The organism is Cohnella sp. WQ 127256, from assembly GCF_024519285.1.
In the GTDB taxonomy this organism is placed as follows: Bacteria; Bacillota; Bacilli; order Paenibacillales; family Paenibacillaceae; genus Cohnella.
The window spans coordinates 346,029-403,699 of the sequence record NZ_JAMZCY010000006.1 but is presented as its reverse complement, the minus strand read 5'-3'; the positions used below and the strand labels follow the sequence as shown (position 1 = coordinate 403,699).

Here is a 57,671-nt window from a genome sequence, read left to right as displayed (position 1 = left end):
TTGCGAGTTACAGGGCACCGCTACCTCCCCGTCTAGCACGGCAAAACTAAGTATAGCGAATTGTGAAGCGAAGTGCAACCGAAGGAAGCAATTCCCTTGCCACAAATCTTAATTATTTCATTGATTTGACATGAATTGTGTACTGAGGATAATTAAATCGCAGTACAGTTGCAGCCTGCTGCTCCACTGTCGGAATTTCATTCGCCTTCAAGCCAGAATTGAGCTTGATCGTCACATAAGCGTTTGCACCATTAAAGGTAACGTTAGAATCAGCGACTCCAGGAACATTCTTGATCGACTGCTTCATTGAAGAAATATCCGATTTGTAATTCGTCACCATGTGATGTCCAGGAAGACTTGGGTTGCTGTTCGACATTCCTAGATAACCGTCATTCCCATAACTATTTGTCTTAAATCCGTTCGAATTTGTCTTAACCTTATTCCCGCAACCGGAAATGACCATCAGCATGCATATTGCCACAACCGTAATCAATCCTATTTTCCAATTCTTCTGCACGAAAAAAACCTCCCTTTTATCCAGTAGGATTTCAAGGAAGGTCTATCTCTATACGGCAAACTTTTTGATGACAACCAAAGACGTCGAACGACGCTGTTTATCAGCTGCATAATTTATGACAACCGAGCGAGTCGATCGACGCTGGCTATCGATTGCATAATTAGATACCGTATTTTTTCTTAAACTTGTCAACACGACCGCCTGCATCGATAAACTTCTGTTTACCTGTGTAGAACGGGTGGCAAGCTGAACAAATTTCTACTTTAAGATTCGATTTGATCGAACCTGTTTCGAAAGTGTTTCCGCAAGCGCAAGATGCCGTAATCACATTGTATTGTGGATGAATGGATGGTTTCAAATGGTTCACCTTCTTTCTGCCCTGAATCAACATGTGGATCCAGAGTAATAAACACATGATGGGATTATAGCACGCATCAATAACCAATGACAAGTTTATTTAAATGGGATCTTAATGATCTCACTACACTGTCGGAGGAACATGCGTATAAGAACCGATAACCACATCCGGAAGCTCCTGCTTGTAGATTTCAAGCAGTGTCTTCATCCCGTATATTTCACCTTTAGCAGGCGGAATAAGGGATAAATAAGCATCAGGGTCGATATTCAAGTTGCGCATTTGAATGAGCTTCAAGCCGGTTCTGCGAGCAAAACCGATCATCGCCTCAATCTCTTCCTCACGATCCGTCACGCCAGGGAAAATCAAGTAATTAATCGAAGTATATACACCTTTGTCAGTTGCATACTTCAATGATTTCTCTACGTTCTGGAGCGTGTAGCCTCGCGGCTTGTAGTAAGCATTGTAGTGCTCGTCGATCGCACTAATGGTGCTTACCCGCATCAAGTCCAGTCCAGCGTCGGTAATGGCCCGCATATGATCAGACAAGCCCGCGTTCGTATTGATGTTAATGTAGCCTAAAGAAGTTTTCTCGCGCACCCGCTTGATTGCTTCTATGATTGTTTTCGCTTGTGTGGATGGTTCACCTTCACAGCCCTGCCCGAAACTAATAATTGAAGTAGGCTCCGTTAAGTGCTCAAGCATGATATCCACGACATCGTCGACATTAGGCTTAAACTTCAGACGAGTTTGCGGAGCAACAAATCCGCTATCATCAGGCTGCTCCGAAATGCAGCCATAACAGCCAGCATTACAAGAGAAGGAAACCGGAACCGCCCCCTCCATACGCTGCAGGAATGTATTAGAAGCTGTTAGACATTCATATTCCAAGGCGCAATGAGAAAGATGCTTATATAGATTATTGTCCGGATAAGTCTTAAGAAGTCGATCGACTTGAATTTCCAAGTCGGCACGATCACAATTCTCAGGATTCCACGGTTCTGGGTCGTCACTCTGTCCGGCTGCTACATAGAAGCCACCGTCTTTCCATACGACTGCCGTATATCCAAACAACGGGAACTTCTGGGACTTATCTGTTTTCGAGTAACCCGGTACGTAATAACGTGTGAAGCCTTGTGGCAACAGAGCTCCTACAGCCTGATAAGCGCCAGGAAGAACCTGCATCTTACCACTAGCGGGATCCATCCCGACCGGTCGGGTGTAGGGTAGCCCAACTAATGTTGCCCCTGCGGGCAATGGAATAAGCTCATCCTCAAGCAATTCTACGAGGTCATTGCCACTACGGGCAATTCCAAATAGCGTTGGATGATCAAATACATTACCTTGTTCGTCTGCGTATACTAGATGCATAAGCTTGGCCCTCCTCCATTAAGTGGAGCTGCTTCGCGGCGAGCGGCGTCCTCCGCTGGAGCTTGACGATGGGCTAGGCGAACTCGGAGCCCCGCTAGTATCCAGCATATCCAAAAATTCTTGGTTTGTTTTCGTATTCGAAAGCTTCTTCAGGAAGCCTTCCACGAATTCCATAGAGTCGTTCATACTCTTCCGAATCGCCCACAGCTTGTCGAGCGCTTCCTTATCAAGCAGCAATTCTTCTCGTCTAGTACCCGATCGTCTTATGTCCAAAGCAGGGAAAATACGGCGTTCCGAAAGCTTGCGATCAAGATGCAGCTCCATATTACCCGTTCCCTTAAACTCTTCATAAATAATGTCATCCATACGTGATCCTGTTTCCACTAGAGCGGTCGCTAGAATGGTCAGGCTTCCACCCTCTTCGATGTTCCGTGCCGAACCAAAAAAACGCTTCGGACGATGGAAGGCAGCAGGATCAATCCCCCCGGATAACGTACGCCCTGAAGGTGGAACGACCAAATTATAGGCGCGCGCTAATCTCGTGATACTATCCAACAAAATCACGACATCACGTTTGTGCTCGACAAGCCGCAATGCACGCTCCAATACCAACTCAGCAACCTTGATATGGTTTTCTGGAACCTCATCAAAAGTAGACGCAATAACCTCGCCCTTAACCGAACGTTGCATATCCGTAACTTCCTCTGGACGTTCGTCAATAAGAAGCACGAATAAGTCAATTTCCGGATGATTGATCGCTATGCTGTTGGCAATCTCTTTAAGCAGTAACGTTTTCCCTGCTTTAGGTTGAGCAACGATCAATCCGCGTTGGCCTAATCCGACGGGTGCAATAAGATCCATAATGCGAGTGGATAAATGAGTAGGAGACGTTTCAAGCTTGATCTTCTTCTGTGGATACAGAGGGGTTAGCGCGGGAAAATGGAGACGTTCTGCAGCAGTTTCTGGAGTAACACCATTAACAGCATTTACCTGAAGGAGTCCGAAATAACGTTCGCTCTCTTTCGGAGCTCGACATTTACCGGAAACAAGATCACCTGTCCGCAAATCAAACTTACGAATCTGCGAAGCCGAGATATAAATATCTTCAGCACTTGGTAAGTAGTTAATCGGTCGTAGAAATCCGAACCCTTCCGGTAAAACCTCTAGAACGCCTTCCATGAACATTAATCCACTGCGCTCCGCTTGTGCGCGCAGGATCGCGATGATGAGTTCCTTCTTCTTCATCTGCGCGTAATTATTGATTTGGTGCTGCTTGGCCAGCTTATACAGCTCGGTCAACTTCAGCCCTTCCAAATCGGCCATCATTAAATCGGTCAATTGAATCCCCACTTTTATTCAGAAATCAACAACGAACTTCTAGCCTTGCCGCCACACTTCTGCGCCCAGGTTACTGAGCTGTGTCACTAGACGATCATAACCTCGATCAATGTACTCCACACCGCTAATTTCTGTTGTGCCGTCTTCAACAGTAAGTGCAGCAACAACAAGAGCAGCACCTGCCCGAAGATCAGCAGCTCGTACTTTAGCAGCATTAAGAGGTCCACCTTCAACAATCGCGGAACGACCTTCCACCCGAATTTGTGCGCCCATGCGAGCTAACTCAGGAACGTGCTTAAATCGGTTGTTGTACACGTAGTCCGACAACACACTTACACCGCGAGCTTGAGTAAGCAAGCTGGTCATTGGCGATTGCAGATCCGTGGCAAATCCCGGATAGACTAACGCTTTAACATCTACCGCTTCATAAAGAGATTGGCCAACGACTCTAATTGCTTCATCCATCTCATACACGTGGACACCCATTTCCTGCAGCTTCGCAGTCATGGCTTCTAAATGCTTAGGAATTATATTATCAATAAGGACGTCACCGCGAGTTGCCGCAGCGGCTATCATGTATGTTCCAGCTTGTATGCGATCGGGAATAATAGAATGACGGCAGCCATGCATTTCCTGAACGCCTTCGATCCGAATCGTCTCCGTACCGGCACCTTTGATTTTAGCTCCCATTGCATTCAGCAATGTGGCCACATCGATAATTTCCGGCTCTTTCGCCGCATTCTCAATCAAGGTTATTCCTTTAGCTCTTGATGCTGCCAACATAATATTAATTGTGGCCCCAACACTTACGACATCTAAATAAATTTTGGCGCCTCTTAATTCTTTGGCTCTAATCCGTATGGATCCATGATCATTGGTCACTTCCGCTCCCAATGCTTCGAAACCTTTAATATGCTGATCTATCGGGCGCGGTTCGAAGTTACAACCACCTGGCAAACCAATTGTCGCCTCACCGAATCTCCCTAACAAAGCTCCCATTAAGTAATAGGATGCTCTAAGCAACTTAACTCTTCCATTAGGCATAGGGACCGATCTCATGGCAGACGGATCGATAGTCATCGTGTCCTCATGCCAAGATACTTTGCCCCCAAGCTCCTCTAATAATTCCGCATAAACCGCCACATCGCTAAGCTGAGGAAGGTTGTCCAGCCTCACTTCCGATTCTGCCAGTATTGCTGCGGGAATAAGAGCGACAGCGCTATTCTTCGCGCCGCTAATTCCGACCGTACCTCTTAGCGGTCGGCCTCCCCGGACCATCAATTTTTCCATGAATGCTGTCTTCCTCCTCGTGTTGTTGTCGACAAAATTGATCGACACATGAAGGAACGGGAAAACGCCTAAAGACGTTTTCCCGCGTAAAATTCGATCATAGTTTCTAAGTTGAATTAAGCTTTGTTGCTGCTTCCGAACAGGCGGATTTTCTCCTGAACGACTGCTTTCATTGCGTTACGAGCAGGTGTCAAGTACTTACGCGGATCAATTACGTTAGCATCTTTTGCAAGAACTTCACGAATCGCATTTGTACAAGCAACTTGGTTCTCTGTGTTCACGTTGATTTTACCAGCACCGGATAGAATCGCTTCGCGAATCATATCGTCAGGAACACCGGATCCACCATGAAGAACGATTGGAACTGGGATTTTGGAAACAACTTCTTTAATAATATCAAAGTGAATTTTCACTTCGCCTTTGTACATACCGTGAGCAGTACCAACAGCAATCGCTAAGCAGTCAACGCCAGTTTCTTCATAGAAACGGATCGCTTCTTGTGGGTTAGCAAGGGATGCATCTGCTTCATCAACACTAAGATCGTCTTCGACGCCGCCGATAGTTCCCAGCTCGCCTTCAACAGATACGCCCATTGCATGAGCAGCTTTAACAACTTCTTTAGTCAGACGAATGTTGTCTTCGAAAGAATGGTGCGAGCCATCGAACATAACGGACGAGAAGCCTGCACGGATACATTTCATTGCGATATCAAAATTGCTACCATGGTCCAAGTGCAATGCGATAGGAAGACCGGATTTCTCAGCAGCCGCTTTAGCGATTGCAACCGTATATTCCATACCCATATACTTCAGAGCGCCTTCGCTAACACCAAAGATGAACGGTGAATTTTCTTCAATCGCTGCATCTGTGATTGCTTGTGCGAACTCCAGGTTGTTCATGTTGAATTGGCCAACGGCATATTTACCAGCTTTGGCTTGTGGCAATAATTCGGACATCGATACTAATGGCATAATGTACAATTCCTCCTGCGTTTTCATTCGATTTCTCACGTATCATTCATACTGCGTTATTATAACACAAAATGACTTCACGAAGTAAACCGAACGGATGTTTCCGATCTAAAGGGGATGTTAGAGGTCGTCAGGGATTATGTCCCCGCAGCGAATCGGGATGAGGTTCCGCCCTCTCCCATCTGCATATTTACCGCTAGTCTCATTTCATCAATATCAAACGGCTTAGTAAAATGCATCAACGCGCCTAAATCAGTCGCTTCCTTAATCATGTCCAACTCGCCGTATGCCGTCATCATAATCACTTTAATATCACGATCATATTCCTTAATTTGCTTGAGTATTTCCAACCCATCCATTCCAGGTATCTTCATATCAAGCAATACCAAATCTGGACGATGATTCCTCACGATGTCCAAGGCCGTTCTTCCATTGGCAGCTTGAAAGGTGTCATAGCCCTCCGTGGAAAAAACCTCCAACAGCAATATGCGAATACCGACCTGATCATCAACAATCAGCAATCTTTTCTTGTCCAAATACTCATCTCCCCGAATCACTATGCTAGCTTTATTCGTGACCAGAAGTGTGAATTCCTCCTATTTCCATGTAAAAATTATGTAGGTCATCTTAATTATATACATTTTACACTTTCCGACGATCCGTATACCCTAAATTAAAAACAACCGCCTCGGTATGACTCACCGAGACGGTTGTTATAATTTCATGAATAACACTAAATCAGACGAGACTAGCCCTCAGAACGACGAAGTGCTGCTTTCACAAACTCTCTGAACAATGGTTGTGGACGGTTCGGACGGGAAGTGAATTCCGGATGGAATTGCACAGCCAAGAACCAAGGATGGTCTGGAAGCTCAACCATCTCCACCAAACGCCCATCTGGAGAAGTACCAGAGATAAGCAGACCAGCTGATTCAATTTGCTCACGATACTCATTGTTAAACTCATACCGGTGACGATGACGCTCGTATACGAGCTCATCCCCGTAGCATTGTGCAGCAAGACTTCCTGGAGTGAGCTTACAAGGATATAACCCAAGGCGCATCGTGCCACCAAGATCCTCTATATCCTTCTGCTCGGGCAGAAGATCAATTACAGGATAAGGTGTGGCTGGATAGATTTCAGAGCTGTTTGCCCCATCCATGCCTGCCAGGCTACGCGCATATTCGATAACTGCGACTTGCATACCCAAACAAATACCAAAGAAAGGTGTTCCACTCTCACGAGCGTAACGAATCGCCGTAATTTTACCTTCAATTCCACGATCACCGAAACCACCTGGAACGAGGATACCATGAATGCCGCCGAGTAGCTCGCCTACATTACTTGGAGTGATCTCTTCCGCATTCACCCAACGAATTTTCACTTCCGAGTCCGCATCAATCCCTGCATGTGCAAGAGATTCAACAATACTCAGATAAGCATCGTGCAACGCGACGTATTTGCCGACGATCGCAATTTCCGTTGTTTTCTGCAACGACTTCACGCGTGTCACAAGAGCTTCCCACTCCGTCATGTCCGGTGCACCAACCGATAGGTTCAAGTGCTTAACGACGTAGTCATCCAACCCTTGCTCGCGGAGGTTAAGAGGAACTTCGTACAACGTAGATGCATCTCGGCATTCAACAACCGCATTTGCATCAATGTCGCAGAACAAAGCAATTTTGCGCTTCAAATCCTCAGCAAGTGGATACTCTGTCCGACACACGATCACATTGGGTTGAATCCCGATGCTGCGCAATTCCTTCACGCTATGCTGAGTTGGCTTTGTTTTCACTTCACCAGCAGCTTTAATATAAGGAATTAGCGTAACGTGAATGTACATGACATTGTCACGACCGATGTCACTCTTGATCTGACGAATCGCTTCCAAGAAAGGCAAGCTTTCAATATCACCGACAGTACCGCCGATTTCCGTAATAACTACGTCAGAACCGGCTTCTTTGCCCGCACGAAATACACGCTCTTTAATTTCATTCGTAATATGAGGAATAACTTGGACTGTGCCACCAAGATACTCGCCCCGGCGTTCTTTGCTAATGACCGTTGAGTAAATTTTACCTGAAGTCACGTTGCTGTTCTTGGACAGATTGATATCGATAAAACGCTCATAGTGCCCCAAGTCCAAATCCGTTTCCGCTCCATCATCAGTCACGAACACTTCCCCATGCTGATAAGGACTCATCGTCCCAGGGTCGACATTGATGTATGGATCGAATTTCTGAATGGTTACCTTCAAACCACGATTCTTAAGCAACCGACCTAGTGAAGCAGCTGTAATTCCTTTACCGAGTGATGAAACGACACCACCTGTTACAAAAATATATTTGGTCACCCCGTACGAAACCTCCCACCAAATGCCCTTGCGGCATCCTCATTATCGTTACCATTTTTTTAACTTTACCCTTAGGAAAACAGGGCGAAAATAGAAAAAAGTGTCACCCAATAAATGGGGGCACTTTTAAATTCCTACGCTATGGAAAAACACACTTCTAAAGCCCAAGCATTAGTTTAACGTCTCGAATCAGCGGTGTCAAGCATAAACAGATACCGAATTGTTAGGTAATGTTTAAGTCTGAGACGATTCAGAAAAGGTTCATAAATTGAGACCTTTCTGAATCGTCAAGTAATACGCTTCACTGTGAAGAATTCTAAAAAATGATGCTCGTCTCTTCGTCAAATTAACGAATCAACCCGATCATTTTTCGTCGTCGTCCTCAGCTGCATCGTCATCCTCGTCGTCCTCAAAATCGTCGTCGTCATCTTTCTCGTCGAGTTCTCCTGAGATTTCAGAGTCGTCATCTTCCTCGATAAGAACTTCTTCATCGGCCTCAGCAGCTTCTTCGCCCTCTTCGAACACTTCTTCGCGTTCTTCGTCGAACAGATCAAAGCTCTCATCGTCCGGTGTTGAAGTATCCTCTTCCTCACCATACAGATCGTCATCATCTTCATCGTCATCATCATTGATGATACGAGGACGTTTCGCTCCGCCGTTCATTGGATCATCGGAACGTTCAACTGGGTACCAGCGTTTAAGTCCCCATACGTTACCACCTACACAGGCAAAGCGGCCATCGATGTTGATTTCCGTGTAAAGCTGAGCAATGACATCCGTCACTTGGCTCTCGGATAGACCACGCATCTTGGCAATTTCCATCATCAGATCACGATAGTAAAACGGGGTATTCGCTGATTTCAGCAATTCATATGCCAGATCAACCATTGGCATCTCACGAATTTTCTCGGAGTCGAGTTTCAGCACGTAATCGGCACTCACGTGACTTCCATCCTCTCTGTATGTGAACCATTAAAATCTTCACGTTGATTTGTCAACCTTTAGTAAACCGTATTTCGTATAAAAATGCAAGCTGTTGAAACAGACTTTTCATGAATTTATTTTGACTAAGCACTTACCGATCCCACGTTCCCCTGGAATGGCGGGGTAACGCTTATGTCGGAGACGAATCGGCAACAGATTGCAAATGATCACCTTTCTAATTCAACAGCGAAAAAGCGAAGGCGCGTCCACGTTGGACGGCACCTTCGCTTTTCGACTGTATCCCTTCCCGGCCGCTCCGTGGGCGGAGGAACCGGCATGACCAAGAGTCTCACCGGGAAACTCTCCATTTATCGTATGTCAGAAGCTCAGAATTGCCACGGAACGCCGCCTATTTTCTAGCAAAAAAGGCCACATTCCCAAGCTTTTATTGTACCCCACTCATACAGTAGAGGACACGGCAGAGAGGTACATGGAGAACAACACTCGTTTTACCCCTTTGCCAGCACATTCGTCCGGGAGGGAAGACGTATTGGACGCAAGCGATATCGTGGAGTGGCTCCACAGGTCCCCTTACTCTGCAGAGGAGCTTGGACCAAGGGGGATCATCCGTTTCTTGAATCCCGACGACTACGTTCAATTCCTGCATACCTTACAGGTTAAACGCTCCCGCGGCATTAAGCTCCAAGAAATCCGCCATTTACCCAGCATTCAATCCATATCCTGCCCTTTAGAGCTCCAAGATGTACCCGCCTCATTAAATGGAAAGATGGTATGGGAAGAGGATTGTCTCGTTCAAGTTCACGCTTTATCCGGCGGAGCCATCGTTACCGAGAAGGGGATTCCCTGGGGCGTCAAACATATTCAAGCCCCGCAAGCCTGGAGTCGCACAACAGGTTACCGTGTTAAGGTAGGCGTCATTGATACCGGCGTGGATTTCGGCCACCCTGATTTACGCCACTCTCTGGAGAGAGGCATTAATTTACTCCACAGAATGGCTCTGCCCCAAGACGATAACGGACATGGTACACACATTTCCGGTACAATTGCATCTGCCAATGAGCTTCAAGGCATGATTGGCGTCGCTCCTCGTTCGATGATCTATCCGATCAAAGCGTTCGACCATAACGGATCAGCCTTTGTCTCCGACATTATTCTAGGCATTGAATGGTGCATTCGCAATCAGATGGATGTCGTCAATATGAGCTTCGGGATGAAGACAAAAAGCAAATCACTGCTAAACGCCGTCAACAATGCGTATCGCTCAGGCGTGTTAATCGTTGCTTCTTCTGGAAATGACGGTCGAGTTGGAGACATCGATTATCCCGCACGATATAGCCAAACGATTGCCGTGGGCGCAACCAACCAGCTTAGCCGGATTGCTAAGTTCACCAACCGCAGCGACATGATTGATATTTATGCGCCAGGAGATCGTATTATTTCCGCATGGCTAAGAGGCAAGCATCGCGAGATGAGCGGCACCTCAATGGCCACCTCGCATGTGACGGGTGCAATCGCCTTACTACTCGCCATGAAGCCAGGACTAACACCCGCGCAGATTAAGGACATCATTAAAAGCTCCGCTAAGCCCTTACGAAATAGTAAAGCTCCCCGGACTGCCGGAGAGCTGAATGTAATGCGTATGATTAGAGCCGCAGATCTTCTTTAATATTTACATTTTGTCTGGAGCAGACACACCTACGATAGCTAGTGTATTAGCGATAGTAATCTTGATTGCCAACAGAAGTTGAAGACGAGCTTGGCTTTGCTCCACATCTTCAGTAATGACCCGCTCCGCCTTATAATAACTGTGGAACTGTGATGCCAATTCATACACATAGCGGATCATCGTGTGCGGTGCATAGATCCGAGCTGCTTCTGCAATCGTCTCAGGAAGCTCGCCTATTTTCCTTAGCAAATCGAACTCTTGCTCCGTATTGAGCTTTGAGATCGTAGCCTCCTGCCATGGAAGAACAGTAATCCCTTGCTCTTCTGCTTGGCGGAAAATACTACAAATACGCGCATGAGCATATTGAACATAAAACACAGGATTCTCGTTAGATTTCGACACAGCCAAATCCATGTCGAAATCCAGATGGGAATCCATGCTGCGCATCGTGAAGAAATAGCGAATCGCGTCAACGCCAACCTCATCCATGAGATCTTCCATCGTGACGGCTTTGCCTGTCCGTTTGGACATCTTCACCTTCTCGCCGTTCTGGAACAAGCTGACCATCTGGGCAATGAGCACCGTAAGCTTATCGGGATCGTTACCTAACGCGGCCATAGCCGCTTTCATACGGGGAATATAACCGTGGTGATCCGCACCCCAAATGTTAATCATCTGATCATAGCCGCGCTTGTACTTATCCATGTGATACGCCGCATCAGGAGTTAAGTACGTATAACTGCCGTCATTCTTGACCAGAACCCGGTCCTTGTCATCGCCGAAGGTAGTTGAAGAAAGCCACACTGCGCCTCCCTCCTCATACACATGACCTTGGGCTCTAAGGGCTTCGAGCACTTGAGTCACTTTGTCATTCTCATAAAGGGATGTCTCGCTGTACCATTCATCGAACTGAACACGGAAGCGAGCCAAATCACGCTTGATCTTAGCCAACTCTTTATCAAGTCCATATACACGGAAATAGTCGAAACGCTCTGCGTCACTCAAGGATAGCAAGCGATCTCCTTCTTGCTCCGCCAATTCCTTCGCGAATCCGACAATGTCTTCACCGTGATAACCGTCTTCCGGCATCTCAGCTGCTTGTCCAAGAGCTTGACGATAACGCGCTTCAATCGATCTTGCGAGATTGTTCACCTGATTGCCGGCATCGTTGATATAGTATTCTCTCGTCACTTCGTATCCTGAAGCGGATAATACGTTGCACAATGCATCGCCTACAGCCGCGCCTCTAGCGTGGCCTAAGTGAAGGCTTCCGGTTGGGTTCGCGCTAACGAATTCGATTTGAACTCTTTTCCCTTGTCCGGCATTTACTTCACCGTATTTCTCCCCTTGGGTAAGTACTTCTCCGATGATCGGAAGTAAGTAGCTTTTATCTAAGCGGAAATTAATAAACCCGGGACCCGCAATCTCGGCGGATTCAATAGAAGCACGACCAGTGCCGAGCTTCTCAATAATGGCTTCCGCGATTTGCCTAGGATTCTTCTTAGCTATCTTAGTCAGTTGCATCGCCAAATTCGTTGCTAGATCTCCATGCGTCTTATCCTTAGGCACTTCCAATGTGATCGTTGGCAGCTCATCCTTCGTCGCAACGAGTCCTGCTGATAAAGCCGCTTCAGCAAGCGCCTCCTTAACAGCTACCTGTAATTGCTCTAATACGCTCATCCCACTTGTTCCTCCCGAATATCGAGTCGAATATGAAAGCTTCCGACTTCTTGTTCTTGCATAAGCAAGTCATATTTCCATTCCACAACGCCACCAGACTCAGACAGATCAATGTCTAGATGAGTTGTAAGAGCTTGTACGTCATGGGGGCCGTATGGCGTTTCCATTTTCCCCGGCAATGTCGCACCCAGGCGAAAGCTTGTCTCGAAAAAAACCGTCCCCCGTCGCCTAAGCATTAATTCTTGGGGATGGATAAATAGGGTATTTACCGTTTCAACCCCATTCTCATCGGCCAAATCCCTGTACACAAGCGTCCAAGCCGATTGGAGCCGATATAATTCCCCTTGCAGTTTGAACTGTTGGGAGCCTTCTTCCTGCCAGCTTTGAAAGTTGACAATTACGCTCCGTTTATCCGGCATGTGAACCTCTCCCAATTCCATTTACTCATCCTATTACTATATACAGATCGATCCCCCAATTCAAATGATGATTTTGGGGTTGTATATGGACAGGGCGGATGGCTATAATGGGTAAAATAATAAATAACGACGATGAACGAGAGAGTACCTCATCTTATTCCTGTTATTAGCGAGCCGGGTTAGTGTAAGCCGGCACAGGCCATGAGGGAACCGCACTCGGGAGTTGATTTCCTGAATGAACAGTAGGGAAATCCGGCGCATGCCGTTAACCTTATGAGTGGGTTCCCTATGGGGAATGCCAAAAGAGTGGTACCGCGGATCATCCTCCGTCTCTTATGAGACGGGGGATTTTTGTATTTAAATACCTACGCGCGAGCGTGAAGCTAGTCTAATTGTCTAGGAGGGATTTTCATTATGTTAATGAAGGTTGCGTCATCGTTAGTGGCCCCTTATCTTTCTATATCACCAACCGAATTGCTTGCTAAGCTAGAAGTTCCACCCCAGAAGGATATGGGAGACGTTTCTTTACCCTGTTTTACATTCGCGAAGGCCTATAAGCAAGCCCCGCAGATCATTGCCGCTCAGCTAGCTGAGCGAATCAATGCCGATCAGACCGACATCCGAGCAATTGCCCTTGGAGGATTTTTGAACCTTTTCTTTCAAGCTGACCATTGGAAAAGCGATATCGTCGTTAAAGCGCTCGAAGAAAACTACGGACACTCGAACGTCGGTCTTGGTAAGCACGTCATCATAGATATGTCATCACCCAATATCGCCAAGCCCTTCGGTATTGGACATCTTCGTTCAACCATGATCGGCAACGCTCTCGTCAATCTGTACCGCGCTACGGGTCACGAAGTCGTTAATGTTAATCATTTGGGAGATTGGGGAACACAATTCGGCAAGCTTATTGTCGCCTTCAGAAGATGGGGGAGCCGTCAAGCTCTCGAGCAGGAGCCAATCAAAGAAAGCTTGCGGCTCTATGTAAAGTTCCATGAAGAGACCGATAATGACCCCATCTTAGAGGATGAGGCTCGGCAAGCTTTCACGATGCTTGAACAGGGTGACCCCGATCTTCGTGAACAATGGCAGTATTTCGTCGATGAGAGTATGAAGGAATTCCATCGGGTGTATGAGCGCTTGGGTGTGAGCTTCGACCATTTCACCGGAGAAAGCTTCTACAATGACAAAACAGACGCTGTCGTTCACAAGTTGAAGGAGTTATCTTTGCTTGAAGAGAGCGATGGCGCACAAATTGTGCGTCTCGAGGAGCAAGAGCTCCCTCCATGCCTCATCCTCAAGAAGGATGGCTCGACGATATACGCCGTTCGGGATCTCGCCACAGCTCTATATAGAAGAGAAGCTCTTCACGCAGATTCTATTCTGTACGTTGTTGGTGCTGAGCAAAGCTTGCACTTTCAGCAGGTTTTTTCCGTTCTGGGCAAGATGGGGCAGGGTTGGTCCAAGGCATGTCGGCATATCCCTTTCGGTTTAATGACCGTAAACGGGAAGAAGATGTCCACTCGCAAAGGCAAGGTTGTTTTCCTCGAAGAGGTGCTCGACGAAGCCGTTCAAAGAGCATTGCAGATCATTAACGAGAAAAACCCCGAGCTATTGGATAAAGAAAAAACCGCAGAAGCGGTCGGCGTTGGTGCGATTATATTCGGCGATCTGAAGCACCACCGCCAGCTATCAGTGGATTTTAATCTAGAGGACGCAGTCAGCTTCGATGGAGAAACTGGGCCTTACCTCCAATACACCCATGCACGGATATGCACTTTGCTCAAAAGAGGCAAATATGCCGAATTGTACGACAGCCACCCCCAAGACGGAGTACATCTTTCGTCTGATTCAGCATGGGAATGCCTCAAGACGCTGTCCCAATACGAATCCACACTACAAGAAGCTGTCCGTGACAATGAGCCCTTCGTTATCGCAAGATTTCTGCTGAACTTGGCGAAGGACTTCAACCGCTTCTACAACTCCGGAAAAATCGTCGTCGATGAAGCGGATGAATCTGAGATGTTATCCAAGCTCAGCCTTGCTGCAGCCGTTGCCAATGTATTGAAACACGGGCTCGGCCTACTTGGAATCGAAGCTCCAACACAGATGTAGGTAAGACAGCAAGCTCACCCTATCTCTTGCCCGTCTCGCTTAGCCGAAATTGGCCGACGAGCTGCTGCATGAACGCCGTTATCGCCCCAACATTATTCGAAGTGTGTCTAACACCCATAATATCCGTAAGCAGCTCTTGAACCCTACCCTCCACCTCCGTGGAGATGGTACGGTTCTCGATGCTGACTTTAGCAACCTTCTCCATCAAGAGAACTACCTCATCGATGACTTGTGTCTTAAGGGTATCATCCGCTTGCGCATCTCCTAACGTTACCGTTGCTGTTGCGACCAGCTCATTCCCTTCTAACACAACCTTCGTCCCTTCGGTAATCGAAGAATATGCTTCTTGTGCATGCATTGAGATTTTCTCAACAAAGCCATTAACCTCTTCCGTGGATTGACGAGTCATATTTGCCAGCTTACGAATCTCGTTCGCGACAACCGCAAAGCCTCTGCCATGCTCACCGACTCTCGCCGCTTCAATAGCTGCATTTAGCGCAAGCAGGTTTGTCTGTGATGATATTTCCTTAATGACGTCCAAAACATCACGAATTTCGTTTGCCGTGTCCATGAAGACGCTTATCGTCTTGTTCGTATCGGCTACTCGGACGGATATCTCCGTCATTTTATCCCCGATCCGTCCAACTTCACCCTGTGCGATTGAAATTTGCCGCGAAGCCTTCTCCTCAAGCATATGCAACGTCTGGCGCATCTCATCCGCAACATCCTTAGCGATATCAATATCCTTAAGCTGTCTTCGGATGCTTCGCAGCATGTCGTTGATCTTAACACTGACACGCTCCGTTGAAGAGGCTGTCGTGACCGTCGACTCACTAAGCAGCTGTTGACTCGAGGATACATCCCCCGCAGCCACGCTAACCTTGAGCATGATTCCTTCTAGGGAGTCGATCATGTTGTTGATCCATTTAGCCAGCTCACGCGATTCATCGTTATCGAACTGTTCCGTATCCAGACGTTGGGTGAGATCGCCCTTCCCTTCTGCGTTAATACGAATGAATCGGCTAATTTTCCGAATCGGATTGACGATGGTTCGATTCGTCCGTCGATGAACCATACTCACCACGAAGAAGCCGCACATGATATTTAAAGCCAATGCGGATAAGGCGATAGAGAGCACAGAGGCACTATTGGCAATTAAGTAAAGCACTATCGCACTTACGATCCCGAAGCTACCCATAAGCGTGGCATGAGGCAGGAGCTGACGAATGGCAATACCTCTAATTCGGTAAACCTCCTCCAAATCCCCTTCGCACATCATCCCCCAGACGTCTGGACAATGAGGCAATTGAAACGTAACCCCTTTACCAATAACCGAAATGTGCCGGTAATCCGAATATCCTGGAAAATTCACGAACAGGTTGCTCCCATTTCGGATCGTATTCGCCACTCCCGGATGAAGCTCGCCCGTTGCTGGATCGGTGAACACGAGCTCCAATTCCGTATGCTCCTTCACCGTTACGACTCCCCAGTCCGTCTTTACACCATCCTTGAGATTTTCCCCATGCGTGAAGGTCCGATCCTCGAACCGACTACGCGACAGAGCTGTTCCTAGCGCAATTTGTTTATTCAGAGCAGGCTTTGCCATGAAAATATAGTTGTCTCCGGAATCCGGGTATACGTGGCCTGATTCTCTCTGGATCAAGTCTCCAATAACGTCATTAGGGATGCGAGCGCACAACGCACCAGACCAAACTCCCTCCTTAATGACGGGTTGAATGAACAATAGCGTCATCTTGTCATGAAAAGGGGAGGAACGCGGGCCAATCTCGAGTGTCATCTCGTCACGATAAGGACCAAAGAGGCATTTACGAACTTCTCCCTCGCCCCGTGAGTAATCTAAGCCTTCAGAAATAAGTGATCCCACGCCGTATTCGTGCCCAAGGTGGTCTGAATGTGTCGATGAGATAACCGTGCCATTAGCATCTATCAAGAAAATTTCCGTCAAGTCAGAAGCCCGCGAATAAGCAGCCATGAACAACCGATCCCACGCTTCTGGACAGCCGTTATCCCCCTCCGCACTCCCGGTTTTTCCGGCTTGCACTGCTAGAGTGTTTGTTGAAGCCATCTGATCGACCAGCCGCTCCAAATGCCTCCAATATTCTCCCGTCCAATCTTTAAGCACCTGAACCCGAGTTTCTGCAATCCCTTCGAAGATGTCCTCTACATCTTCTGTCAATTGCGAGTTCAAACGAGAAGACCACCACAACGGTAGCCCTTGCTTCCACCCTAGCCATCCAAACATCCCGCCACCCCATATCCCATGATTAAACATCTCTATGTGTCAGATATTGTAACACATGCTCACAGAGTATGAAGACATAATCTTCCAATTGAGTGTTGGTGTCAGATAAATATACAAAAAAACCTCCGAGCGTCTGCATTTCTGCAACACCCGGAGGCCAATAACGATATTTGTGTTAGATCACTTCACAAATCCAAGCAGCATTTCCCGAATGATCTTCGAAGCGACGATAGGCGTCATTTCCGTCGGATCGTAAATAGGAGCCACCTCAACGAGGTCAAATCCAACGACGTTCACACCGGAACGAGCGATTGCATGCACAGCTTCAAGCAGTTCCTTCGACGTAATGCCACCGGCTTCAGTCGTTCCTGTACCCGGAGCCGCAGAAGGATCGAGGACATCAATATCAATCGTCACATAAACGGGACGACCTTCGAGGGATGGAAGCTCCCGCTTCAATGGCTCGGCTACCTCGAACGGATGGAAATGGATGCCTGATTGCTGAGCGTACGTCCAATCTTCCTTGGAGCCCGAACGAATACCGAATTGATAAATGTTGGTCGGCCCCATCAGCTCTGCCGCTTTACGCAATGGCGTGGAGTGAGAAAGTGGCTCCCCTTCATAATCTTCCCGCAAATCCGTATGAGCGTCAAAGTGGATAATGGCGAGATCCGGATACTTCTTGTACACCTCTTGAATAACTGGCCAGCTGACGAGATGCTCGCCGCCGAGACCTACAGGGATTTTGTCGTCCGCCAGAACACCACGAACGAAATCTCCGATTATGTCTAGACTTTTCGCTGCGTTGCCGAAAGGGAGCATGAGATCACCGGCATCGAAGTACTCTAGGTCTACGATACTGCGATCCAAGTAGGGGCTATATTCTTCCAATCCAACGGAAGCTTCACGGATTCTGCCTGGGCCAAATCGGGATCCAGGGCGGAAGGATACGGTATAGTCCATCGGCATTCCGTAGATGACGGCTTTAGAAGCGGCATAGTCATCGGAGCTGCAGATGAACACATTGCCGGAATAAGCTTGATTTAAGCGCATGATAAATCTCCTTTGATGGTAAATGATCTCTTAACGATCAAGCACAAACTTATTTCGTCAAATCTTCAACGAACTTAGGAAGCACGAACGCTGCTTTGTGCAGGCGTGGCGTGTAATATTTAGTGTCGAGCTCTGGAATCTTAGTCTCATCAACAGCGAGTGGATCATGCTTTTTGCTGCCCATTGTGAATGTCCACAAGCCGCTTGGGTAAGTCGGAATGTTAGCAATGTATACGCGAACGATCGGGAAAACTTCCTTAACATCGCGATTGACGCTTTGGATCAGGTCCGCTTTGAACCAAGGGTTGTCCGTTTGCGCCACGAAAATGCCGTCTTCCTTTAACGCGTCATAGATACCTGTGTAGAAGCCCTTAGTAAACAGGTTTACAGCAGGACCCACAGGTTCAGTGGAATCAACCATGATGACATCATATGTATTTTTATGATCATGGATGTGCATATATCCGTCGTTAACGATCACTTCGACACGAGGGTCTTCCAATTTACCCGCAATAGAAGGCAAATATTGCTTCGAGTATTCAATTACTTTTCCATCGATATCGACAAGAACCGCTTTCTTCACTTGCGGATGCTTAAGCACTTCTCGAATTACGCCACCGTCTCCGCCGCCTACCACGAGAACATTCTCAGGGTTTGGATGCGTGAACAGTGCCGGATGTGCGACCATTTCATGATAGACAAACTCGTCCTTCTCCGTTGTCATGACCATTCCGTCCAGCACGAGCATGTTACCGTACTCCTCGGTTTCGATCATCGCCAGCTCTTGAAAATCCGTTTGTTCGTGAACCATTGTTTGTTTAATTTTCATTGTTATACCGAAATTCTCGGTTTGCTTCTCCGTATACCACAGTTCCATAGAAGACATGCGATCCCTACTCTCTATGAGCTAACATGCTATCGTAATATTGTACCAAACTAGATGTATTATATAAAATCAACGCCAAATTGCAACCGTTTGAACAGTAATTTAATTTTGCCAATACAATGTCTTTACCCAATTGAAGGAATAGTGACCTTGTTCCTTTTCCATACTAGAGAGGTAACGCTTCCCTCTAAATCAATAATTTTCTGCGTTATCGCAGACAAAATGAGGAGACAGGCACATACATTTAGGGGCTGACTTCATGGAGGAAAAGGAAAGTATTGAACAGCGTCCACTCTCTCAGTGGGGTAAGATGAGGCGCAGAGTTGGCTGGCTAACTTTACTCGTCTTACTGGCATTGGCCGGAACCGGATTACTACTCCTTCGATACGCTCCCCTTCCAGCAGGAGCAACTATGCAATCCACACAAATTGTCGATACGAACGGTCAGGTACTCGCATCCTTGCAGGATGGAGTGCACCGTCAAATCGTTAAGCTCTCTGACATTTCCCCGTGGCTCATCAAAGCAACTATTGCTGTCGAAGACCGACGATTCTATGAACACGCAGGTGTCGATCTTCACGGCCTTGCAAGAGCAGCATGGGTGGATATGCGGAACATGTCCAAGCAGCAAGGAGCGAGCACCTTAACACAGCAACTCGCACGCAACCTCTATTTGTCCCATGAACGGACTTGGACACGTAAGCTCAAGGAGGCTTGGTATGCCGCTAGACTTGAGCAGACCTATTCCAAGGACGAAATCCTAGAGCTGTACTTGAACCAAATTTACTATGGTCATGGGGCTTATGGTGCTGAAGCAGCATCCAAGCTATATTTCAATAAACCAGCCAAGCAGCTTACCCTTGCAGAAAGCGCGTTATTAGCTGGCATCCCGAAAGGCCCTCGCTACTATTCGCCGCATCTGCATCTTGCCGACTCTCAAACTAGACAACGAAAAGTGCTTCAAGCCATGCTGGAGATTGGACAGCTCACGAAGTCGCAAGCCTCTCGCGCCGCTAAAGAAGCTCTAAACATTCGGCCCCTGCCAGATGAAGAAGAGCGTTCGGCCCCGTACTTCGCAGATTATGTGAAAAAAATCGCCATTGAGAAAATTGGCATAGATGAGCGGCTAATGAACGAAGGCGGCCTTACCATCCATACAACGCTTGACGCCCGGATACAGGAAGCAGCCGAAGCCAATGTAAAGAAGGGTCTCAAAGGCGGCAGCACTGAGCTCCAAGCTGCATTGATCGCTATTGACCCACGTAATGGCTATATCAAAGCGATGGTTGGAGGACGGAATTACCGCAATAATCAGTTCAATCGTGTATTTGCGCACACTCGGCAGCCCGGCTCTTCCTTTAAGCCGATCCTATACGCAACCGCCTTGGAGCAGCACTCGATCACTCCAGCGACCCGATATCGCAGTGAGCCGACTTTTTTCTACTTTGACCATAATCGCCAGATTTACCGTCCTAGCAACTACAATAATCATTATTTCAACGGGGAAATCAGCTTACGCCAAGCCATTGCCGCGTCTGATAACATCTACGCCGTTAACACGATCATGCAAGTAGGACCAGAGGCAGTCATCACGATGGCGCACAAGCTCGGTATCACGTCCTCCCTGAAGGCTGTGCCGTCTCTCGCCCTCGGAACATTCCCTGTCAGTCCGTTCGAAATGACCTCCGCCTTCTCCGTATTCGCGAATGAAGGACGTAGAGCAGAACCTATCGCAATAACTAGCATTCGTGACTCTAACGGGAAAATCTTATATGAAGCTCATCCACAAGAGGAGCAGATCATTTCACCCGCATTAGCTTACGTGACAACCGGTCTCATGGAAAGTGTATTTGATCGGGGTGGGACCGGTCATCGAGTGGCGAATTTGCTAAAGCGTCCAATGGCTGGAAAAACAGGAACAACCGATTCCGATGCATGGATTGTCGGCTATACAACAGAACTAACAACAACGGTATGGGTCGGCTACGATCGCGGTCGGTCGATTACTTCAAGCGAAGCCCATCGAGCTGCACCTATTTTCGCACAATTTATGGAGAGTGCTCTCATTGACACGCCCTCGCATGTATTTCCTGTACCAGAGGGAGTTGTCAGTGTCTATATGGACCCCACAACTACTCTACTCTCCGCCCCAGGATGCACAGGTCAAACGGTGTTGGAAACTTTCCTCTCTGGAACAGAGCCCACACAATCCTGCGCCTCTTCCGAGCCAACACCAGAGAAACTTGGGGAGCAAGCATCCGATCACCACACCCTATGGCGCAAGCTTCGTAACTGGTGGCGGAAGTAATTCTAATCTCCATACAGGCTGATCCATGCAGGCAATCACTGCACGGGTCAGCCTGTTTTTGTGTAATCCTCTATCTTCCCCACCTGATCATAATGAGCTAAGATAAATATGGCAACATTTTCCTGGTGGGGAGGGTTTAACCTGTTGAAGATAAAGGTACTCATCGCGGATGATAATTCCTTCATACGAGAAGGTATGAAAATCATATTAACCACTTTCGAGCAATTCGAAGTCGTCGGCACGGTTGGAGACGGCACGGAAGCTGTGGAGTTCTGTCGGAACAACAAGGTTGATGTCGTGCTCATGGATGTAAGGATGCCGAATATGAACGGCGTTGAAGCTACCCGCATTCTGACGGAGGAAACCCAGGTCAAATCGCTTATCCTCACAACCTTCGATGACGATGAATTTATATTGGAAGCAGTCAAAGCCGGAGCTCGCGGTTATTTACTTAAGAATAATGACCCCGACAAAATCCGCGACGCTATCAAGAGTGTTCACAATGATCACCATGTGCTTCAAGATGTCGTACTGAATAAGATTAAGTCTAATTGGCTGTCCGGTGCAGCGAGTGAGACTCCTCCCACTCCCACCGGGCTCCCAATAGTTCCTCGCAACACTTCAGGAGGTCATCGCGCAATAGATCGGAGCCTGTTCACGGAACGCGAGCTCGGTGTCATGGCACAAATCGCCAACGGCCTAACCAATAAGGAGATTTCAAAGAGGCTCTTTATTTCCGAAGGGACAATCGCCAATTACATTACTTCCATCCTGAACAAAACAGGCCTTGAGCACCGTACGCAAATCGCCATTTACTATTTAACAGGCGAAGCGCGAACGTCGGATCGATAGGAGATTCTGATAACATGGATATTTGGATTATCGGCAATAAAGCAGGCTTACTTTGCTACATCATCGCAGTTTCCTGTTTCATGGCACCTACTGTCGACTCGTGGTATTTGCTTACTTCTCTGATCTACCTCTGTTTAAATATCGCTGTACCCATCCTCAAACAATCTACTCCTAACCGACTGCTCGTGGTCGCATCTGCCACCTTCACTATCGCATGCGCCTATCAATTGGATCCGCTATTCCTTTTACTGCTACCCGTTAGCTTGTACGAGCTCGCATGGCTTTTGGGCGGCAACAAAAACTGGTTCGCGCTCGCATTTGTCCTACCGGTCCCCCTTATTCCTTCCCCTTTAGTTGCCATATACCTGTTAGTAGCTTTCCTTAGCTTACTCCTGCACGTTGGAGGGCACGCAGCAACGGAGAAACTCGCTCGCGTTTACCGTGTGCAGGAGAAAATGCGTGAAGACATCCAGAAGCTTACCCGATCTTTGAACGAAAATAACGAGTACATGCGCCAGTCTGAGTACACGATCAAGCTGGAGGAACGTAATCGGCTTTCACAGCAAATCCATGATGATATCGGACATTCGATGTCCGGAGCACTCATACAGATGGAAGCCTCCAGGAGACTGCTCGCGACCGATCAGATGAAAGCCTCAGAGCTTCTTCATAACGCCATCTCTATCTCCAAGGAAGGGCTTGAGAGAATCCGTCTGACGCTGAAGGACCAGAAACCGAAGTCGGAAGAGCTTGGCATCAACAGGCTGCGGTTAATGGTGGACGAGCTCTCTGCCAAACAGGCCGTGACAGCTACGTTAGCCCACGAAGGTGACATCGATATCATTACGCCCATTCAGTGGAAAATCATTCAACAGAATATGATCGAGGCCATTACAAACTCGCTTAAGCACGGTAATGCGTCCGGTATCCATATAGAGGTCCATGTCCTTAATAAATTCATTAAAGCAGTCGTGACAGACAATGGAATCGGCTCGGGCAAAGTGGTCAAAGGGCTCGGTATTACGGGGATGGAGGAAAGGGCAGCTTCCGCTGGGGGCACCGTCATCGTTGACGGGACGAAGGGATTTCGCGTGACAACTCTTCTGCCCTTCTAAAGAAACAGATGACTTATGTCACATCGCAAATATGAAGTTTCTCATGTGAAGAGGATGACCTTATGCACTGACGTAGGGCCATCCTTTTTCAATACAATACGATCATAAGGATCATAATCCCTCAAACAAATGGAGTGAATCGAATGAACGTACTGGAGATTCATAACTTAACCAAAAAATTCGGTGATTTTATCGCTGTTGATAATATAACCCTCAACGTTCGTGAGGGAGAAATATTCGGTTTCCTCGGTGCCAACGGCGCTGGCAAGAGCACAACGATCAACATGATCTGCTCCTTACTAAGGAGTACAAAGGGTGAGATCAGCCTGCTTGGTCGTACGATTGCGACCAACGTCAAGTTCGCCAAGATGAATACCGGCATCGTTCCGCAGGATATTTCTATTTACGAGAATATGACTGCTTACGAGAACGTTAGCTTTTTTGCAGGGCTTTATGGACTCCGGGGGACGTTGCTGAAGGAACGCACAGAGGAAGCACTCGAATTCGTAGGTCTTGCCGATAAGCACAAGAGCTTTCCCAAAAATTTCTCAGGCGGCATGAAACGAAGGTTGAATATCGCTTGTGCAATTGCCCATCGGCCTAAGCTTATTATTATGGATGAGCCTACGGTCGGCATTGATCCACAATCTCGCAATTACATCTTGAATTCGGTAAAGAAGCTGAACCAAATGGGTTGCACGATCATATATACGAGTCACTATATGGAGGAAGTCGAAGAAATTTGCACTCAAATCGCAATCATTGACCATGGCAAAATCATTGCGGAGGGCACGAAGGAGCAACTAAAGGCAATCATTACGGACACGAAGGACATCTGGATCGGAATCAAAGCAGCCGACACCTTGCCGATCGACCAACTCAAGCAAATTCAAGGTGTGATGACCGTCCGACATGAGGAAAACACGATCAAAATTAACTCGAAGGGCGAGGTCAACAATCTTAATCTGATCATTCAGCAGTTGATTAAAGACGACGTGGAAATTCGCTCCGTCGAAGAGCAAGCGCCGAATTTGGAAACGGTATTCCTGACCTTAACGGGCCGGAATCTCCGCGATTAAGGAGGAGATCCGCCGTGAACATACTGAATATAGCGATGAAAGAAATGAAATCCTCCCTGCGGGAGCCTAGAACATTTTTGTTCATGATGGCATTTCCAATCGTACTGATGCTGATTCTAGGCACGGCGTTGTCGAACGCCTTCTCAAGCAGCACACTTGTAGGTGATTTGAAGCTGCTCTATAACAATCAAGCCGACAATAAGCAACTCATACAAGCTTGGCAAATCTTTTCCACTGAGATCGAGCAGCAAGGCATTATTATTACGCCTCTATCTTCAACAGAAGCCAATGGCGTTGAAGATATAAGCAACAATAAATATGCTGCCTATGTAGAGCTCAGCAATGAGGGCTTAAAATATTACGGAAGCAGCAAGCGGATGATCGAAAGCAATATTATCCAAGGCATGCTTACCGCGTTCGCGGATCGTTACAACTTGGCTACTTCAACACTTACGGTGGACCCTTCGAAAGCAGAGGCGATTCTGGGTAACACAGATTGGAAAGACGACTTGATCCACGAAACGTCACTCGATCCGAATAAGACACCTGGTTCCATCGATTATTATGCCATTGCCATGACAACGATGATCGCCCTTTATGCCTCCCTATCCGGCATCTATCTATTCCGCGGGGAAAGAACCCGAAATACAGCCATTCGCTTAATGGCCTCACCAGCAAGCAAGGGCGAGCTATTCACAGGTAAAGTGCTCGCCTGCACAATTACCAACCTTCTATTCGTTCTTATCGTTGTCCTATTTAGCAAATTTGCATTCAAAGCCTATTGGGGCGACCACTATGGAATGGTATTTCTTGTTCTGGCTTCAGAGGTCATTCTCTCCGTCAGCTTGGGACTTGGTTTAAGCTATCTATTCAAAGGAGAAACCGCCCGCTCGATCGTCATGATTTTCACACAAATCGCTTCATTCGTGGGAGGAGCCTACTCCCCTATACAGGATACAGAATCTTTCATGGGCTTCATCACTAATCTATCTCCTATCGGTTGGGCCAATAAGGCTTTGATGAATATTATTTATGCAGATGATTTGATCGCAGCCCTTCCAGTTATCGGTGTAAACTTGGCATTCGCAACCACTTTCCTGGTCATCTCAAATGTCATTATGCGTAAAAGGGAGGCGATCTAATGTTGAGGGATATGAGTTGGCTCATTCGCAAAACATTGAAAAATACGTTTCGTAGCAAATTAAGCTGGTTCGTCTATTTAGGACTCCCTCTCGTTGGAGTGTTGATTTCTACGCTGCTCTATAGCAATTCTAACAGCGGCATTCTACGTATCGGCATTGTGAATAACGATGGACATCAGGTTATCACACAAGATGCAATCCGGTTCATCCAAGGCTTAAATCAGGTTGAAATTACGATGACCGATGAACAAACGCTTCGCAGCGACATCGTCGCAAACAAGCTGGATAGTGGACTCATCTTCGATCCAGGGTTTGCCGTTAGTGTACAGGATGGTAATCCTAAGCGTATTAATCTGGTTTCAGTGAAAGGCGCTCAAGTTACCATTTACGTCAAATCGCTACTTCAGAGCTATATTAGTAACGTTGCCGCGATCGGAAAAGGAACGAATGGGGATCACACTGCGTTTGACCGTATCTACTCCGAATACAGCAAACAGAGCTTCAAGTTGACATCTGAATCCGTATCAGACTCTTCGAACGTAAGAGATATGACCTATCAATCCATCGGCTTCCTCATTACATTCATGATGTTCTCTGCCGTCAATCTATCAGAGCTTATTCTAAAGGATAAGGAGAACCGCACGTTTCTACGTCTCTTATCCTCGCCTGTATCCGCTAGAACTTACGTCCTCTCCAACGTGGTCGTAAACGCGCTTATTATTCTGCTACAAATCTTGGTGACTGTATTCTTGATGAAATCCGTCTTTCATATCGATTCGGGCATTCCATATGGGCAGTTGGTTCCGATTCTCCTACTGTTCGGCCTAGCCTCTATCGGACTGTCGTTGCTTATCGTTGCATTCGCCAAAAGCAGCCAGGCAGCCGGAGCGATGCAGAACTTGATTATTACACCCACCTGTCTGCTCTCAGGTTGCTTCTTCCCCATTGGGATTATGCCTAATGCGGTACAGAAAATATCTAACTTCCTTCCGCAGCACTGGCTACTGGACTCGATTGATAAGCTCCAGCACGGCGAAGGGTTCGGAAGTCTCGGTCTCAATCTCGCCATCCTGATCGCCTTTACGGCAGCATTTGCTCTCATAGCGATCTATCGCTTCGGCCGCAATAACGATACCCGATTGTTCGTGTAACCTAGACAAATAAGGGGTTGTTCCGCAGAAGTCCGCATGGACCTCTTGGGAACAACCCCTTTATTTTACTAATTATACGAGTAAATCCTTCAAAGCTTGGGGAGAATTATTCCACCACTCTGTATTGTGCTCCACAAGAAGCTTACGAAGAGCTTCCTTCTCTACCGGGCCGATATTATCTAAAATATACTTACGCTTAAGCGATGAGTCCAGACGATTCACGTGCTCAGGAAGCAGCTTCCAGCCTCTTCTAGCTTCCGTATCAATAAGCATCTCACAGGATGTCACACCGGCATAATAAGACCCCGTCTCATTGCGGTCAACAGCTACCCATACGATCCATGCGGGACGGCCATTCGGTACGTTAGCCTTATCCGGGGAAAACTTAATCCCTTTCTCAATCTTACTCTTCGCATGCATCGCACCAACATCGATATAAGCTTCACCTGCATCTATGATCACACAAGCAACCTGACTTAAGTCGATCGATCCCGCTCCGAAACCTTTATGCTCTTTATTACTCACAACGTTAAGAGATAGCTTCTTCTTCTCAACCGGTTTATCTTGGTTTTCCATGGTCAGCCTCCATTATTTGCCACTAGATATGAAAAAAACCGGCTCAAGATCCCCCTAAAATCGAGATCTTACCCGCTTCCACTTCCTTACTTATGGACGAGAACGTATGTTCTAGACATTTTAGGTAATTCTGTACTCAACATCATAACAAAACGAAAAACATAAGTCTATTGTTTTTTTCGAAAATGCGCCACAATAAGAAAAGTTATTATTAGTCGCAAGGAGGCAACAAGGATATGGATTCGCAACACCCTCTATACAAAGAAGAGCACCAGAGGCTTCAGGACACTTTTCAAGAAATTGATCAGCAGCGCACGGATATCGGCCCCGTCTATCGGGGAAATGATTATGTGGAGCAGGTGCTTGAAGCAAATCGAGAGGAAACCCGTCAGAGGCTGCAACTTCTCAACAATGACCCCTATTTCGGGCGTCTAGACTTCCAAGAGGAAGGTAAGGCCGAGCCGCTTCCGCTTTATATCGGCAAACGCGGTATGGATCGCAAGGAGACTGGGGAGCCTTACGTCATTGATTGGAGAGCACCAGTAGCTAGTCTGTTCTATTCGTTCACTGGTGGTGACGATACCGTAACCTATGAAGCTCCAGAAGGAACGATCCAAGGCGATATTCATCGCAAACGCAATCTATCTATCCGGGACAAGAAGCTAGGACGAATCGTAGATAGCTACGAACGCGGGGGAGACAACATCGGCTTGAACGATGACTTCCTCCTCTATAAGCTCGGTGACAAGAAGGACAATCGACTGCGTGATATCGTGTCTACCATTCAAGCAGAGCAGGATCTCATTATTAGAGCCCCTCGATATAAAGCACTCATTATCCAAGGGGCTGCCGGATCGGGTAAAACAACCGTCGCATTGCATCGACTAGCGTTCCTTCTCTATCAATATCAGCAGCAGATTCGCGCCGAACGAATGATTATTTTCGCACCGAACACGATGTTCCTCGATTATATTTCCGGCGTACTGCCTGAGCTCGGGGTCGGCAACGTTAAGCAGACTACATTCATAGAATGGGCTTTGGACCGATTAAACGATAACGTTCGCTTAGCAACAGACAATGCGGAAGGACATCTCTGGTTCTCACTGGCAGGAACAAGACCCTCCATCGATGATGAAACACCTGGCCGATTTAAAGGCACGCTCGCCTTCAAAGCATGGTTGGATGGCAAATTAGCAAGCTTCGAGAAGCACTTCCTTGTGGATTCACCCTTCGAAGCTTGGGAGGGTCGCGTCTTGAAAGGGGATATGATTCGCGAATGGTTTGAGGTGGAGTATCGCCATTACCCGCTAGCAGCGCGCCGAGACCGTTTAACAGCTAGAATCAACCGTTGGTTGGAAATGCAATTGAACACAATCGGAGATCCAAAAATCCGTAAAGAGAAGGCCAAGACCAGCAAGCAGCGACTTCGCGCCTATACGAATAAGCTACCGAAAACCGATGCACTCTCGTTTTATCAGGGGATATTCGCTTCGGGGACTGAGGAAATCCCTAAGAAGGTACTTGAGGGTACTCAGAAATACTTGAAAAAGGGATTTGCCCAACCCGAGGATTTGGCCGCACTCGTATGGATTCATTATGTATTTAATGGTGCTGAGAATCTTGCCTTCGATCACGTAGTCGTGGATGAGGCGCAGGATGTATCTCCCTTCCAGATCGCGTTACTGAACACGTTTATGAATGAGCCCTCTTTCACGATTCTTGGTGACTTGGCGCAGGGCATCCATGCTTACCGTGGCGTGCAGCGTTGGGAGGAGCTTACGGCCATCTTCCCTGATGAATACAACTCTTACCATATCTTGAAGCAAAGCTACCGATCGACGCTGGAAATCATCGAATTCGCCAATCGTATCCTGCCTCATACAGAAACAGGACTCCCTTCCGCTATGCCGGTATTTCGTAGTGGAGATCCCGTTGATGTTGTCAGGTTAGAGAATGCAGATGAAAAGATCCCGTTCATCGATACCTTTATTCGCCAGAATCAAGCTAGGGGCATGCAAACAATCGCGATTATTGGCCGTACAGACGAGGAATGCTCTCGTCTTCACGAAGAGCTGGCGCAAGCCGGTATCGATGCTAATCTGATCAACGCAGGTCAAACCCAGTACCGCGGTGGCATTACGATCGTTCCCGTCTATTTGGCCAAAGGCCTCGAATTCGATGCTGTGCTTGTTGCCGATACGAATGACCACCAATATGCACTAACTCCACAAGATGCTAAGCTGCTGTATGTTGGCTGTACCCGTGCACTTCACCGCTTGACACTCTATTACTATGGGCAAGAAACTGCTTTGCTTGCCTGAAGCTAAAACAAATAAACAGTTTAAGAATAAACAGTAACCCGAAAGATAGACACTTCAGAAAAAAAGTGCCCATTTTTCGGGTTACTGTTTAATTATGGCTAAGGGACAACTCCTTAATGCATATAACCGTTAATTGACGCCTAATTCAGCAGATCAGACGATAGGGTAAGAAGGAAGGACTGATACCACTCTTCCCAGTTATTTTGATCCGGGTAATGGACATTCGGAATCTGTAAGATCGTGTTGTCCATTGTGTACGCTGATCCTCCGAGTATGAACTTTAAGGCGGGGTAGTCCTTGAGTGTAGCTTCGATCCATTTATCCAATGGACGAACGTGCTTAGGATCGGTAACCGAAATCGTGATGATCGAGATTTTTTTCATCTCAATAATACGCGATAAACCACTTACGGGCGTGTTCGGACCGAGATAAATGACCTCGAACCCCTTTTTCTTCAAGAACAAGCTGAAGTGCATTAAGCCGATCTGGTGATGCTCTTCTTCGGGACAGAAGGCAAGCACCTTCGGAAAACGCTGGTCCGTGGGGAGAATTCTAAAGAGCTGAGTAAATCTATGTAAAATTAACTGTGAAGCAAAGTGCTCTTGAGCAACACTCAAGAGGCCAGATTCCCAGTCTGTTCCGATTCGGTACAATACGGGAACAAGGATATGTTGAAACACATTCTCAAAATCGTACAAAGAAAAAGCGAGATCGATGATCTCATTAGCCTGCAAGGTATTAAATCGAATTAAATCTTCATATAGCTTTCCGATCATAGTATCGTATGTATTACCGGATTCGGATATCGTACTCAGATTGACATACTCCTGAGAAGTCGCTTGTTGTAGTAAACGAACAGCTTCGCTGATCTTAACCCCGTTTTCTTCCATCTGTTCTTTTAAAAACCTGAGCTTACCAATATCCTCTTCACTATATAACCGATGCCCGCCTTGGGTTCGGTGTGGGTTGATCATTCCGTATCGATTTTCCCAGGCACGAATTGTGACGACAGGAATGCCCAGAAGCTCAGAAGCTTTCTTAATGCTATACATCCTATTCCCCCCTCCTCTAAAACAATTATACATAAACTATACAAAATAACTATGGTTCGAGGTTTAAAAGTGGGATTCCGCCAGTCGAATAGATAAAGCTTGCAATACTTGTATAGGTTTTGTATAATCCAAATCAAATACTATACAAAATCTATACAAATCAGGAACTCAGAGAGGAGATCCTCTACATGATTAAAGAGAAGATTGAGCTCTATACGGATGCCCAAGTACTTGATCAGACTGAGGTTCTCACGGCGATAAAGCATTCGCTAGCCATGATTGAATTCGATATACACGGTAAAGTGTTATGGGCAAACGATAATTTAGCGAGAGCGATGGGTTATCGCTCCGATGAGATGTCAGGTATGCTGCATAGGCAGTTCTGCATGCAGGAATTTGTGAACAGCTCTGAATATAGCAAATTCTGGGATAATTTGAGAAATGGTGATTCCTTTCAGGATAAAATATTGAGGGTCACCAAGGATGGTCGTTCGATCTGGCTTGAGGCGACTTACATGCCCGTTCTAGATGCAGATGGTCGTGTAAGGGCTATTCTAAAAATCGCGACGGACATTAACGCAAGAGAGCAAGCTACGGCAGTAGTAACTGGAAAATTGTTGCAAATGTCGGAGGAGTTATTAGGTCGTGCTAAGGAAGGCATTACACGAAGTCGCGAAGTTGAATCCGCTATCGGAAGAGTTGTCGATGGGGCTAACGAGAATATGGCTGTTCTCCAACAGCTTGAGCAACAGACTGACTTCATTCGCGGTATGGTTCGAACGATTCGCGATATCGCTTCACAGACGAACCTGTTAGCCTTGAATGCGGCAATTGAAGCCGCCCATGCAGGTGAGCATGGGCGTGGCTTTAATGTGGTAGCGAGTGAAGTTCGTAAGTTAGCGGGTCAAGTGCAGGAAGCTACGAAGGAAGTAAATGTATACGTGGAGGGCTTCGTCACTCAAGTGCAACAAATCACCAAGGGGACCAAGCATTCGCAAGTTGTCGTAAGTGAAAGCCAGATCCGCATTCAGCAGGCTGTCAATGAATTCTTGGGTATCGATGAAGCCGCACGGCGGTTGGATACACAAGCTAAGGAGCTGGGTATTATTCTATAAGTATTTCTAGGATGCTGAATCCTCATTCAGGCAATGGGAGCGGGTCTCCCGAACAAATACCCCTGGAACAGCTTGAACCCATTATCACGAAGCCAAGCAAAGTCCACTTCATCCTCTACCCCTTCGGCTAAGGGGACTGAATTGATCTGAACTGCAGCTTCGAGCATTTTTATAGCAACTATTTGTTTTTCCGAGCTTATTGCGACCCCCTGTACAAATCCTTTGTCGAGCTTCATATAATGAGGCTTTAATTGTTGTAGCAGTTCGATTGTACTGAATCCTTCGCCAACATCATCCAGTGCGTACTGGAATCCATGGTGCTTGTAATAACCCAAGATGCTTTTCAAATGATCCAAATCATCGACCTGCTCCGTTTCCACGACTTCAAATACTAATTTCGAGGGGTCAATATTCAACTGTTGCGCCAGCTGAATGGTGGATTGCAAGCAGTGCTGCGGAGAATAAATGGAGGTCGGGATGAAGTTAATAAACACTTTGCCTGACAAGCCCTTAGAAGAACGAACAGCCGCCATTCTGCACAACCGATCGAGAGAGTATAACCGGTTGCGAAGCTTAGCTGCCTCGAAGACAGCTAACGGGGAAAGAAGACTACCGTCCTCCTGAACAAATCGTGCAAGCATCTCATGGGCGTAGACTGAGCCCTGTGCATCGACAATGGGTTGAGCATAACAAATGACGCGCTGCTGTAGGATGATGTCATCCACCCATTGAGACGAGAGCGTTACTTTTATCTCGCCAAACGGCTGCCATGACGCATCCTCTAACCGGAAGGTCAATTGCTCAATATTCATATGATCCTGGCAAAAGTCGTCTAAATCCGCGATCCCGGCTTCACTCACGAGCATTGTATTTTCAGTAGCCTTTACTAGGAAGCCCCTAGCACTTAGGAAGGGGATAATCTGGGGGAGAACGAGTAGGTTTCGTTCGCCAGCGGCCTTAATTTCATAAATTAGATTGGTCGGATAACAATTAGAGCATTGCGTCACAGAAGTCACGTCCTATGGATGAGAATGAAATGTCTATAGCTCACCTTTTCGACACTTCCCTAGCTGATCCTGCACTTTTTTAATAATAAATATAGTAAGGGGGTCATATTTTGGAGCTGCTCAATCGCAGAACCTTTCACGATTTGATTATATGTGGGGCCTATGAAGTCATCCGCCATAAGGAAGAGTTAAATGCCATTAATGTGTTCCCCGTGAATGATGGAGATACGGGGAGTAACCTGACACACCTCATGGAAACGATTATTAGGGATTCAAAATGGAAGGAACCATCCAGCGACACCTTGATGCTGATGAAATCAGCCTGTCTTCGCGGTTCGCGTGGGAATTCGGGGATGATCTTCTCGCAATTCATTATCTCGATGTGTAACTTTCTTCTAAATAATGAGGAGTTGAAAGAAAAACACTTTCTCGATATGTGTGAGCAGTCGGTGACGCAGGCCTATCAAGCTGTAGCTACTCCACAGGAAGGCACGATATTGACGGTGATGAAAACTTGGGTTCGTGTAATGAAGAGAAATGTTGATCGAACTAAAGGTATTCAAGAAATGCTCATTGAATCGTATGGAGAAGTTTGTGTTTCTTTGGACAACACGATGAATCAAATGGAGCTTCTAAGAAGGCATAATGTGGTGGATGCGGGTGCCAAAGGATTTGTTCTCTTTCTGTCTGGATTGATTACAGCAATCAAGAAACCCTACTTGGAACGAACAGAGGCGAGGGTAGCCCCCGCTTTCCAGACAGAAGCTCAGCAACATGAGCATGCCATAGAGATTAACCACTTGATATCAGAATATGATGACAACGGGTATCGGTATTGCACGGAATTCCTGCTTAATTGGGAAAGCGATACCTCTACAATGAAGGAGCAGCTTGCACACCTTGGAGATTCCTTAGTATTAGTAGGCGATGAGCAGCAGGGGAAAATACATGTTCATACGAATAATCCCGATCAGATCGCGGATCTACTTACGAAGAAGGGTACGATTGTGTATCAGAAGGTAGATGATATGAAACGCCAATTTGAAATACTTAGTGGCCCTAAAGCGACTATTGCTTTAGTCGTAGATTCTGCTTGTGATCTCCCGCAACACCTAATGGATGAACATCAGATACACTTGCTGCCTCTTCAAATTCAAATAGGGACTTCCTCCTACTTGGACAAAGTCACGCTGCAACCGGAATCGTTTTATGACAAACTATCAAACGCGGCTAACCAACCTAAGAGTTCACAACCATCTCCTGAGAGTATTACACGTAAGTATCAAGAGCTGCTGAACCATTATGATCATGTCGTGTCCATTCATGTGTCTAACGAATTAAGCGGAACCTATAATGCTTGTAATACTGTAGCTAAACAAGTCCATTCATCAAGAATTCATGTAATCAACTCTCGGACGCTTTCTGGAGCGCTAGGATTACTCGTATTACAAGCTGCAGAAGCGATTGCATCAGGGGCATCAATCGAAGAGATTAAGATGCTGCTCAGCAATCAAATACCGAAGTCGGAAATATTAGTTAGCGTCCCGACGCTTAAATATATGGTGCGTGGGGGTAGAGTCAGTCCGCTTAAAGGTAAAGTAGCAGCATGGTTGAATTTGAAACCAATCGTTTCGCTAGATCGCGAAGGAAAATCAATTCTTTATGGGAAGACGTTGTTCCGGAAGTCGAATCTGGGCAAGATGAAGCGAAAGATTGAGCGGATTCATCAGAAATACGGTGTAGCACAGTATGTGCTACTTCATGCCGGAGCTGGAGATGCGATTATGGGGTTTCAGAAACATATGGAATCGATCATGGGAGCTAAGCCCGTTTATATTTCAGATGTATCACCTGTCATTGGGGCTAGCGCCGGAAAAGGAGCAATTAGCGTTGCTATGTTGCTTGCAAACGATAATCGGAGGGGGGATTAGGAAATGGGTGAGCTTTATTTAATCAATGCATTGGCGATTTTCACTTTTATGGTCATTCTATTTATCATAGCGCAGATATTGAAAGACAATTCTATTATTGACATCGGATGGGGATTTGGTTTTGTCATCATAGCTATAGTTAGCTTCTTGAATCATGACGGTTATGGGGCTAGACAACTCGTCATCCTCCTATTGGTTGCGACATGGGGGATGAGATTAGCCATACATTTATGGATTCGCTCTATCGGACGAGGAGAAGACTTCCGCTATGCCAACTTCCGCAAAGCTTGGGGTAAGAATGCCATGCGTATTGCATTTTTCCGGGTATTTATGATGCAGGGATTGTTTATGCTCCTTCTTGCTTATCCAATTATTGCTACGAATGCAGATCAGAGCAATGGTAGATTGGATGGATGGGCTTGGGCGGGTATAGTTATCTGGATCATCGGCTTCTTGTTCCAAGTCATTGGTGATTATCAGTTGGAGCGGTTTAAGAAAACGAGACCCAATAAAGAAGCTGTGCTCAAAAGCGGTTTGTGGCGGTATACCAGACATCCAAATTACTTTGGTGAAGCGACGATGTGGTGGGGGATATTCCTCATCGTGCTTCCGGTACATTTGGGCTGGATAAGCTTGTTCAGTGCTTTGTTCATGAACCTTCTATTATTGAAAGTGTCCGGAGTTCCTTTCCTAGATAAGCGTTATTCCGGGAATGCCGATTATGCCCAGTACAAGCAGGAAACGAATCGATTTATCCCTTGGCCCCCGAAAAAGTCCTAAAATCAAAGAAGATGGCCCATGATGAATAAGGAGCCATCTTCTTTGTCTTCAGCCTCATCTTAATCTTGTAGCTTACTTCGCCAGCAGATTGTAGATCACTTGTGCGCTTTCCGCTCTAGTCATTACACTTTGCGGTACGAATTGTCCCTTAGCTCTGCCCTTCACAAGTTCGAGCTGCGCCGCTTCATCGACGTATTGAACCGCCCATGTGCTAACTTGTGCTCTATCAGAGAATTCGGATGGTTGAGCCGTATTCGTTGCTATGCCTTTGTCACCCTTCTTCACTTCCAACGTCCGAATGATCATGACCGCCATTTCCTCACGAGTAATCGTATCGTTCGGTCGGAATGAGTTATCTTGGCCACCTTTAACGATACCCTTCTTGCTAGCTGTCGCCACATAAGGAGCATACCAATCGCTTTTCCCGACATCATTAAATGTAGCTTCACCCTCGGCTTTAATACCTAGCGCACGAACTAACAATGCCGCGAATTCCGCACGGGTAATGCTCTTCTCTGGCATAAACTTAGTATCCGTAATGCCGGTTACGATTTGTTTAGCCGTTAAAGCCTTAATTACCGCATTAGCCCAATAGCTCGCTTTAACATCTTCGAATGACTTATCAAACTCTAGTACGGCATATTTACTAAAATGGGTAATTTCCGCCGTCATGAATTCACCTGCGAGAGTGCCTCCGATATACTCGAGCTTGCCATCATCACCGATAAAATAGATTCCGATCAAATCCTTGTTCAGGTTACCCGACACAAGCAACTTGATGATAAGCGGCTTATCAAATTTGGTCACCGGTATCGATTTGCCGTCTTTCGTGATAATACTTAACTTTAATTCATAAACCTGCGAGGCAGCTTTCAAATCAACTTTTCCTGCACCTGCGGTTTCAAGCAATGAATTTCCGTCTTCAGCCGAAATCGGCTTGAATTCGAAAGAGATTTGAGCTCCAGACGCATCTGTTCCGGAAACGAGCTTGCTAATCGAATCCAGCACAGAGCTTGGGAAGGTTACTGTTAGGTTAGCAGAATTCAGCACCAAACTATTGCCTCCAAGTAAATCCGCTGCCTGAATCGGTAGCAGGATGACTTGTTTGCCTGCCACCATTTGAACCTCTACCACGCCGTTCTTGCCATTCTTCAGGCTATCATCGTTAACGATCTGTACCTCCGGTTTTACCGGTACCGTCGGAGAGCCACCACCGCTAGATGAGGTTGATCCCGATTTCCACTTCACCGTTACCGTCAAGCTCGCTGTTACATCACCTGCATCTTGACTAGAAGCAGTAATCGTTGCCGTTCCTGCCGCAATTGCTGTCACTTTTCCGTTGCTATCTACGGTTGCGACACCTTCATCACTCGACGTCCAATCGATTCCCTTGTTCGTCGCGTTGCTTGGCTCAGTAGCCGCTGTCACTTCCGCCGTTTGTCCAGCGGTTAGCGCCAACGTTGTTTGTGACAACGTAATTTGACTTACTAGCACAATTACCGCTGGCGGATTAGCCACCGTTACCGTCAAGCTCGCTGTTACATCACCTGCATCTTGACTAGAAGCAGTAATCGTTGCCGTTCCTGCCGCAATTGCTGTCACTTTTCCGTTGCTATCTACGGTTGCGACACCTTCATCACTCGACGTCCAATCGATTCCCTTGTTCGTCGCGTTGCTTGGCTCAGTAGCCGCTGTCACTTCCGCCGTTTGTCCAGCGGTTAGCGCCAACGTTGTTTGTGACAACGTAATTTGACTGATTAGAACATCTAGATCAGATATACCGCTCAGAATGACCGTTCCTCCATCATCTCTACCTGGTAGCATAAATGTAATCTGTTGACTATCAGAAACCTGATAAGTCGATCCGCTGTATTCATCTTTAACTACAGTTCCAGCATTAAAAGGTACGTTAAGCGTTAATTCCTTGTCTTCAACAGCTGTATTAATGACAGTCACAACATCGACGCTGTTGTAACGTTTATTGAAGGCTAAGTAACCCTCCGCATCGGAGCCTCCCAGCTTCGTCCGAGTCCCCTTGGAATACACTTTAGAGAACTTCGCTCGAATGTTAAGAAGTGTCATGTAATGATCATGGAGCAGCACCTCGTCAGAAAGCTCATCCCACGGCATGTCACCGCGATTTTCGCTGAACTCCCCCTTGCTCATGTCTCCAGCATTTTTACCGGAACGGCCTAGCTCCTCACCATAATAAATGACGGGCTGACCTTTAGCCGTTATTTGCAAAGCGGCAGCAATCTTCAATTTACCTTTATCGCCGCCAACGTAATTAGACAAGAATCCGTCTTCATCATGGCTGCTCAGGAACTGACCCATTGTCGTTGCGTTATCAAGCTTAGTTTCGCGATCTGCCAAGTAAGCGTCAACCGTGTTGATGCTTCCATTTGCGAAATTTTGAGCTTGATTCTTGAAACCGAAATCGAGCAAGCTATCCATTTGACCATTACGAAGCGTTCCAGCATCGGTATCTACCGTTGCTCCGAATTGTTCACCGATGAGCTTAAACTCTGGATCAATGGCCGTAAGCGCATTTTTGAAAGCCTTCCAAGTCGTGCTTTCTACGTGTTTAACCGTATCTACCCGGAAATAATCGATGGAATCCCCACGATCCGTTCTTGCACGATTTAACCAACCTGCCTGCCAATCGATGATCTGCTGACGCACAGCTGGATCCTCCGTCTTGAAATCCGGTAAGAAGGCCACTTCCCCCTGAATTGGATTCGTATTCGCGGATACTCCATCTGTTCTCAGCATACCGGCAAACCGATCTTTGTCCTCTTGAGTAATGCTCGGTATGCTATCTCCCGGCTTCAGCCCGTAACCCGTATGATTGAGCACAACGTCGACCATGATTTTGATGCCCTTATCATGCGCCTTATCGATGAGCTCCTTGAAGGTGTCTAAATCCCCAAGGTGCTCGTCAATCACCGTGAAGTCCTTCGCCCAATAGCCGTGATAGCCGTATTGCTTACTGTTAAAATCAAGACCTTTGTTGAAATCAATGTTATCGACGATCGGTGTGATCCAGATCGTATTAATTCCAAGCTCTTGAATGTAATCCAGCTTGTCGATCATCCCTCTGAAATCTCCGCCATGGTAAGCCTCGAGATGGGTTTTGTCTACATTCTCATTGTTGGAAGGATCGCCATCAGCGAAACGGTCCGTAAGTGCAAAGTAGATGCGAGCTTCATCCCAATCAAAATCTAGCTTATCGTCTGTATATATTCTCGGGGCGACATTAACCGTAGCCGTGTGTTTATGTTTGTTACCATATACATCGACCAAAGTAACAGGAACGGTCTTCACACCTGCCGTAATCGTATCCTTCACCGAGAGCGATTGAGCCATTATCTCTGTGTCAAACTTCGCTTTAGACGAGCCACCTAATGACGTCATATCGAGATAGGCTTCCCGGTATGCGATAGGTTCAGATGGTATCACCGTGAGAGATAGAATGCCGCTTTCATTAGAAGCAATTGCACTCCGATTTACAGCAGATTGAATCGTAAGCGTAGGATTGCGATAGCTCACAATGGATTTGCCGTTAACGATGTTACTCGGATCGTTGACTTCAACTGTAGAGGCACCTTTACTCACAAGGAAGCTGTATTCATGATCTCCAACCGCTACATTCTCCAATGTGTAAGTGAACCATTCTTGAGCAGGGTCATACACCATCGTATAAGCCGTATCTCCAACTTTGACCTGTACGCCTGTAATGGTATCCATTTGGCCGTTCTTGAACAAGACATCGTCTCGATATAAAAAGGTCACATTACCATCATCTAGAATAGGTCCATTAATACTAGCTAACCTATCAACCTCGCCAACCATACTAGTGACATTGACTTTGGTAAAAGTTACACCAGGTTGGATCGGAATCAGACGGTCATATGAAATATCCTGCTTCGCCGTGTTCCAGTCTGTTCCTTTACGCAACATGAAACCTAAGCTTGTCGCCCCATCGGCAACTTCGATATTTACGGTTGCGATGCCCTTTTCTATTTTCGCGAAATCGATTTGATCATCCTTCACGCCAGAACCCCAAATCCAAAGGTTCCAATCTGTATAAACGCCATCCGGACGGATGTAATTTATCTGAACATAGCGTTTAGCTGCTGCCTTCGTTACGGTTACAGTAGCGTTTGCGGTTATCCCTTTATACGTAACCGTAATCGTGGCCGCTCCCAAGCTTGCTGCCGTCACTCGGCCAGCAGTCGTTACACTAGCGACACCTGGCTTATTAGAAGCAAAGGTCGCCTGAGCTGTTACGTTTCTTTTACTGCCATCGTCATATCTAGCAAAGACCGTTGTTTGGTGCGTATTTCCTGAAGGCAGTGAATATGCAGCACTATCCAGTTCTAATGACGTTAGAACCGCAGCCGCAGCATCCTTTTTAATAATGACTGCCGTTAGGGGATCTAGCGTAATGGAGCTAGCTGTTAAATTGAAACCGGACTTATCAGATACCTCAACGATACCTGCTTCATCACTGTCCACCAACACTGTCCCATCTGTTAAATCCTCAGACAACCCAATTGTTCTTGATGCGTTATCTGCATTAATAAATACGTAATATTGACCCGTGCCATCTGTTGCTTTGTTCTTGTAGCCGATGACAAGATCATTGGCAGCAATATCATCCGATGCAATCAGTGTAACGTTGGAATTTACCAAGTCCTTATCACCTAGTCTAAATGCATCAGTCGATTTTCTCAGCGCCATCAAGCCTGTTGTATAATCCCTTGTGATTTCATTCTCAGGGTGTAGACCATCAGCATTCGTCGCCTTATTCCAGTCGAACATATTGATTGCATCCGAGGAATCATAGGAATCATGAATGAAATAACCAAAACTTGTATCAGTGGCATCCTTGAATTCCGTATATTTCTGTTCCGGAATTCCGTCAGCCAGCCATTGCTTCGTCCGTCCGTATTCTTGCCCGGATTGCAGGAAGGCCGTCCCTTGAGACGTTAACATCATGAGATTGCCAAGTCTAACCCGCTTCAGAATTTCCAAATCATTAGCAGGGATAGATGGATCCTTCTTGATCGATTGTGCGATTACATCATACAGTGGAAGGTTATCATGCGCCTCGATATAAGGCACAACATCACCCGGATCATCCGCCGGAATGTTAGAAGGCTGCGCTTTAATGTTATTGAAAATCGTGCTGATGCTTCTTGCCCCACCCGTAATAAATCTCGGTTGGCCCTCAGAGCCGAAACCAGATTTCAATTCATTACGAATCTCATCGGAGAATACACCAACGTCATCCGTTTTATCCATCCAATCCTGGGTTGCCCCTTGACCGGCAAGGGACGGATCAGCTTTATCACCTGCGAAGTCCCTCCAGCCTTCACCAATGAACAACGCATTCGGATTGATAGCACTTGCTGCATTATAGGCATTTTGCACAGAATCATAGGTCGCGTAGCCCATCATATCCCAACGCATACCATCGATTTTGTACTCATTAAACCAATATTTGACGGAATCGACCATCAGCTTCTCTGCCATCTTATGATTGGTTGCAAGCATATTGCCGAAAGTGCCAAGGAAATTACCATTAGGATCCTGCCAAGCATAATAGCCTGGTACAATGTCGTTCAACGAATCTGTTTTTGCCATATGGGTATAAACAACGTCCAGAAGAACGCCCATTCCGGCATCATGTATCGCATCGATCATTCCCTTTAATTCTTTGATTCTTAGCTCAGGGTCAGTGGCGTCTTCGGAATAAGCGCCATCCGGCGAAAAATAGTTGTGAGGATCATAGCCCCAATTGTATTCATTGTCCTTAGCCGAGTAATCCAGCTCTCTATCACCCATCTTGGATTCATCCCCATAATACCAAGCCATGACAGGCATAAGTTGAATATGGGTAACACCTTGCGCCTTAATATAGTCTAGCTTCTTGGCAAATGCAGAGTAGGAGCCCCATCTCGCGTCGCCTAAATCGCCTTCAATCGAAGGATCGGACGTAAAATCCCTGACATGCATTTCGAGAATAATTGCATCTTCTCTCTTCTCATATCCTGCAATTTGTGCAAAATCATAACCTTCTGGATCCGTTCCTTTCAAATCCACGATTGCAGCTTTACCTACGAGATCACCATCAGGGCCAGCTTCTCCCTTAGAATTAACCGTGAACTGCGCCATGGATTTCGCATAAGGATCAAGTACCGGCTTTGTTACGCCGTTATTCGTTACTTCGTATTGATAGAAGTAGCCCTTCGTATCCATAGGGTTTTCATCTTCGTCTAATATCGTAATGTTTTCGGACCAAATTCCTCGCTCCCCCTTGATTAAAGGGAGATTGCCGATATTTACAGACGAGTCCGCTTTGTCATAAAGGTTTACCGTAACTGAGGTAGCTGTCGGCGCCCAGATCTTCAGTGTCGTGGTTCCATCCTCGTTATAAGTCGCCCCAAGGTCATCGTCACTGTAGCTGTCCAACTCGTCGAGCATTCTCCAACCGGAAGAGGCTGAGACGGTTTTTCCAGAATAAGTGATGCTGAGCGGGAGCTTATCTAGGTCAATGCTGGCAGTAAGCTCAACTGTATTCGCGTCTTTAATAACTGCATTACCTACGCTAACAGTACCTCCGTCTTTATCTTTAATTGTAATTTCATTCTTCAGTGCCGTAACGTCCAAGCCTTCAGTCATGGTGAATGAAAGAAGGATTTTGCTTAGGGATACGACCTCCGCAGTGACAAGACCGATAGGCAAATCTCCATAAGGGGAAATGTATACGTTATTGTCACCTTGTTTGATCCAAACATGATTGTATCGATCAAGAAGGCTAAAGGTTTTTGTATCCCCATCTTTAACGCCATTAGTTTTATCTAAAGCGATAAAGCTAATTTTTTTGGCATTTAGTTGGACAGGAACATCAATATAAGCACCATATCGATCCGTTTTATCCGCCGTAAAGGAAGTCGCGGCTGTCGGCCAGATTCCCAACGCCTCCGACTTCACAAGAACATCATCAAACAACCAAAGACCATATGAGCCGTAGTTCTGATCTGCTCTTGTATAGTGAATTCGAATCGTATTTGCTGCCAGATCTGCAGGTTCATAAGGGGAAACCACATCAGACCCCTGCTTGAGCCACACTTCGTTCATTGCAGACGATGTGAGTGCAAACACCTTATCTCCACCGTCTTTGGATTGATTAATCCGGTTAACGACGACTAAGCCAATTTTTTGTGCATTTTCTTTCATTGGAATATCAAGATATGCACCGTAGTTATCCTGTTGTTCCGCAATAAAAGGAGTGGCATCACTTGACCACGTTACAGACGGAGTTAAGACATCATTAAACAACCACAATCCCATATCCGTAGTGGGACCATTATAATGAACTCGCAAATGACCCGTGGGCACACTACTCGAAGCTCCCCCTCCTCCAGAAGTCGGAGGCAGAATAAAATCGGCAGCTACGTCGTGAGTAATGGCGTTGTACTTAAATGTGACAGGGAGTTCCTGTGGAAGGGCAAACGTTTTATCCACGCTTGGATATTCTTCACCCCATGCCGATCCCAATACGATCTTATAGTTAAACGTTCCTTGGTACACAGACTTTGTCACTGAGTACACATTATCGAAATCCGGATCGGTAAGAAGTGTACTCGCAACTCCAGGATTCCAATTATCCGAATCCCCTAATGCAAGCTGGACAGTGCCCACCACACGAGGAAGCTTGCTCTCTTCGATCGGATTGTAATAGGTTGAATCCGCAATTTTGTGAGTAACGTGGTTGTAATAGAAAGTTACAGCTGTCTCTGTAGGTAAAGTAAGAATGATATTGTCCGTTCCTGTTTTAGCAGGATTGGTGTAGCTATAGTAGCCATAACTTTCGGCCCAAGCACCATTAATGGCAACCTTATACTCATAACTACCGGCAGGAAGCGTCCCAGTAAACTTATAGTTGCCATTGCCCACATCTTCCATTTTCGTTGCTGTAGCTGTAGGATCCCAATTTCCGGTATGGCCCAATGCCATTTGTAAGCTACCAACTATTGTAGCCGTAGTTGGAGCACCCGCACTTGCCCGTGACGGAGCAACACCAAAAGACGATACAACAAGAGCAAGCGCCATCAAGATGGCAAACATCTTCTTCCTTCTCATTCCAACCTTCATTACCCTTTACCTCCCCTTTTTATAGCTAACTCCACTTCGTTTTCCACCAATTAATCGCGCAAACGTTTGCGCAAAATGGCATAACAACCCGAAAACCACTCTTGCTACACTTTCCATTCCATCTATGCCGAGTAAAACAAGTTGTGAAAGCGGTTTCCAATGCTCGTTTAATATATTACATCTCCAAATAAAGCGCTGTCAATCCAAAATATTCGTATAATTCTGATCCTTTTCCTCTCTTTTCAACACCTGGATTCACTTAAACGCCAGTTTGGTAACGTTTGCACAAAAGTTGCACAAGCATTTGTCATAAAAATAGTTATTTCGAACCCCTTTGCCCCTCTCGTACGCTAAATAATAATCTCAGCATCAATCTCACATTCCTCACGACGTACAGATATAATCTGCGGACAACCCACATATATATCTCGTAGATGCTTGTCAACGGGAGGGTTATCCGTATGCCTAAGCGCAGATCACTTCGAATGTTACTTTTCGTCGCTGCCGCTGCTGTACTTGTATTTTCTGTTCGATTCGGGTTTGCCGACGCATGGGTAGACCAATATGCTTTACCAGCTTCCGCAATATCCGAGTTACCGGCTATCGCCAATCCTCCTACGAATGTACCTAAAGCCGATCCGGTACCTGATATTCCCCAGAAGCTTCAAGCTGCCGTACTCAGCAACCGCGTAACGGAATACCATATTTCCGTTACCTTGGATGAACAGAGTGGGAGCTTAATCGGAGAGCAAAGCGTAACCTGGACCAATCCAGGCCGCAATGCCGTGTCCGAGCTTTATTTCCACCTGTACCCCAATGCCTTTGCGCCTGGAAGCACATTCATTAAAGAATCCAAAGGCCAGCTCCGCGGTGACAAAATGAAAGATGGAAGCTATGGGAACATGGCACTTACTTCCTTAACGACCGAGGAAGGAGAAACGCTGATGCCCCGTCTCCATTATGTTCAGCCAGATGATGGGAACAAGAGTGACCGGACTTTGGTGACTTTTCGACTTCCTGAGCCGGTCAAGCCTGGCTCGTCCATTTCCCTTCGCATGAAATACACGGTAAAGCTGCCTGATGTATTCGCTAGAATGGGTAAAGCTGGAGATTTCGTAATGGCAGGACAGTGGTTCCCGAAAATAGCCGTGTACGAAACTGCGGGAATGCGGGGACGGGCGACCGAAGGATGGAATTTGCATCAATATCATGGCAACTCAGAGTTCTATTCTGATTTCGGAATTTATAGCGTCCGCATTAATGTTCCTGACACCTATCAGGTTGCCGCTACTGGCTTCCAGACGAAAGCACCCGCCGTCTCAGGTGGTCGCAAAACGTTCCAATTTTACGCAGATGATGTCCATGACTTCGCTTGGTCTGCTTCTCCTGTATTCGAATACATCGAGGATTCCTTCTCCTCGCCTGGAATTCCAGGCGTACGCATTAAGCTTTATCTGGACCCCCTGCACAAGGACTTAAAGGATCGTTACATGCATGCAGCCAAATCTGCACTTGCTAAGCTTGGACAATGGTACGGCGAGTATCCTTACTCCACATTGTCAGTCGTCGTCCCTCCAGCAGAAGGCAATGGCGCAGGCGGAATGGAATACCCGTCATTAGTTACAGCCGCATCGGCACAGGATAGCAATCCCGGCTACGAGCTAGAGCGAACACTTGTCCACGAAATTGCTCATCAATATTGGTATGGCTTAGTTGCCTCCAATGAGTTCGAGGAAGCATGGCTGGACGAGGGCTTCACCTCCTACACCGAAGATAAGCTAATGTCCACGATCTATGGCGTGGTTCCTAACCTTCCGGTCGAGGCTAGCTATATGACCCACCCTGAACCGCTTAATCAAGCTTCCTGGCGTTACAGCTCATCTGGCGGCTATGCCGAAAATGTCTATTTGCGGGGTAAGCTCGTGCTTTCCTCCTTAGAACGGCAAGTCGGAGATAAGACGATGAGTAAGATCATGCGCACCTATTTTCAAAAGTATAAATTCAAGCATCCTTCCTCCTCCGACTTCCAGAGGGTCGTTGAGAGCGTAACGAAGACGAAGTGGACCGACTTCTTCCAAGCTTATGTCCAGCAAGGGCAGATGGCCGATTTCTCTGTCCAAACCATTACTACGAATAAAACTGCTAATGGATATGAGAGCATTGTACTACTCCGACGCGATGGTGGGAGCCCTCAACCGGTATCGATCTGGCTGCAATTCCAGGACGGACAATCGGTCCGCAAGAAATGGGACGGTGTGCAAAGTCACGTACAGTTGAAGCTTCAATCAGATACTCCGTTAATCTATGCAGCAATTGATCCTAACACTAATGTTGTGCTCGACAATCGCAGATATAACAACTATCTCAAGGGCGACATTCCCCAAGAGAAACGTACACGAACGGTCACTGGCATAACACAAATCATTGAAGGACTGCTCGGAACAATGGCATGGTGAGGTGAATGAGATGCGTCAACGATTAAAAATGGGATGGGACATGACCGTTCGGCATAAGTATGTATTGGTTCTGCTTTTTCTGTATCGCTTGTTATGGGGATTTTTTCTATACCGGTTCATTGATTCGGTTGTAACGCCCATCTTAGCGCGTTATCCGGATCAGCACCCAAACTCTGACGCAGCTCATCTGTTCCTCATTGAAGCCCAATTCCGTCTACTCAAGACAGACCTTATCAACGAGGTTCTTTGGATGCTAGGCGGATTACTTCTCCTACGGATGGTGCTAACTCCTCTGTTCAATGCTGGTGTTTACTTCTCCTTCTATCATGCTGTGGAAGGAGAAGGAACTCGAGTGTTGTCCGGGATGAAACAGGTTTGGAAGCCGGTAACCCTACTCTACTGGATAGAGAATGGTCTAGTGCTGCTTCCCGCAATATGGCTGCTGCCACTTGCCAAAGACCTATTTTTCTCAGAGTCTTCTCTGACTGCTTGGCTTCAGGGATTACTCCCCTATGCCGCCGCATGGATGGTATTCGGATTTATCATTCATCTCCTCTTTCAATTTATGCAGTTCGGGGCGGCCTCGCAAGAAGGGATCTTCAAGGGTCTAGGATTGGCACTTCGTCGGGTGCTCCCTCTGCTAGGAATTTCATTCATCTTGCTCGGCGTCGGATTGGCAGTGTTCGCTACAGCCTGGGCTATCTCCTTTTTCTGGTCGGGATTTCTCGCCGTAGCGCTGCATCAAGCTTTCCACTTCGTACGCTCCCTTCTTAAGCTGTGGACTTCCGCTTCACAGTATCAGGTATGGAGTACAACGGAGTCGTAAGCTCCTTGTCCCAATCGATAATATTAGACACGGGACACACCCCGGTTGCGCCTTTTGTTGGCTGCTGCCGGGGTTTGGCGTTATTATCTATGGGATAAATATAGGCGACAGGAGGGCATTCATCGCGAGTTTATAAGTCCAGATTAAGGAATTCTCATTTAGAAGATGCAGGAAATTTGTCAGAATAACAGAATATATAAAGTTATGAAATCAAAAAACTGCCGAGTTCCCGCGTGTCGGGAAACGGGGGAACCATTAGTACGGGTGAATTGGCTTTGCTTCACAGGAGCCATAGGGGAACCTTCTACCGAACCCTCCAGCTAACCTCGTAGGCATTGGAAGGAGTCACCTGTTTTGCGTAAAGTATCAATGTTTTTGTTTTCCCTAGCAGTCCTTCTTGCTTTTCAAGTAGGCAGCGCATTCGCAGACTCCAAGCTAGACAAAGCAGTTGCACCACTGATCGGAATCGATTACGACTACGGCGGAACGACGACTAAGGGATTTGATTGCTCCGGCTTTACCGGGTATGTATTCAATGAACTTGGCATCGACTTGCCTCGTACTTCGAAAGATATGTTCAGTTGGGAGAAAAGTAAGAAAATAGCGACTGATGAGCTTCGTCCTGGTGATCTCGTGTTCTTCAATACGAGTGGCAGTGGTGTCTCTCATGTCGGAATCTATGTGGGTAACAACAATTTCGCCCATGCAGCATCCAAAGGCGTTACGATTACTTCTCTTGACGAAGGTTATTATGCTAAGCGTTACCTCGGTGCGCGTCGCGTAATGAGCGATGATACGTACAACAAAGTAGCTACTGAGCCTGAAGTAAAGGAAGTAGCTTCGAAGTAATTATCCCAGCATAAACGTAGGGGCGATCTCAAAAGTGATTAACTTTTGAGACCGCCCCTACGTCTTTATATGCTAGCTTTGTCATGGATAGCTACCCTCATGTTGGTGTTGCGCCTGCTTTATATATCTTCAACGTCATAATCGTACCGAAAAAGATCTGTATTGCCTTGTTTTCTGTACGGTTGATGAACCATGTAGCAAAAGACGGGGGCTCCGTTAAGGGAAGCTGGCGGACGTTCTCCACAAAGTAGAGCAACTCTGTCACTTCGTCACTGGATAAATACTTAGACGATATTCTTCTTAAATCCTTCATGCTTTCTGCAGAGCGATCTTTCAGCTCGAACTCAACCTCTACATCCCCTGAACCATCTTTAACCGTGACGTACTGACTATCCATCACCGGTGTTTCTGCATCGGATTTCTCCAGAGATTTCGATTCACCTTCATCTGGTTTTATCGCGCTAACACCAACGTTTTCCTTGCCAGTCGTTACATTGAGCTCGGCAGTTCCAGTAAGATTCATAAGGAATAGGTTGTCTCTAGATTCATAATAAACCCAACCATCCTGAAAAGTGTGCACACTCATCACATTCTCAAAGCTTAGCGTTTTCTTTTGCTTCGTATCCAAATTAAGCTTGAACAAACCATTCAATCTGCCCTCATTATAGTAAATGAAGCCCTTATTATATTTCGTTTCACTCACGTATTCTGACATAAACAGCTTGGTTGTCGGAGATTGGATTGAGGTGACATAATATTGGCGCCCATAATGGAAGAAAACGCGATCTCCATGTATGATACTTGGGCCAACAGGATACCGATCAGAAAGCTTCTGAGCCTTCGTCCCATCGTAGCTTGCACGGTAAAACTCTTCTTTACCGCTTTTCTTGTTAATCTGCGTATAGTAGACCCACCCGTTCGTAAAGTTGAACGAGTCAATACTTCTCATAATACGATTTGTTTTTATAACAGCGGATTTTGTACCCTTGTCATTAACTCGCATTAAAGCGGGCTCCTCCGACTTACTGTTCCACGAATTGTTCGTGGAATAATAAATCCAATTGTTCTCAATATGCTCTAATCTGATATTAGACTCCGTAATTTCCGCTACCCGAGTCGACTTGAAGGTGTTCAAGGAAACCTTATAGATTTCAGTATTGTCTGTACCGTGTTCCGTCGAGTAATACAAATACCCATTGGCAATGATCCAATCGTCGATATACAATTCCTTCAGATCCAGGACATGTTTATCATTGGAGCCATCCAAGCCCACTGAACGTAACTGATCCTTACCATTAAAGCTGCTGAGGATATAATAAACCGAATCCTTCTGTACGCTGATATCGACATACGCCCCAATATTTTTCAACAAAACTTTACGTTTCGCTCCATCTTCCCCTATTCTGACCAGATCAGAGATTCCACTCCGGTAAAACAACTGATTAAAGGCGAGATTCATATCATAAGCTCGTCTTTCAGATAATAAAGGAATCTCCTCATTCGCCGATCCATCTAAGTTCATTTTAAAAACATGCTCTTCGTCGGAATAGTAAATGGCGTCTGCACCGACGTTCATCAACATGGAATATTGGATTGCCTTAGTCGATAGCTTCAATATAGGAGCTTCATCCGTCCCGTCAGTCTTCATTCTCCTAATTGAATTGTCCAGCGTCGTAAAATATATCCAATCCTTATAGACTGCGAGATCAGGGATATACCCCAGCTTACTCTCGTAAAGTTTCTTTTTGTTTTTGCCTTCCAGGTCAAAGCTCATGACTGTTTTGTCAGCCGTATAATAGATCCGATTCCCAGCAACAACGACATCATACAAGCTGGATAAGCCAAAATCCTTATAGCCCGTCCCGTCCGTCTTTATTTTGAAAAACTTAAAATCCTTAATGTAAATCCAACCGCCGACAACGTACATGTAGGCTCTATCGTCCAGGGATTCTTTGGTCGGTATTTTCTTCCTACCCGTGCCGTCCGTTCTGATCTTATATAACTCATAGCTCTCGGATGCGCTATGATAGCCCACCGACTTGAAATAATAGATCCAGTCGCCGACGATATTAAGTTGCTTGCTCCGATCCTGATTGACTCTAGTTATTGTTGTCTGATCTTTATGTCTCTTATAGATCGCATCGTTCTGATCCGGATTGATAAAATAAATCCAGTCTCCGGAAACGGCAACCAATCCATCATTGTGTAAATTTCCTTGTGTTTCCTCTTGCGCTCCTGATTTCACTGGCGATTCAGCATAAGCTTGAGGAATAGATGATAATAGCATTGCGATAGTAATGACTGCAGCTAGGAATCTCTTCAACATTCGCACCTCTTGGATTCATGTTAGAATTCGTCGGATTATCGTACATTTTTTACAATATACGGAAGTCCAGAGATGAGTATATCATTACATTCGCATATAAATCTATACGATCATAGAAAAAAAGGCCAACCCGAATAATTGGATTGACCTCATCCTACGAACAGACTCTCTTAGAAATTGAAACAACCATCATTGATCGTTTGCGCTGTTATACACTTCAAATCTACTTAATGTTGGACACCATCTGGATTCAGCAATGAGAAGACGAAGGCGTCTTGCCTTTACTTCGTTGAACCGGCAAATATGCTTGTAGCCAACGATAGTTCCTTCATATAATGGCTGCCATGCTTCTCCATCTTGCCATTCCACACTGAAGCGTTCGATACGTTGTCCTTCTCGAATGTATTCAGCTAGTACAATCCGATCGAAGGCTTGCTCGCTGCCCAAGTCGATATTCAGCTCTACTTGCTCAACGCCTTCAATTGCACTCCAGTATGTCGATGAGCTTCCGTCTGTAATCCGCTGAGCAGCGTTGTCAGATCCCTTCTCGCTGGAAGCTTGGACCACTGCGTCCTTAGCCAGATTGATACGATATACCTCTTGGATTCGTTGACCTAGCTCCTTCAACCTGCGGGCATCATTCTCATGAATAAGTCCACGCTTATCTGGGGGGAGGTTAAGCAGGAAGGTCGCGTTTCCACCCACTGTTCGCTCGTACAGGTCCATCAATTCATCCAATGACTTCACAAGGTCATCCTCTGCTGCATGATAGAACCATCCAGGACGGATGGATGTATTGACCTCGGATGGATACCAAACCACTTCTTCCGCTTCAGCGAGAACAGTCCGGCTCCCTAAATCTTCTTCCTCAGAGCTAACGCGCTTGGCAAATTCGCCGTCATCAGCCTGCTGTGAATTCCCTTGAATCTTCTCATTATCCTGCATGCTAGCTGGTACGACACTCCATTCCGAAGTCCTCGTATGCCCGGCTTCGTTCCCACACCAGCGTACGTCCGGTCCACAGACAGAGATGACAGCGTTCGGTTGAAGCTCCCGGATGATCCCATAATAAGCATCCCAGTCATAAACTTGGCGCTTGCCGTTCGTTCCTTCTCCGCAGGCTCCATCGAACCATACACAGAATAACTCTCCGTAACCACTAAGCAGCTCCCGCAGCTGGTTCACAAAAAACGTGTTGTACTCAGGAGAATTGCCGTAGCTTGATTCGTGTCGATCCCAAGGAGACAAGTAAATACCAAACTTTAATCCCGCCTCACGACATGCGTCCGCTACCTCGCGAACCAAGTCCCCTTCGCCACTGTTCCATGGGCTATTTTTAACCGAATGCTCGGTATAAGCGCTTGGCCACAAACAAAACCCGTCATGATGCTTACAAGTTAGAATAAGTCCCTTCATCCCAGCGGACCGACACGCCTCTACCCATTGCGAAGCACTAAGCTCTGAAGGATGAAATAGAGATGGACTCTCGTCGCCCAAACCCCATTCCCGATCCGTAAACGTGTTAACTGTAAAATGAATAAATCCGTAAAACTCCAGTTCCTGCCATGACAGCTGACGCTGTGAAGGGGTAATCTGGGCTGCATCGCGAATCGAAACTCCCATCCTGAAGCTCCCCTTTCTAAACTTTATTAAGTTAACCCAAGATAGCCTTGTCGGTCAGTTTAACGACTGGATTCGCTGTACCATGAATTTCAAATACGACCAACTCATTCTCCCCTTCCCGCAACAGCGGGGCAGGTACATATAGAGTACGAGTAGGACCGGCTTCCCAGTAGCGACCTAGATTAAAGCCATTCAAGAACACGCTACCCTTCGTCCAACCGTCCATAAGAACAAAAGTATCCGCCAGTTGGTCTACATTAAACGTCCCTCGGTAAAAAGTCGGAAGCGGATTCTGCCCCGCTTGACGCGTTTCACTGTTCGCTTCATAAGTAAGTCCCTCAAGGGACTTGGCGTCCAATGGAAGCGGATAGATCGTCCAATCATAGAGGAACTGATTGTCCAGTCTAACTCCTTCTGTAATGCCTTTACTATCACGCATTAAAGGTCCGTAATTTACACGACCCATATTTTCCACTAGGATGTCGAGTCTAACCCCTTCTGCTGGAACTTCAAGCGGAAGGGCAACAGGATTCCAACGCTCTACTGTTCCAACATAAACTCCGTTCGCAAACACAAGCGCACGGTCGCGCACTTCCTGCAGCGTCAGCTTCATCCCACTTCTCGGACCTGTAATCCGCGTAGAATAAACAATAAAGCCGTAGTCTTGTCCTACCTTCTCCATCGGATCCGGGCAAGTCCGTGCAACTGGCGCGGACAGAACATTTAACTGTTCGAATAAGTCCGCAGATTGCTCCATTCGAACCTCTCCATACGCTCGCTTCGGAATAGGTGCAGGCAATTGTAGCTCCGGCAAATCGACGTAACGCTCCAATACTTTACGTACAGCATAGAACTTCTCTGTCGGCTCACCGGATTCATTCAATAACGTATCATAATCATAGCTGTTTACAGTTGGCTCATATTGTTTAATATGGTTAGCACCATTATAGAATCCGAAGTTCGTGCCGCCATGGAACATGTAGAAGTTTACCGAAGCGTCTTCCTGCAGCATCTCCTCCAGAACTTCTGCGATTTCTGCTGCTGGGCGAGACTGATGCTCCTCCATCCAATGATCGAACCAGCCATTCCAGAATTCCATACACATCAGTGGACCTTCCGGCTGATATTCACGCAACTTGCGGAATGCCTCTGCGGCACGCGATCCAAAATTGACCGTCTCTAGCACTCCCTCGACCATGCCTCCTTGAAGCATATGGTCCTCCGGCCCATCTGAGGTAAATAACAATACATCCATATCGCGGTTAATCATTGCATCTCGAATGTAACCTAAATATTGCTTGTCGTTGCCGTAGCTACCGTATTCATTCTCAATTTGCATCGCGATAATCGGCCCACCATTCGTGCATAGCAATGGCTTAAGACGCGGTAGGAGCTCATCAAAATAAGCATCTACTTTGTCTAAGTAAGCTTTATCATAACAACGAAGCCTCATATTAGCGTCCGCCAACAGCCATGATGGTAAACCACCAAACTCCCACTCCGCACATATATACGGGCTTGGTCGAACGATCACGTGTAGACCTAGCTCACCAGCGAGCTCGACGAATCTCTCGAGATCTGCGATACCCTCAAACTGAAATTGTCCCTCAACAGGTTCGTGTATGTTCCATGCAACATAAGTTTCAACCGTATTAAATCCACAAGCCTTAAGCTTAAGCAGACGATCTTCCCAATATTCGGGCACCACACGAAAGTAATGAATGGCCCCCGACAAAATCCGGATGGGTTTGCCTTCATATATAAACTGATTTCCTTCTGTAGCGAATGTAGTCAATTTGGAACATCCTTCCTATTGGCTGATACTAACACTTTAACATTAACCCTTCACGCCACCAAGCATCATTCCTTGGGTTAGCTTCTTCTGAAGAAGCGCGTACACAAGAATGGTCGGTACGAGTACGATGACTAGACCCGCGAACAAAGAACCCCAGTCCGTCGCGAAGGTTTGAATCTGCATCAGATTCGCTAAGCCGATCGGGATTGTTTTCTTAGCATCATCCGTAATGAGAGTCATCGCTAGTACATATTCATTCCAGAAATCGAAGAAGCTGAACACTATTAGCGTAATGATCCCCGGGCGCGCCATCGGAACAATGACCTTGAAGAGCGTACCGAAATAGCCACTCCCATCGATCATAGCTGCTTCCTCATAATCATGTGGGATGGATTTCATGAATCCCGTTAGCAAGAATACGGAAAAGGGTAAGCTTCCGGTCGCATACACGGCGCTGAGCCAGAACCTGTTATCAAGCATACTGAGATCATTCATCATAATGAACAGAGGTACGATAATGTACACACCACCGATGAACAAACCCGCCATATAGAAGTTAGTTAAGAACGAACGACCGCGAAATTTCATCCGTCCAAGTACATAAGCAGTCGGAACCGCAGCTAACAAAAGTACCCCCATCGACATGACTACGACAAGGACGGAGTTAATCATGTAGTCGCCGATTTTGGCAGTGGTGAAAGCCCGAACATAGTTATCCCAATTGAAGGAGGTAGGAAGGGCCCATGGGCTCTCCATGACTTCCTGATTGGTCTTGAGTGAAGCAAATACGTTCCATATTAAAGGGTATACGACGATGAAAGTCTGCACGAGCAGGAATACCCGCAGCGCAAGCTTTCCGAGAGACGCGGAAGTTTTCTTTTTCGCCTTGATGGATGCTTGATTAGCAGACATATCAGTTCGATCCCCTTTCCGTTAATTTATTGCTGATCAACGCCAGCGAGACAGAGACGATGAAGATAAACACGCCGATTGCCATAGCGTAGCCGAAGTTAGAGTTCGTGAATGCTTGGCTGTAGAGGTACGTCATTACGACCTCCGAGTGACGATCCGGTCCGCCTGCCGTCATGATCGAAACAATGACGAAGCTTATCGTCATCACTCCATTAATGCTGAAGATGATGGTCACACGAATAATTTCCCATAGCATTGGGATCGTAATATGGAAGAACTGTTGGACACGGGTTGCTCCATCTAATCCTGAAGCCTCATACAAATCAGGTGAAATGCTGTCTATACCCGCCATGTACATGACCATGTAGTAACCAGCTGCTTGCCAGATTAACGTAACCGCCAATGCCCAGAGCACCGTACGTTGATCGCCAAGCCAAGACATCGCCCAATCTCCTAGACCAATCATTTCAAGCCCAGCGTTAACGAATCCCATCGTCGGATGGTAGATAAACGACCATAGAATCGCGACGACAACGAAGGATAGAATACTCGGGAAGAAAAATACGGTTCGGTAGAAGCCCTTTTCCTTCAGCTTCGTTTGTGTTAGTAGTGATGCATTAATTAACGCAATCAATAACGTTAATACAGGAACGACGAGCATAAGGAAACCCGTGTTGCGCAGAGCGAGAAGAAACGTATCGTCATGGAACATATCCACGAAATTTTGGAGACCGATAAATTTCGGCTTATCGCCAACACCGGTCCATAAGTAAAGGGATTTATGGAAAATCTGTATGGTCGGATATACTTTGAACAGGAAAAACAGTATAAGACCTGGAATTAAGCAGGCCGCTATGAAGAATCCCCGTCTTGTTTTCATAGTCATTTTCATGGCATTCACCAATCCTTTCGCCCCTCAAGATGCAGGAAAACCTGCCGGTTTTGTCCAAACACGCGGCAGGTTTCCGGGAAGCAGGAGTCTACTTACTCAGCTCCGTTTTCTTTCAGCTCTTTTTGAATGTTCGTGTAAATTTTGAAAAGCTTGTCACCATACTCGGCAACGGTAAGCTGTTTGTTCATGATGGAAGAGATAGGTTTATAGATCTCATCGCTTGGATTGTACTTGCTACCTTTGGCTACGGACTTGAATGCACCGTTAACCGTAACAATTCCTTCATCAACTGCTTTATACACGTTGTACGTGGATTCAGAAATGAATTCCTTCGCGATGTCTGGAGCACCTTTAACTGCTAGTACCGCTTTGGACTTCTCAGCGTTCAGCTTAACGCTTTTGTCGCTATACAAGTATTTCAGGAATTCCTTAGCCAATTCCGGATTTTTCGCTTTCGCTGGAATGACCATTTGCTCGACGTTCGTCATAGCCATTGCTGGCTTGTCCGCTGTGAATGCCGGAGCGCCCAAGAATCCGAATTGGAAGCCTTCTTCACGAGGCGCGTCCTTCATTTCGTCCTCGAACCAAGTTCCGTTCGGGATGAACATGGCTTTACCTTGCATGAATGCCGTTTGAGCTTGAGTATGATTTAGAGCGATCGTGCCCTTCATAAGTGCGTTATCCTCAGTCGCAACCTTCTCTAGTACGCCCCATACTTGCTTGAATGTATCGCTTTTCCAGAACTCAGGATCGAAATTAAAATACTGATCAAGCGCTTCTTGGCCGCCGACGCTATAGATCGAAGGAACAACCATTTCCTCTAGGTAGCCCGGATATAGCCCTTGGTAGGTGAAAAGCTCGCGTCCGTTATCTTTAGCAGTCGCTGTCAGAGCTAAAAACTCATCCCAAGTTTTTGGAACGCTAATCCCCTTGGTGTCGAACAATGTTTTGTTATACCACAAGCCCATAACGCCATAGTTATAAGGTGCGAGGAATACTTTTCCATCTCCATAAGGGGAGCTAGAACGGGACTCTAGAACACCTGGGAGAATTCTATCCTTCAGTGGCGCACCGCCCTCTTCTGAGGGAGAGTTAAATACGTCGCTCAAATCAGTTAATGCTTTATCTTTAATTAGTCCATCGATGATTGGCAGGTTATCGCTACCCGCAATGTACATAAAATCAGGTGGGTTGCCCGCTACGATCTTCGGTCGAACGAGTTCTGCAATTTTCGGACTTGCTGTAATGTTGATTTTCGTCCCAGGGTAATCCTTCATGAAATCTTCCGCAATTGTGTCCCAATACTCCCGGCCATAACCACCTTGGAATACCGCAACGTTCAATTCAGTATTCTCGAACTGCTTACCTCCCGCAGACGCGCTTGCCGAGGCAGACGGTGAAGCAGATGGAGACGCATTGTTCGAATTGTTGTTATTGGAACCACATCCAGCTAACAAGGACACTGCTACTACGGAACTGGCTACTGTTGTTAACCATTTCTTATGTTTCATTTAATTACCCCCTTATTCTTTGTTGGTCTCATTATAAGCGCTAAGGGATTATCGCTAAATTAACAAAAGGCATGAAGTTCATGGACAATTTTCATCTGAGGCAAACAGGAGCAACACAATCATGGACATTTCGAGGAAATCATCATAAGATCGTACAGGTTTATTCCCGGATACAATTGATTAACTATCTAGCTAGGGCATCTTCACATTTTTCGGTGCAACTCCAAAACGTTTCTTGAATAGCCGATTGAAGTAGAACGGATCGGGAATACCTACCTCGATGGCCGCTTGCTTTACTAAATAGTTTCCCGTTGAGAGCATTTCATAAGCTTTAGTCATACGAATTTCATTCAAATAGGTCAGAATGCTCTGACCTGTATCCGCCTTGAACACTTGACATAGATACGGCTCAGAAAGCCCCACATAGACAGCAACATCTGCAATAGTAACCCGCTCCGAATAACGCTCCTGCAAGTATTGTGTTGCTCGGCGAACTTCCTCACGTGAGGAAGTCACTGGAGTGAAATGTCCTGCAAAATCAGTAACCTCATCAGCAAGCTCGCGGATGGATTCCTTCAAATGCGAATCTGAATTTGCTGCTTCCACGACCTCAAGCCATGGCTTAGCATCCCATGCATATCGAATCCCCAGCTCTTCCGTATTAGCT

Annotated in this window: 40 protein-coding genes, 1 other RNA gene, 1 pseudogene, 1 riboswitch and 1 other annotated feature (2 of these 44 cut by a window edge); of the genes and pseudogenes, 16 read left to right on the top strand and 26 right to left on the bottom strand. The window is 46.5% G+C overall.

The features are described 5' to 3' along the window. The 10 genes from ffs to rpoE all read right to left on the bottom strand — a co-directional run. Window positions 1–41, bottom strand: an RNA gene (gene ffs, locus M1K58_RS20130) — signal recognition particle sRNA large type; it reaches 225 nt to the left of the window's first position. Window positions 42–112: 71 nt separating this feature from the next. Further along, the gene (locus tag M1K58_RS20125) at window positions 113–517 is read right to left on the bottom strand and encodes a hypothetical protein (protein WP_256760663.1); all 405 of its coding nucleotides are present in this window, start codon (window positions 515–517) and stop codon (window positions 113–115) included. A gap of 160 nt (window positions 518–677) precedes the next feature. Next, on the bottom strand, window positions 678–875 hold the full coding sequence (rpmE, locus tag M1K58_RS20120; RefSeq protein ID WP_120979354.1) for a 50S ribosomal protein L31: 198 nt from the start codon (window positions 873–875) through the stop codon (window positions 678–680). Between the two features lie 123 nt (window positions 876–998). Then, on the bottom strand, window positions 999–2,243 hold the full coding sequence (locus M1K58_RS20115) for a radical SAM family protein (RefSeq protein WP_256760662.1): 1,245 nt from the start codon (window positions 2,241–2,243) through the stop codon (window positions 999–1,001). A gap of 18 nt (window positions 2,244–2,261) precedes the next feature. Then, complete coding sequence (gene rho / locus M1K58_RS20110) at window positions 2,262–3,569, bottom strand: transcription termination factor Rho (protein ID WP_256760685.1); 1,308 nt, start codon at window positions 3,567–3,569, stop codon at window positions 2,262–2,264. A gap of 51 nt (window positions 3,570–3,620) precedes the next feature. Next, the gene (locus M1K58_RS20105; RefSeq protein ID WP_256760661.1) at window positions 3,621–4,871 is read right to left on the bottom strand and encodes a UDP-N-acetylglucosamine 1-carboxyvinyltransferase; all 1,251 of its coding nucleotides are present in this window, start codon (window positions 4,869–4,871) and stop codon (window positions 3,621–3,623) included. 116 nt (window positions 4,872–4,987) lie between these two features. After that, the gene (fba, locus tag M1K58_RS20100; protein ID WP_256760660.1) at window positions 4,988–5,842 is read right to left on the bottom strand and encodes a class II fructose-1,6-bisphosphate aldolase; all 855 of its coding nucleotides are present in this window, start codon (window positions 5,840–5,842) and stop codon (window positions 4,988–4,990) included. 137 nt (window positions 5,843–5,979) lie between these two features. Then, on the bottom strand, window positions 5,980–6,378 hold the full coding sequence (locus tag M1K58_RS20095; RefSeq protein WP_256760659.1) for a response regulator: 399 nt from the start codon (window positions 6,376–6,378) through the stop codon (window positions 5,980–5,982). A gap of 212 nt (window positions 6,379–6,590) precedes the next feature. Next, window positions 6,591–8,195 carry a CTP synthase gene (locus M1K58_RS20090; protein ID WP_256760658.1) on the bottom strand — a complete coding sequence of 535 codons (1,605 nt, stop codon included), beginning with the start codon at window positions 8,193–8,195 and terminating at the stop codon, window positions 6,591–6,593. A 363-nt stretch (window positions 8,196–8,558) separates the two neighbouring features. Beyond that, on the bottom strand, window positions 8,559–9,137 hold the full coding sequence (gene rpoE, locus M1K58_RS20085) for a DNA-directed RNA polymerase subunit delta (protein WP_256760657.1): 579 nt from the start codon (window positions 9,135–9,137) through the stop codon (window positions 8,559–8,561). Between the two features lie 532 nt (window positions 9,138–9,669). On the opposite strand from rpoE, the gene M1K58_RS20080 reads away from it, so the two are divergent. Continuing rightward, entirely contained in the window at window positions 9,670–10,806 is a 1,137-nt protein-coding gene (locus tag M1K58_RS20080) for a S8 family peptidase (protein ID WP_256760656.1), read from the top strand. Between the two features lie 3 nt (window positions 10,807–10,809). Here the strand turns inward: M1K58_RS20080 and argS (M1K58_RS20075) are convergent, their stop codons facing one another. Next, window positions 10,810–12,486 (bottom strand): arginine--tRNA ligase, encoded by a 1,677-nt coding sequence (gene argS, locus M1K58_RS20075; protein WP_256760655.1) that lies wholly within the window; start codon window positions 12,484–12,486, stop codon window positions 10,810–10,812. Further along, window positions 12,483–12,905, bottom strand: coding sequence for a YwiB family protein (locus M1K58_RS20070; RefSeq protein WP_256760654.1), 423 nt, complete (start codon window positions 12,903–12,905; stop codon window positions 12,483–12,485). Before M1K58_RS20070 ends, argS (M1K58_RS20075) begins: the two co-directional genes overlap by 4 nt. Before the next feature lie 123 nt (window positions 12,906–13,028). Then, window positions 13,029–13,242: a binding site (T-box leader), on the top strand. Window positions 13,243–13,319: 77 nt separating this feature from the next. Between M1K58_RS20070 and argS (M1K58_RS20065) the strand changes: the two genes are divergently transcribed. Then, the gene (gene argS / locus M1K58_RS20065) at window positions 13,320–15,020 is read left to right on the top strand and encodes an arginine--tRNA ligase (protein WP_256760653.1); all 1,701 of its coding nucleotides are present in this window, start codon (window positions 13,320–13,322) and stop codon (window positions 15,018–15,020) included. Window positions 15,021–15,039: 19 nt separating this feature from the next. Here the strand turns inward: argS (M1K58_RS20065) and M1K58_RS20060 are convergent, their stop codons facing one another. The 3 genes from M1K58_RS20060 to speE all read right to left on the bottom strand — a co-directional run bounded on the left by M1K58_RS20060 (window position 15,040) and on the right by speE (window position 19,213). Continuing rightward, on the bottom strand, window positions 15,040–17,283 hold the full coding sequence (locus tag M1K58_RS20060) for a methyl-accepting chemotaxis protein (RefSeq protein ID WP_256760652.1): 2,244 nt from the start codon (window positions 17,281–17,283) through the stop codon (window positions 15,040–15,042). Window positions 17,284–17,463: 180 nt separating this feature from the next. Next, window positions 17,464–18,336 carry an agmatinase gene (speB, locus tag M1K58_RS20055; RefSeq protein ID WP_256760651.1) on the bottom strand — a complete coding sequence of 291 codons (873 nt, stop codon included), beginning with the start codon at window positions 18,334–18,336 and terminating at the stop codon, window positions 17,464–17,466. Window positions 18,337–18,385: 49 nt separating this feature from the next. Next, window positions 18,386–19,213 (bottom strand): polyamine aminopropyltransferase, encoded by an 828-nt coding sequence (gene speE, locus M1K58_RS20050; RefSeq protein ID WP_256760684.1) that lies wholly within the window; start codon window positions 19,211–19,213, stop codon window positions 18,386–18,388. Between the two features lie 268 nt (window positions 19,214–19,481). Here speE and M1K58_RS20045 point away from each other — a divergent pair, with 268 nt between their 5' ends. From M1K58_RS20045 to M1K58_RS20020, 7 genes and pseudogenes are all read left to right on the top strand, one after another. After that, window positions 19,482–21,530, top strand: a complete 2,049-nt coding sequence (locus M1K58_RS20045) for a transglycosylase domain-containing protein (RefSeq protein WP_256760650.1) — start codon at window positions 19,482–19,484, stop codon at window positions 21,528–21,530. Window positions 21,531–21,674: 144 nt separating this feature from the next. Continuing rightward, window positions 21,675–22,086: pseudogene (locus M1K58_RS29725) on the top strand (response regulator); the annotation flags it as partial. Continuing rightward, window positions 22,062–22,382 carry a response regulator transcription factor gene (locus M1K58_RS29720; RefSeq protein WP_372339191.1) on the top strand — a complete coding sequence of 107 codons (321 nt, stop codon included), beginning with the start codon at window positions 22,062–22,064 and terminating at the stop codon, window positions 22,380–22,382. The pseudogene M1K58_RS29725 and the gene M1K58_RS29720, both read left to right, overlap by 25 nt. A 14-nt stretch (window positions 22,383–22,396) precedes the next feature. Next, entirely contained in the window at window positions 22,397–23,497 is a 1,101-nt protein-coding gene (locus tag M1K58_RS20035; protein WP_256760648.1) for a sensor histidine kinase, read from the top strand. A gap of 143 nt (window positions 23,498–23,640) precedes the next feature. Continuing rightward, complete coding sequence (locus M1K58_RS20030) at window positions 23,641–24,576, top strand: ABC transporter ATP-binding protein (protein ID WP_256760647.1); 936 nt, start codon at window positions 23,641–23,643, stop codon at window positions 24,574–24,576. Between the two features lie 14 nt (window positions 24,577–24,590). Further along, entirely contained in the window at window positions 24,591–25,718 is a 1,128-nt protein-coding gene (locus tag M1K58_RS20025; protein WP_256760646.1) for an ABC transporter permease, read from the top strand. Then, window positions 25,718–26,869 carry an ABC transporter permease gene (locus M1K58_RS20020; RefSeq protein ID WP_306220580.1) on the top strand — a complete coding sequence of 384 codons (1,152 nt, stop codon included), beginning with the start codon at window positions 25,718–25,720 and terminating at the stop codon, window positions 26,867–26,869. Before M1K58_RS20025 ends, M1K58_RS20020 begins: the two co-directional genes overlap by 1 nt. Before the next feature lie 72 nt (window positions 26,870–26,941). Here M1K58_RS20020 and M1K58_RS20015 read toward each other — a convergent pair whose 3' ends face one another. Beyond that, on the bottom strand, window positions 26,942–27,445 hold the full coding sequence (locus M1K58_RS20015; protein ID WP_256760645.1) for a YwhD family protein: 504 nt from the start codon (window positions 27,443–27,445) through the stop codon (window positions 26,942–26,944). 236 nt (window positions 27,446–27,681) lie between these two features. Between M1K58_RS20015 and M1K58_RS20010 the strand changes: the two genes are divergently transcribed. Further along, on the top strand, window positions 27,682–29,766 hold the full coding sequence (locus M1K58_RS20010; RefSeq protein ID WP_256760644.1) for a HelD family protein: 2,085 nt from the start codon (window positions 27,682–27,684) through the stop codon (window positions 29,764–29,766). 140 nt (window positions 29,767–29,906) lie between these two features. On the opposite strand, the gene M1K58_RS20005 is transcribed toward M1K58_RS20010, so the two are convergent. Then, window positions 29,907–30,818, bottom strand: coding sequence for a MerR family transcriptional regulator (locus M1K58_RS20005; RefSeq protein ID WP_256760643.1), 912 nt, complete (start codon window positions 30,816–30,818; stop codon window positions 29,907–29,909). Between the two features lie 188 nt (window positions 30,819–31,006). Between M1K58_RS20005 and M1K58_RS29530 the strand changes: the two genes are divergently transcribed. Next, a complete protein-coding gene (locus M1K58_RS29530) occupies window positions 31,007–31,933 on the top strand; it encodes a methyl-accepting chemotaxis protein (RefSeq protein WP_306220579.1) in 927 nt (308 codons plus the stop codon). 26 nt (window positions 31,934–31,959) lie between these two features. Here M1K58_RS29530 and M1K58_RS19990 read toward each other — a convergent pair whose 3' ends face one another. Then, window positions 31,960–32,940, bottom strand: coding sequence for an EAL domain-containing protein (locus M1K58_RS19990; protein WP_256760642.1), 981 nt, complete (start codon window positions 32,938–32,940; stop codon window positions 31,960–31,962). Between the two features lie 110 nt (window positions 32,941–33,050). On the opposite strand from M1K58_RS19990, the gene M1K58_RS19985 reads away from it, so the two are divergent. Further along, complete coding sequence (locus tag M1K58_RS19985; protein ID WP_256760641.1) at window positions 33,051–34,871, top strand: DegV family protein; 1,821 nt, start codon at window positions 33,051–33,053, stop codon at window positions 34,869–34,871. A 3-nt stretch (window positions 34,872–34,874) separates the two neighbouring features. Continuing rightward, window positions 34,875–35,651 carry a DUF1295 domain-containing protein gene (locus M1K58_RS19980; RefSeq protein ID WP_256760640.1) on the top strand — a complete coding sequence of 259 codons (777 nt, stop codon included), beginning with the start codon at window positions 34,875–34,877 and terminating at the stop codon, window positions 35,649–35,651. Between the two features lie 72 nt (window positions 35,652–35,723). On the opposite strand, the gene M1K58_RS19975 is transcribed toward M1K58_RS19980, so the two are convergent. After that, entirely contained in the window at window positions 35,724–43,814 is an 8,091-nt protein-coding gene (locus M1K58_RS19975; protein ID WP_256760639.1) for a pullulanase, read from the bottom strand. Between the two features lie 461 nt (window positions 43,815–44,275). Between M1K58_RS19975 and M1K58_RS19970 the strand changes: the two genes are divergently transcribed. The 3 genes from M1K58_RS19970 to M1K58_RS19960 all read left to right on the top strand — a co-directional run bounded on the left by M1K58_RS19970 (window position 44,276) and on the right by M1K58_RS19960 (window position 47,945). Beyond that, window positions 44,276–46,270 (top strand): M1 family metallopeptidase, encoded by a 1,995-nt coding sequence (locus M1K58_RS19970; protein WP_256760638.1) that lies wholly within the window; start codon window positions 44,276–44,278, stop codon window positions 46,268–46,270. Between the two features lie 10 nt (window positions 46,271–46,280). Further along, window positions 46,281–47,096 carry a hypothetical protein gene (locus M1K58_RS19965; RefSeq protein WP_256760637.1) on the top strand — a complete coding sequence of 272 codons (816 nt, stop codon included), beginning with the start codon at window positions 46,281–46,283 and terminating at the stop codon, window positions 47,094–47,096. A 209-nt stretch (window positions 47,097–47,305) separates the two neighbouring features. Then, window positions 47,306–47,446: riboswitch (cyclic di-AMP (ydaO/yuaA leader) on the top strand. A gap of 4 nt (window positions 47,447–47,450) precedes the next feature. Then, complete coding sequence (locus M1K58_RS19960) at window positions 47,451–47,945, top strand: C40 family peptidase (RefSeq protein ID WP_256760636.1); 495 nt, start codon at window positions 47,451–47,453, stop codon at window positions 47,943–47,945. Between the two features lie 97 nt (window positions 47,946–48,042). On the opposite strand, the gene M1K58_RS19955 is transcribed toward M1K58_RS19960, so the two are convergent. The 7 genes from M1K58_RS19955 to M1K58_RS19925 all read right to left on the bottom strand — a co-directional run. Continuing rightward, on the bottom strand, window positions 48,043–50,271 hold the full coding sequence (locus M1K58_RS19955; RefSeq protein WP_256760635.1) for a DUF5050 domain-containing protein: 2,229 nt from the start codon (window positions 50,269–50,271) through the stop codon (window positions 48,043–48,045). Between the two features lie 189 nt (window positions 50,272–50,460). Continuing rightward, on the bottom strand, window positions 50,461–51,894 hold the full coding sequence (locus M1K58_RS19950) for an alpha-L-fucosidase (RefSeq protein ID WP_256760634.1): 1,434 nt from the start codon (window positions 51,892–51,894) through the stop codon (window positions 50,461–50,463). 31 nt (window positions 51,895–51,925) lie between these two features. Continuing rightward, the gene (locus M1K58_RS19945; RefSeq protein WP_256760633.1) at window positions 51,926–53,689 is read right to left on the bottom strand and encodes a glycoside hydrolase family 35 protein; all 1,764 of its coding nucleotides are present in this window, start codon (window positions 53,687–53,689) and stop codon (window positions 51,926–51,928) included. Window positions 53,690–53,731: 42 nt separating this feature from the next. Beyond that, window positions 53,732–54,601 (bottom strand): carbohydrate ABC transporter permease, encoded by an 870-nt coding sequence (locus M1K58_RS19940; protein WP_256760632.1) that lies wholly within the window; start codon window positions 54,599–54,601, stop codon window positions 53,732–53,734. Window position 54,602: 1 nt separating this feature from the next. Continuing rightward, a complete protein-coding gene (locus tag M1K58_RS19935) occupies window positions 54,603–55,493 on the bottom strand; it encodes a carbohydrate ABC transporter permease (protein WP_256760631.1) in 891 nt (296 codons plus the stop codon). A 92-nt stretch (window positions 55,494–55,585) separates the two neighbouring features. Continuing rightward, window positions 55,586–57,004: a carbohydrate ABC transporter substrate-binding protein gene (locus M1K58_RS19930; protein ID WP_256760630.1), complete on the bottom strand. Its 1,419-nt coding sequence runs from the start codon at window positions 57,002–57,004 to the stop codon at window positions 55,586–55,588. Between the two features lie 192 nt (window positions 57,005–57,196). Continuing rightward, window positions 57,197–57,671, bottom strand: the 3' end of a protein-coding gene (locus M1K58_RS19925) for a response regulator transcription factor (RefSeq protein ID WP_256760629.1). Its footprint extends 1,109 nt past the window's final position; the window shows 475 of its 1,584 coding nt (coding positions 1,110–1,584); the start codon falls outside the window, past its right edge; the stop codon is at window positions 57,197–57,199.

Bases quoted from the DNA above. Each gene is read 5' to 3' on its own strand.
- M1K58_RS20115 (WP_256760662.1), bottom strand. From the start codon at position 2,243: ATGCATCTAGTATACGCAGACGAACAAGGTAATGTATTTGATCATCCA.
- rho (WP_256760685.1), bottom strand. From the start codon at position 3,569: ATGATGGCCGATTTGGAAGGGCTGAAGTTGACCGAGCTGTATAAGCTG.
- M1K58_RS20105 (WP_256760661.1), bottom strand. From the start codon at position 4,871: ATGGAAAAATTGATGGTCCGGGGAGGCCGACCGCTAAGAGGTACGGTC.
- fba (WP_256760660.1), bottom strand. From the start codon at position 5,842: ATGCCATTAGTATCGATGTCCGAATTATTGCCACAAGCCAAAGCTGGT.
- argS (WP_256760655.1), bottom strand. From the start codon at position 12,486: ATGAGCGTATTAGAGCAATTACAGGTAGCTGTTAAGGAGGCGCTTGCT.
- M1K58_RS20070 (WP_256760654.1), bottom strand. From the start codon at position 12,905: ATGCCGGATAAACGGAGCGTAATTGTCAACTTTCAAAGCTGGCAGGAA.
- argS (WP_256760653.1), top strand. From the start codon at position 13,320: ATGTTAATGAAGGTTGCGTCATCGTTAGTGGCCCCTTATCTTTCTATA.
- M1K58_RS20060 (WP_256760652.1), bottom strand. From the start codon at position 17,283: ATGTTTGGATGGCTAGGGTGGAAGCAAGGGCTACCGTTGTGGTGGTCT.
- speB (WP_256760651.1), bottom strand. From the start codon at position 18,336: ATGCGCTTAAATCAAGCTTATTCCGGCAATGTGTTCATCTGCAGCTCC.
- speE (WP_256760684.1), bottom strand. From the start codon at position 19,213: ATGGAACTGTGGTATACGGAGAAGCAAACCGAGAATTTCGGTATAACA.
- M1K58_RS20045 (WP_256760650.1), top strand. From the start codon at position 19,482: ATGGAGGAAAAGGAAAGTATTGAACAGCGTCCACTCTCTCAGTGGGGT.
- M1K58_RS20035 (WP_256760648.1), top strand. From the start codon at position 22,397: ATGGATATTTGGATTATCGGCAATAAAGCAGGCTTACTTTGCTACATC.
- M1K58_RS20030 (WP_256760647.1), top strand. From the start codon at position 23,641: ATGAACGTACTGGAGATTCATAACTTAACCAAAAAATTCGGTGATTTT.
- M1K58_RS20020 (WP_306220580.1), top strand. From the start codon at position 25,718: ATGTTGAGGGATATGAGTTGGCTCATTCGCAAAACATTGAAAAATACG.
- M1K58_RS20015 (WP_256760645.1), bottom strand. From the start codon at position 27,445: ATGGAAAACCAAGATAAACCGGTTGAGAAGAAGAAGCTATCTCTTAAC.
- M1K58_RS20010 (WP_256760644.1), top strand. From the start codon at position 27,682: ATGGATTCGCAACACCCTCTATACAAAGAAGAGCACCAGAGGCTTCAG.
- M1K58_RS20005 (WP_256760643.1), bottom strand. From the start codon at position 30,818: ATGTATAGCATTAAGAAAGCTTCTGAGCTTCTGGGCATTCCTGTCGTC.
- M1K58_RS29530 (WP_306220579.1), top strand. From the start codon at position 31,007: ATGATTAAAGAGAAGATTGAGCTCTATACGGATGCCCAAGTACTTGAT.
- M1K58_RS19980 (WP_256760640.1), top strand. From the start codon at position 34,875: ATGGGTGAGCTTTATTTAATCAATGCATTGGCGATTTTCACTTTTATG.
- M1K58_RS19975 (WP_256760639.1), bottom strand. From the start codon at position 43,814: ATGAAGGTTGGAATGAGAAGGAAGAAGATGTTTGCCATCTTGATGGCG.
- M1K58_RS19970 (WP_256760638.1), top strand. From the start codon at position 44,276: ATGCCTAAGCGCAGATCACTTCGAATGTTACTTTTCGTCGCTGCCGCT.
- M1K58_RS19965 (WP_256760637.1), top strand. From the start codon at position 46,281: ATGCGTCAACGATTAAAAATGGGATGGGACATGACCGTTCGGCATAAG.
- M1K58_RS19955 (WP_256760635.1), bottom strand. From the start codon at position 50,271: ATGTTGAAGAGATTCCTAGCTGCAGTCATTACTATCGCAATGCTATTA.
- M1K58_RS19950 (WP_256760634.1), bottom strand. From the start codon at position 51,894: ATGGGAGTTTCGATTCGCGATGCAGCCCAGATTACCCCTTCACAGCGT.
- M1K58_RS19940 (WP_256760632.1), bottom strand. From the start codon at position 54,601: ATGTCTGCTAATCAAGCATCCATCAAGGCGAAAAAGAAAACTTCCGCG.
- M1K58_RS19935 (WP_256760631.1), bottom strand. From the start codon at position 55,493: ATGAAAATGACTATGAAAACAAGACGGGGATTCTTCATAGCGGCCTGC.
- M1K58_RS19930 (WP_256760630.1), bottom strand. From the start codon at position 57,004: ATGAAACATAAGAAATGGTTAACAACAGTAGCCAGTTCCGTAGTAGCA.